This window comes from Pseudomonas sp. S9 (assembly GCF_000222125.1).
GTDB classification, from domain to species: Bacteria; Pseudomonadota; Gammaproteobacteria; order Pseudomonadales; family Pseudomonadaceae; genus Aquipseudomonas; species Aquipseudomonas segetis.
The window spans coordinates 287050-344720 of the sequence record NZ_AFFX01000003.1 but is presented as its reverse complement, the minus strand read 5'-3'; the positions used below and the strand labels follow the sequence as shown (position 1 = coordinate 344720).

Annotated in this window: 49 protein-coding genes and 2 pseudogenes (2 of these 51 only partly in view); 20 read left to right on the top strand and 31 right to left on the bottom strand. The window is 56.7% G+C overall.

Annotation, left to right across the window (positions count from 1 at the left end; genetic code table 11):
- Together PSES9_RS0108300 and PSES9_RS0108295 are read right to left on the bottom strand one after the other, a co-directional pair.
- Positions 1–43, bottom strand: the 5' end (the start) of a protein-coding gene (locus PSES9_RS0108300) for a sodium:solute symporter family protein (protein WP_010485919.1). The gene continues 1724 nt to the left of window position 1, outside the view; 43 of the gene's 1767 nt are visible here — the first part of the coding sequence; the start codon lies at positions 41–43; the stop codon falls past the left edge of the window.
- A 10-nt stretch (positions 44–53) separates the two neighbouring features.
- Positions 54–320 carry a DUF4212 domain-containing protein gene (locus tag PSES9_RS0108295; protein ID WP_010485917.1) on the bottom strand — a complete coding sequence of 89 codons (267 nt, stop codon included), beginning with the start codon at positions 318–320 and terminating at the stop codon, positions 54–56.
- A 245-nt stretch (positions 321–565) separates the two neighbouring features.
- Here PSES9_RS0108295 and PSES9_RS0108290 point away from each other — a divergent pair, with 245 nt between their 5' ends.
- Positions 566–1195: a glutathione S-transferase family protein gene (locus tag PSES9_RS0108290; RefSeq protein ID WP_010485916.1), complete on the top strand. Its 630-nt coding sequence runs from the start codon at positions 566–568 to the stop codon at positions 1193–1195.
- Positions 1196–1366: 171 nt separating this feature from the next.
- On the opposite strand, the gene PSES9_RS0108285 is transcribed toward PSES9_RS0108290, so the two are convergent.
- From PSES9_RS0108285 to rloA2, 7 genes are all read right to left on the bottom strand, one after another.
- A complete protein-coding gene (locus tag PSES9_RS0108285) occupies positions 1367–1669 on the bottom strand; it encodes a hypothetical protein (protein WP_010485915.1) in 303 nt (100 codons plus the stop codon).
- A 46-nt stretch (positions 1670–1715) separates the two neighbouring features.
- The gene (creD, locus tag PSES9_RS0108280; RefSeq protein WP_010485914.1) at positions 1716–3068 is read right to left on the bottom strand and encodes a cell envelope integrity protein CreD; all 1353 of its coding nucleotides are present in this window, start codon (positions 3066–3068) and stop codon (positions 1716–1718) included.
- 102 nt (positions 3069–3170) lie between these two features.
- On the bottom strand, positions 3171–4598 hold the full coding sequence (gene creC, locus PSES9_RS0108275) for a two-component system sensor histidine kinase CreC (protein WP_010485913.1): 1428 nt from the start codon (positions 4596–4598) through the stop codon (positions 3171–3173).
- Positions 4598–5293: a two-component system response regulator CreB gene (gene creB, locus PSES9_RS0108270; protein WP_010485912.1), complete on the bottom strand. Its 696-nt coding sequence runs from the start codon at positions 5291–5293 to the stop codon at positions 4598–4600. The genes creC and creB overlap by 1 nt, the downstream gene beginning before the upstream one ends.
- Positions 5294–5409: 116 nt before the next feature.
- A complete protein-coding gene (locus PSES9_RS0108265; protein ID WP_010485911.1) occupies positions 5410–7440 on the bottom strand; it encodes a methyl-accepting chemotaxis protein in 2031 nt (676 codons plus the stop codon).
- A gap of 416 nt (positions 7441–7856) precedes the next feature.
- Positions 7857–8249 (bottom strand): hypothetical protein, encoded by a 393-nt coding sequence (locus PSES9_RS24260; protein ID WP_010485903.1) that lies wholly within the window; start codon positions 8247–8249, stop codon positions 7857–7859.
- A 300-nt stretch (positions 8250–8549) separates the two neighbouring features.
- Positions 8550–9074 carry a retropepsin-like aspartic peptidase RloA2 gene (gene rloA2 / locus PSES9_RS0108255; protein ID WP_010485902.1) on the bottom strand — a complete coding sequence of 175 codons (525 nt, stop codon included), beginning with the start codon at positions 9072–9074 and terminating at the stop codon, positions 8550–8552.
- Positions 9075–9224: 150 nt separating this feature from the next.
- Between rloA2 and PSES9_RS0108250 the strand changes: the two genes are divergently transcribed.
- On the top strand, positions 9225–10121 hold the full coding sequence (locus tag PSES9_RS0108250) for an acyltransferase (protein WP_010485897.1): 897 nt from the start codon (positions 9225–9227) through the stop codon (positions 10119–10121).
- A gap of 71 nt (positions 10122–10192) precedes the next feature.
- On the opposite strand, the gene fdhA is transcribed toward PSES9_RS0108250, so the two are convergent.
- From fdhA to glyA, 7 genes are all read right to left on the bottom strand, one after another.
- Positions 10193–11392, bottom strand: a complete 1200-nt coding sequence (fdhA, locus tag PSES9_RS0108245; protein ID WP_010485895.1) for a formaldehyde dehydrogenase, glutathione-independent — start codon at positions 11390–11392, stop codon at positions 10193–10195.
- A gap of 172 nt (positions 11393–11564) precedes the next feature.
- A complete protein-coding gene (purU, locus tag PSES9_RS0108240) occupies positions 11565–12422 on the bottom strand; it encodes a formyltetrahydrofolate deformylase (RefSeq protein WP_010485893.1) in 858 nt (285 codons plus the stop codon).
- Between the two features lie 72 nt (positions 12423–12494).
- The gene (locus tag PSES9_RS0108235) at positions 12495–13124 is read right to left on the bottom strand and encodes a sarcosine oxidase subunit gamma (RefSeq protein WP_010485891.1); all 630 of its coding nucleotides are present in this window, start codon (positions 13122–13124) and stop codon (positions 12495–12497) included.
- Positions 13117–16134, bottom strand: coding sequence for a sarcosine oxidase subunit alpha (locus PSES9_RS0108230; RefSeq protein WP_010485890.1), 3018 nt, complete (start codon positions 16132–16134; stop codon positions 13117–13119). Before PSES9_RS0108230 ends, PSES9_RS0108235 begins: the two co-directional genes overlap by 8 nt.
- Positions 16131–16457: a sarcosine oxidase subunit delta gene (locus tag PSES9_RS0108225; protein WP_010485888.1), complete on the bottom strand. Its 327-nt coding sequence runs from the start codon at positions 16455–16457 to the stop codon at positions 16131–16133. The genes PSES9_RS0108230 and PSES9_RS0108225 overlap by 4 nt, the downstream gene beginning before the upstream one ends.
- Positions 16458–16472: 15 nt before the next feature.
- Positions 16473–17723 carry a sarcosine oxidase subunit beta gene (locus PSES9_RS0108220; RefSeq protein WP_010485886.1) on the bottom strand — a complete coding sequence of 417 codons (1251 nt, stop codon included), beginning with the start codon at positions 17721–17723 and terminating at the stop codon, positions 16473–16475.
- Between the two features lie 39 nt (positions 17724–17762).
- Complete coding sequence (gene glyA, locus PSES9_RS0108215) at positions 17763–19016, bottom strand: serine hydroxymethyltransferase (protein WP_010485885.1); 1254 nt, start codon at positions 19014–19016, stop codon at positions 17763–17765.
- Between the two features lie 526 nt (positions 19017–19542).
- On the opposite strand from glyA, the gene PSES9_RS0108205 reads away from it, so the two are divergent.
- Positions 19543–20400 (top strand): DMT family transporter, encoded by an 858-nt coding sequence (locus tag PSES9_RS0108205; protein WP_010485879.1) that lies wholly within the window; start codon positions 19543–19545, stop codon positions 20398–20400.
- Between the two features lie 123 nt (positions 20401–20523).
- Positions 20524–21570 carry a threonine aldolase family protein gene (locus PSES9_RS0108200; RefSeq protein WP_010485877.1) on the top strand — a complete coding sequence of 349 codons (1047 nt, stop codon included), beginning with the start codon at positions 20524–20526 and terminating at the stop codon, positions 21568–21570.
- Between the two features lie 303 nt (positions 21571–21873).
- Here the strand turns inward: PSES9_RS0108200 and PSES9_RS0108195 are convergent, their stop codons facing one another.
- The 5 genes from PSES9_RS0108195 to PSES9_RS0108175 form a co-directional block, all read right to left on the bottom strand.
- A complete protein-coding gene (locus tag PSES9_RS0108195; RefSeq protein ID WP_010485875.1) occupies positions 21874–22875 on the bottom strand; it encodes a tetratricopeptide repeat protein in 1002 nt (333 codons plus the stop codon).
- Complete coding sequence (locus tag PSES9_RS23190; RefSeq protein WP_010485873.1) at positions 22872–26081, bottom strand: hypothetical protein; 3210 nt, start codon at positions 26079–26081, stop codon at positions 22872–22874. Before PSES9_RS23190 ends, PSES9_RS0108195 begins: the two co-directional genes overlap by 4 nt.
- Positions 26082–26207: 126 nt before the next feature.
- Positions 26208–26969, bottom strand: a complete 762-nt coding sequence (locus tag PSES9_RS23185) for a DUF4123 domain-containing protein (RefSeq protein WP_010485872.1) — start codon at positions 26967–26969, stop codon at positions 26208–26210.
- Positions 26954–29002 (bottom strand): type VI secretion system Vgr family protein, encoded by a 2049-nt coding sequence (locus tag PSES9_RS0108180; RefSeq protein ID WP_010485870.1) that lies wholly within the window; start codon positions 29000–29002, stop codon positions 26954–26956. The genes PSES9_RS23185 and PSES9_RS0108180 overlap by 16 nt, the downstream gene beginning before the upstream one ends.
- Positions 29003–29154: 152 nt before the next feature.
- Complete coding sequence (locus tag PSES9_RS0108175; protein WP_010485868.1) at positions 29155–29670, bottom strand: Hcp family type VI secretion system effector; 516 nt, start codon at positions 29668–29670, stop codon at positions 29155–29157.
- A 424-nt stretch (positions 29671–30094) separates the two neighbouring features.
- On the opposite strand from PSES9_RS0108175, the gene PSES9_RS0108170 reads away from it, so the two are divergent.
- Together PSES9_RS0108170 and PSES9_RS0108165 are read left to right on the top strand one after the other, a co-directional pair.
- On the top strand, positions 30095–30496 hold the full coding sequence (locus tag PSES9_RS0108170; RefSeq protein ID WP_010485866.1) for a GFA family protein: 402 nt from the start codon (positions 30095–30097) through the stop codon (positions 30494–30496).
- Positions 30497–30524: 28 nt separating this feature from the next.
- Complete coding sequence (locus tag PSES9_RS0108165) at positions 30525–31307, top strand: 3-hydroxybutyrate dehydrogenase (protein ID WP_010485864.1); 783 nt, start codon at positions 30525–30527, stop codon at positions 31305–31307.
- A 14-nt stretch (positions 31308–31321) separates the two neighbouring features.
- Here the strand turns inward: PSES9_RS0108165 and gbcB are convergent.
- A pseudogene (gene gbcB / locus PSES9_RS23180) lies at positions 31322–32475 on the bottom strand (glycine-betaine demethylase subunit GbcB).
- A 365-nt stretch (positions 32476–32840) separates the two neighbouring features.
- Here gbcB and gbcA point away from each other — a divergent pair.
- Positions 32841–34133 carry a glycine-betaine demethylase subunit GbcA gene (gene gbcA / locus PSES9_RS0108155; RefSeq protein WP_010485860.1) on the top strand — a complete coding sequence of 431 codons (1293 nt, stop codon included), beginning with the start codon at positions 32841–32843 and terminating at the stop codon, positions 34131–34133.
- Between the two features lie 99 nt (positions 34134–34232).
- Here gbcA and PSES9_RS0108145 read toward each other — a convergent pair whose 3' ends face one another.
- The 6 genes from PSES9_RS0108145 to choX all read right to left on the bottom strand — a co-directional run bounded on the left by PSES9_RS0108145 (position 34233) and on the right by choX (position 38482).
- Positions 34233–34454 (bottom strand): DUF3079 domain-containing protein, encoded by a 222-nt coding sequence (locus tag PSES9_RS0108145; protein WP_029529440.1) that lies wholly within the window; start codon positions 34452–34454, stop codon positions 34233–34235.
- An 82-nt stretch (positions 34455–34536) separates the two neighbouring features.
- The gene (locus PSES9_RS0108140; RefSeq protein ID WP_010485857.1) at positions 34537–34983 is read right to left on the bottom strand and encodes a GNAT family acetyltransferase; all 447 of its coding nucleotides are present in this window, start codon (positions 34981–34983) and stop codon (positions 34537–34539) included.
- Positions 34984–35042: 59 nt separating this feature from the next.
- Positions 35043–35516, bottom strand: coding sequence for a thioesterase family protein (locus PSES9_RS0108135; protein ID WP_010485855.1), 474 nt, complete (start codon positions 35514–35516; stop codon positions 35043–35045).
- 48 nt (positions 35517–35564) lie between these two features.
- Positions 35565–36530, bottom strand: a complete 966-nt coding sequence (locus PSES9_RS0108130; protein ID WP_010485853.1) for an L-carnitine dehydrogenase — start codon at positions 36528–36530, stop codon at positions 35565–35567.
- Positions 36531–36587: 57 nt separating this feature from the next.
- On the bottom strand, positions 36588–37472 hold the full coding sequence (locus tag PSES9_RS0108125; RefSeq protein ID WP_010485851.1) for a 3-keto-5-aminohexanoate cleavage protein: 885 nt from the start codon (positions 37470–37472) through the stop codon (positions 36588–36590).
- A gap of 74 nt (positions 37473–37546) precedes the next feature.
- A complete protein-coding gene (gene choX, locus PSES9_RS0108120) occupies positions 37547–38482 on the bottom strand; it encodes a choline ABC transporter substrate-binding protein (protein WP_010485849.1) in 936 nt (311 codons plus the stop codon).
- Between the two features lie 267 nt (positions 38483–38749).
- On the opposite strand from choX, the pseudogene PSES9_RS23175 reads away from it, so the two are divergent.
- From PSES9_RS23175 to PSES9_RS0108080, 8 genes and pseudogenes are all read left to right on the top strand, one after another.
- Positions 38750–39719 (top strand): annotated as a pseudogene (locus PSES9_RS23175) (GlxA family transcriptional regulator).
- 373 nt (positions 39720–40092) lie between these two features.
- Complete coding sequence (locus PSES9_RS0108110) at positions 40093–41070, top strand: dipeptidase (protein WP_010485845.1); 978 nt, start codon at positions 40093–40095, stop codon at positions 41068–41070.
- Positions 41071–41164: 94 nt separating this feature from the next.
- A complete protein-coding gene (locus PSES9_RS0108105) occupies positions 41165–41695 on the top strand; it encodes a 4-vinyl reductase (protein WP_010485843.1) in 531 nt (176 codons plus the stop codon).
- A gap of 39 nt (positions 41696–41734) precedes the next feature.
- Positions 41735–43795: a dimethylglycine demethylation protein DgcA gene (gene dgcA, locus PSES9_RS0108100; RefSeq protein ID WP_010485841.1), complete on the top strand. Its 2061-nt coding sequence runs from the start codon at positions 41735–41737 to the stop codon at positions 43793–43795.
- A 211-nt stretch (positions 43796–44006) separates the two neighbouring features.
- The gene (gene dgcB / locus PSES9_RS0108095; protein WP_010485839.1) at positions 44007–45956 is read left to right on the top strand and encodes a dimethylglycine demethylation protein DgcB; all 1950 of its coding nucleotides are present in this window, start codon (positions 44007–44009) and stop codon (positions 45954–45956) included.
- Positions 45953–47194, top strand: coding sequence for an electron transfer flavoprotein subunit alpha (gene etfA, locus PSES9_RS0108090; protein WP_010485838.1), 1242 nt, complete (start codon positions 45953–45955; stop codon positions 47192–47194). The genes dgcB and etfA overlap by 4 nt, the downstream gene beginning before the upstream one ends.
- A 4-nt stretch (positions 47195–47198) precedes the next feature.
- On the top strand, positions 47199–47978 hold the full coding sequence (gene etfB, locus PSES9_RS0108085; RefSeq protein WP_010485835.1) for an electron transfer flavoprotein subunit beta: 780 nt from the start codon (positions 47199–47201) through the stop codon (positions 47976–47978).
- A 23-nt stretch (positions 47979–48001) separates the two neighbouring features.
- Positions 48002–48253, top strand: coding sequence for a hypothetical protein (locus PSES9_RS0108080; protein WP_010485833.1), 252 nt, complete (start codon positions 48002–48004; stop codon positions 48251–48253).
- A 169-nt stretch (positions 48254–48422) separates the two neighbouring features.
- Here the strand turns inward: PSES9_RS0108080 and PSES9_RS0108075 are convergent, their stop codons facing one another.
- Positions 48423–49526 carry a GlxA family transcriptional regulator gene (locus PSES9_RS0108075; RefSeq protein ID WP_010485831.1) on the bottom strand — a complete coding sequence of 368 codons (1104 nt, stop codon included), beginning with the start codon at positions 49524–49526 and terminating at the stop codon, positions 48423–48425.
- A gap of 676 nt (positions 49527–50202) precedes the next feature.
- A complete protein-coding gene (locus PSES9_RS0108065) occupies positions 50203–51582 on the bottom strand; it encodes an L-serine ammonia-lyase (protein WP_010485827.1) in 1380 nt (459 codons plus the stop codon).
- A 1042-nt stretch (positions 51583–52624) separates the two neighbouring features.
- Between PSES9_RS0108065 and PSES9_RS0108060 the strand changes: the two genes are divergently transcribed.
- The 4 genes from PSES9_RS0108060 (at position 52625) to PSES9_RS0108045 (ending at position 56770) form a co-directional block, all read left to right on the top strand.
- Entirely contained in the window at positions 52625–53821 is a 1197-nt protein-coding gene (locus PSES9_RS0108060; protein ID WP_010485825.1) for a quaternary amine ABC transporter ATP-binding protein, read from the top strand.
- Between the two features lie 2 nt (positions 53822–53823).
- On the top strand, positions 53824–54708 hold the full coding sequence (locus PSES9_RS0108055; RefSeq protein WP_010485823.1) for an ABC transporter permease: 885 nt from the start codon (positions 53824–53826) through the stop codon (positions 54706–54708).
- A 37-nt stretch (positions 54709–54745) separates the two neighbouring features.
- The gene (locus PSES9_RS0108050; protein ID WP_010485820.1) at positions 54746–55690 is read left to right on the top strand and encodes a choline ABC transporter substrate-binding protein; all 945 of its coding nucleotides are present in this window, start codon (positions 54746–54748) and stop codon (positions 55688–55690) included.
- Between the two features lie 222 nt (positions 55691–55912).
- Positions 55913–56770: a glycine betaine ABC transporter substrate-binding protein gene (locus tag PSES9_RS0108045; protein ID WP_010485818.1), complete on the top strand. Its 858-nt coding sequence runs from the start codon at positions 55913–55915 to the stop codon at positions 56768–56770.
- Between the two features lie 67 nt (positions 56771–56837).
- Here the strand turns inward: PSES9_RS0108045 and PSES9_RS23170 are convergent, their stop codons facing one another.
- Positions 56838–57209, bottom strand: a complete 372-nt coding sequence (locus PSES9_RS23170; protein ID WP_157998230.1) for a MarR family winged helix-turn-helix transcriptional regulator — start codon at positions 57207–57209, stop codon at positions 56838–56840.
- A gap of 207 nt (positions 57210–57416) precedes the next feature.
- Between PSES9_RS23170 and PSES9_RS0108035 the strand changes: the two genes are divergently transcribed.
- Positions 57417–57671, top strand: the beginning of a protein-coding gene (locus tag PSES9_RS0108035; RefSeq protein WP_010485814.1) for an efflux RND transporter periplasmic adaptor subunit. Its footprint extends 930 nt past the window's final position; 255 of the gene's 1185 nt are visible here — the first part of the coding sequence; its start codon is at positions 57417–57419; the stop codon falls past the right edge of the window.

Sequence of the window (57671 nt, the reverse complement as noted above, 5' to 3'; positions counted from 1 at the left end):
AGGTTGCACCGACAAACAGATAAATCAGAGTTTGGGTATCCATTGTCGGCGCCTCAGTCTTCGTGGACGTCGTGTTTTCGGTCGTACTGATTCATCTTCCAGACGTAGAAAAAAATCATCGCCACAAATACGTAGATGGACCCTTGCTGGGCAAACCAGAATCCCAGTGGGAAACCGAAGAACTGAATGGTATTGAGCTCATCAACGAACAGAATACCGCAGCCGAATGACACCACAAACCAGACCACCAGCAGCGTCAACATCAGCCGCAGGTTGTCTTTCCAATAGGCCTTGGCAGCCTCTTGCTTAGACGCAGACATGTGAGGTTCTCCTCAATTGTTTTTGTTGTTTTGACACCTGCAACTTAGCAGCACAGGGCGTAAGCGCCAGTGAGACTTTGGTCGAGTGCAGCCAGGACATGTGCTGGCCATCACTGTTTATAGGGCATCTAGCGCAGCGGCGCCCCAGTTGCCCTGTGCACCCACGACCAAGGTCGTATACTGCCCGGCGAACAGAAACAAACAGCTAATGTGATCTACCCCTGAAAAAGATTGGAAACCAGCCAATGTCCTGCAAGGAAATGACCCTGTTTTACTCGCCAGCCTCACCCTTCGCACGCAAGGTAATAGTGCTGCTGCATGAGACCCGGCAACTGGATAATGTCGAGCTTTTCGATGTCCAGCTCAGCCCGGTCAGTCCCAGCGGGGATGTAATCGCACGCAACCCATCGGGCAAGATCCCGGCGCTTGAACTGGCCAATGGCGATACCCTACACGACAGCCGGGTAATCCTTGACTACCTCGATCACCTGCACGGCGGCGAACCGCTCATTCCCCGTGACGGTGCAGCCCGCTGGCAGCGCCTGACCCTGGCCTCACTGGCTGACGCGATACTCGACGCAGCTATTTTGATCCGCTATGAAACCTTTCTGCGCCCCAAAGAGCTGCATTGGCCAACCTGGCTGGACGCCCAGCAGGAAAAAATCGAGCGGGGCCTGGCAGAGTTGGAAACCCAGGCTGCTAGCGACCGACTGCAATGCTTTGATATTGCATCGATCTGCATTGCCTGTGCATTGGGCTATCTGGACTTTCGCCAGCCGCAACTGGGATGGCGCGCACGTTTTGCCTGCCTGGCGAGCTGGTACGAAGATGTCAGCCAGCGCGAATCCATGCGCAGCACCCAACCACCGGCCTGAACTGGGCCAGCTAGGCCTTGGCTGGGCTGCTCCTCAGCCCATCGCTGTCACCCGTGCGCTGGGGTGTCCTGGCCAGCCCCAAGTGCTTGGCAGAAGGCGCGAACAATTGCGCAATCTGCCGAGCCAGCCGGGCCCCGCAGCGTGCATCCTCGCGCAAGCCGATATGCCCGCTCACCGGCGATACCAGTAGTAGTAAAAACCACCACCGAGCAACACCGCCAATTGCCCCAGCGCCGCGCAAAGCTGGGCAAAAGACTGAACAGAAGGGTTGCTGGAGGCATTGGCGCCCCCGGTCAGGCTACTCAGGAAATCCGCCGGCAAGCTGTTCAAGACCAGCCAGCTCAGTAGCATGCCAGTCAATGTCAGCCCACTGATCAGGTCAAAGCGCCTGAAGAACATCAGGCCAATCAGCAGAAACAGGCTGAGAACAGCCCCCAGAAAGCAACACAGCGAAACCCGCATAAAGATTCGCATCTTCGACACTCCATAAGCGGCGCGGCTTGCCCGCGCCGCAACTTGATTAGTTGAGGGACGTTTCGGCAGCGCCCTTACCGACGCCATACCAGTCGAGATTACGGGTTAGCACCATAAAGCCGCCGAGCACCACGAAGACCAATATCGACCCCATCAGCAATGCGTGGTCCCCCGCGCTAAGCAAGCCATAGAGCATGGTGTAGAGCATGCCGAGCAGCAGGCCAAAACCCAGCCCCCGCGCAGCACTGCGCAATACATAGCTGACATAAAAGCTGATCAACGACACGCAGGCACCGGCTGAAACCACATAGGCCAGTGCAAACCCCATGTGCTCGGAAAGCGAAATCAGCAGCAGGTAGAACAGCGCCAGCGACAATCCAACCAATGCATATTGCATCGGGTGCACGGCCATGCGCTTGAGGATTTCAAAGAGGAAGAACACTGCGAACGTCAAGGCAATAAACAACAGGGCATATTTGATTGAACGATCAGCCTTGAGATATTGATCGACCGGGTCGACAAAGCTCACCCCCAGGTTGCGTGACGACAAGCCCTGGCACTGGCCACCCGAACGACAGCCCGCCAGGACCTCCTCCATATTGGTGGCGAAGAAACTGGTGTGCCACTTGGCCTTGAACCCCTGGTCAGTCACCGAGCGCTCAGTCGGCAGGTACAGCCCGCTAAAACTTGGATGGGGCCAGTCCGACGAGAGCTGCACCACGCTGTCACGGCCAATGGGGGTCACATGCAGGCTGGCGGTGCCCTGCAGCTTGAGGTCAAAGGCAAAACTCAGGCTCTGCTCACTTGTCGTATCCATGGCCGGTAAAGGCACATGCACCCCGCTCCCCAGCATCGGCTCGCCGCTGCCTGGCTGAAAATTCAGGCGCTGGTTATTGAGCTCTAACTTGAGGTCGTTATTGATACCGCGAATATCACTGATACCCACGGCCAGAAATGCCGGATCGAAGCTGTAGTCTTCGAGTTTGCCACTGACGCCATAGTGGGCAGGCAAGCTGAACGAACCGCTGACACGATTATCGCTGTGATACAGGCGCGCCTGGTAGATGCCACGGTTGTGCAGTTCAGTGCGCATCGAGCCATTGAGCTTGAACTGCTCGGGCAAAAAGTACATGCGCCCGCGTACTTGCCATTCATCCCAGTAGCGCTCACCGGTTTTCTCATTGGTTTTCCAGCCACGCTTGGCTTGGGTATAGGGCACGACCAAAATCGGCCCGGTCAGTTGCTGGGCAAAGCTGGAACTGCGGGCAATGTCCTGGACCACCTCATCACGTTGGCTCTGCCGTTCACTGACCAGGTTGCCAATCATCAGCAGCGGAATAATCAACAGCACAATTAACAGGGCTATGGTGCCCAGCTTGAATAACAAAGGTCGGTTCATGGTGCAGCTCTCCATGCATGGGTTGATGGAGAGCACTGTGCGCCGTCGAAATGGTGGCTTTATGGAGCCTTTATGGAGACTCTGTGGAGCTTGTGTGTTGGCCTAGCCTGCAGTCGGGAGCAATTCCCTGACCTCGACGCCACCCTCGACATTGGCAATCTGCAATTGGCCGCCATGCAACTCGATGACTTCCTCGACGAAGTTCAAACCCAGCCCGGTACTTTTTCGCCCGGTTTGCGGCCTGGGCAGCGAATAAAAGCGCTCGGTCAGGCGCGCCAGCGCATAGTCGGGAATTGCCTCGCCCTGATTGAAAAAGCGAACCCACACGCCCTGCATGCAAGCTTCGGCCTGAATACGAATCAGCCCATGCTCAGGGACGAATGCCAATGCGTTATCCAGGATGTTGGCCAAGGCCTGGCGCAGCAAAAACCGCTCGCCCAAAAGCACAAGGCCCGGGGCGATATTGAGCTCGACCCTTACCTTGGACTGAGCGATGGCGGCCGCCTGGCCCTCCACCAATGCGCCTATCAGCTCAGCCAATGGCAGCTTGGCGCGTTCCTCCAGGGCTTGCATTTGTTCGACCTGCGCCAGGTGCAGCAGGCGTTCGATCAGTTGCTGAAGGCGCGTGCTTTCCTGACTGATATTGGCAATGAAACGCTTTCGCGAAGCATCCGGCAATTCTTCATCGAGCAGTTCAGCGGCACCACGAATCGCCGCCAGCGGGCTTTTCAATTCATGGGTCAGGGTATGCACATAACGCTCGACATAGGCCTTGCCTTCAAGCTCGGTGCGCATGCGCTCGACCGCCAGGGCCAGCTGGGTCATTTCTCCACCCGGCATGCGTGGCAAGGCTGCCCGCTGCCCTTCACTGACCGCTTGTGCGTATCGCGTCAGTTGGCGCAGCGATGAACTCAACCACCAACTAAGCAGGCCACCGACCAACAAGCCCAAGGCAATCAACCCATAACCCAGCCACGATAATCGCCGCTGCGAGCGCTCGATATAAGGCTGCAAGGTCTGGTTGGGCTTGGCCACGGTCACCACGCCAATAATGCGTTGCCCAACCTTGATGGGCGCTGCCACATACATCACCGAGCTTTCTGGATCATTCGGATCTTCGCGGGTAGAACGAGCGCCGTATTCACCTCGCAGCGTGCGATAGACATCATTCCAGCGCGAGTAATCCTGGCCAACCGCCTGCCCCGTGGAATCAAGCAAGACAATGCCCTTGGCATCAGTCACATAGATGCGGTGATTGACCTGCGTTTTTTGCACGCCCCAGATATCAGCGTTGGGCGAGCGCACACCGTAGGTTTTCAGCAACTGAGGCCAGTGGCTCTGACTGAGTTTTCCAGCCTGCACATCATCGCGCAGTACCTCGGCCAGCAGGTTGGCGGTATCGACCAGGGTTTCCTCGGTGGACTGGCGCACACCGGGTCGGATCTCGTCCATGACAGTGCTCAGCACGAACCAGCCAGACAAGCCAACAAACAGGAAATACACCAGGAAGATACGAATCGCGATGGGCATCAGCCGTTACCCGGGCATTTTAGGCTGTAGCCCAGGCCACGGTGGGTCTGGATCGGGTCTTGAGTCGCATTCACCAGTCGCAGCTTCGCCCGCAGGCTCTTGATATGGCTGTCGATATTGCGCTCATAGCCCGCATCTGCGGCGATGCCCAGGCCATCAAGCAGTTGCTCGCGAGAAAACACGCGCTCTGGTTGCTCAAGCAGCACGCTGAGCAACTTGAACTCATGTCGGGTCAGGCTCAATGACTGCCCAAAGTAATGCACCTGATCGCGCTGGCTGTCCAGCTCAAAGCTCTGATAGCGAAGCAAGGTCGCATTGGGGGTCACCTCACGCGGGGCTACACGTTTCAGAATCGCTTTGACCCGCGCGGCTACCTCGCGAGGACTAAAGGGCTTGACCACATAATCGTCGGCGCCAATTTCCAGGCCCACCACCCGATCAATTTCGCCATCGCGCGCGGTAAGAAAAATCACCGGCACTTCGCAGAAGCGGCGCAACTGCTTGCACACCTCAAAACCACTGATGTCCGGCAGGCCGACGTCCAGGATCAGCAGATCAGGCTCCGCTTGCCGCACGGAATCAAGACAGGCCTGCCCCAATGCCAGCCAGGTGGTGGTGAAACCCTCTGATTGCAGGGCATAGATCAGGGTGTCTGCAATGGCGGCTTCATCTTCGACAATCAGAATGTGTGGCATCAGCGTCCTGCATGGTGGCGGTCCCGTCGGGAAGACTGCGACAGGCGCCCGCCAGCGTCAAGCCGACACCAGCCCGGGCCGTGAATAAAGGCCTGGGCAGGCGCCTGGCTTGATGATCAACCCAGGCGGAAACGCCCGGTATTCTGCGCCAGCTCAAGACTGCCCATGCGCAGCTGCTCCGAGGCCTGACTCACCGCTTGTGCGCCATCGAGCAAGGTGCTGGCGTCCTGGTCGACCTGCTGGATATTACCGCTGACTTCATCCGCCGTGGCGGCTTGCTCCTCGGCTGCCGTAGCGATCTGTGCCAGACGGTCGCTCACACGCTGGACCGACTCGACTATACCGCTCAGATCATCACTCATCGCCAGCACACTGCTGACATCGCCCTCGGCCTGGGCCACGGCCTGCTCCATCATTTCAACGGACTCGCCGACCACCTTATGCAAGTCGGCAACGGTTTGCGCAATTTCCGCAGTGGAGTTTTGCGTGCGCTGCGACAGGCTGCGGACCTCGTCGGCAACCACGGCAAAGCCTCGGCCTTGCTCGCCCGCCCGCGCAGCTTCAATTGCCGCATTAAGCGCCAGCAGGTTGGTCTGCTCGGCAATTCCCTTGATCACATCAACCACACGGGTGATCTGCTCGGTTTGCTGCTGCAACTGCTTCAAGGTTGCCGAACTGTCCCCCAGGCGAGCACTGAGTTGGCGCATGCTGGAACTGGTGCGCTCACTGCGCTGGTTACTTTGATTGGCCACTTCCTGGGTTTGCACCGCCTCGACTGCAGCCTCCTCGCAGCTTTGGGCGACACTTTGCGCAGTCGCCGCCATTTGCGTGGCAGCAGCGGCAATCTGGCTCATCTGGCCTTGCTGGCGCTCGACGGCCTGCAACGAATTCTGCGCCTGGCGACTCAGCACCTGAACCGTACCGCCCAGGCCTTCGCTTTCATGGTTGACGCCCTGTAGCGAGCCGCGCAGTTGAGTCACGGCGGTATTGAGCGCCAAGGCAATTTGCGCCAGCTCATCCTTGCCGTACACCTGCATCTGCACACGCAAGTCGCCATCACGCAGGCCCTGGGCCGCCGCAATAACCTCATGGGCGCTGCGGCGAATCGACCAGTTAAGGCAAACAAGACCGTAGAGCGCGGCCAGGGTCAGCAGCGCAAATACCAGGACGATATCTAGCATGTGCATTGTTGCGACGTGCTGGTAGGCGTTTTGGCTCTGCTCGAATTGCTCAACTTGTGCCTGCTGCAACGCGAGCAAATGCTGACGCAAGGCTTCGATTCGCTGAATAAACTGTGCGGGCGTCAACTGCATGGGGTTGGCATCAAACATGTCCCGATCGATCTCTTTCAAGAACAGTTCGATGCCTTGCTCGGCGGCCAGAAACGGTGCCTGCAACTTTTTCATCGAGTCAGGAGCGGTGCGCTCGAGGGTGTTATGCGCCTTGAGCAACTGCGCGCTCGATTCATCGATGCTGCGTCGCAGGTCACGAATCCCGACCCGGCTCTGCAAGGTGAAATGCTCGGAAACCACAGCGCCGTAGCCTCGACTGGCAAAGCTGGCGAGGTTTTCGAGCAAGCGCGGCAAGGTAAAGGTCAACTGCTCCATCATCAGGTAGGTGTCGAGATGAGGGTCCAGAATCATTCCGCTGTCGGTGGCGATCTGCTCCCGAAGCGCGGTGAGATGCTGGAGATTCATTTGGTAACGCTCCAAGGCATCAGGTAACGCAATGTTACTCAGCTCAGCGGAACTCAAGCGGCTGCGATCCGCCTGCAGGGTTTGCAACAACTCCTTTGCCTGGCTCGACATTGCGCCGCCCGACAATTGCTCGGACGCCTGCTTCAGCGCTTCATCGAGCTTGGCTTCACGACTGGTCAATAAGCCTTGGGCGGCATCATCGGTGCCTTTCCAGCGCGCCAATAGAGTGCGTTGCTCAAGCACCTCGCGCTGCACCTGCGCCAATGCCTGAATATCGTGGAGACCTTTGATCTGATGATCAATCAACCGCTGGCCGGCCTGGTACTCAGACCATATGGCCCACAAGGCGTAGGTCAGCGGCAATATGAACAGGACAGCGAGGATAAGAAACTTACGGGCAAAACTAAAACGCTCGAGCAAACTGACGCCCGGCTTGAGTACTACAGTCATGACGACACCTCAAAACACTTAATGCACGCTCAGTGGCAAGCGTAACAAGCTAAAGTCCAAGCAAGAACTACGCCGATGCCAAGGTGCCACTATCCAGCAAGATGGCCATACCGCTTGGCTAAGACTTATATCGGCAGGAAAGCCATTCTCAATATGCTGTGCGTCGCATAATTTATGCTGCGCTGGGAGCGCTCCGAGGTGATGGTTGCCATCATGTCTTGATAAGCGATGATCTTGCCGAATAATCGCTCGAAACTTAGGTTATAGGGTGGTTTGTCAAAACCATTGGTAAAAAGCAGACGCTCGCCATTGGCGTCCAGGCGATGCTTTAGGCGCCAGACCAGGATTTCAACATTGCGCGCACTGTTGTAAAGCGCCTGCTGGTCCGGCGTATCAAACAGGTAGAAGTCATCAATTTAGCCATAGGAGCGGCTAAGCATGCCCCGCAGTCCGGCCATCACGGCATACACGCGATCGCCCTTGAAATGCACATCGAGGGCAACATCCATGGCTGACAATTCACTTTTGCCAAGATAAGCGGTTTGTTGGTCAAGCGGTGTCGCCCACAACTGCTGCTGGCGGGAAAGTATGGTCGCGTTCGGGGTTTTGTGAAGTTCGTCCGGGTTGCGCTCATAGAGCTTGCCCATCAGCACAATCAGGCTCTGGTCAATGGTGCGCCAGTGCATATCGACAACCATGTCGATATCGGTCTTGGCGACTTTATTCAGCTTGAGCGGCCCCCCGCTGCACGCGAGCAGGTTAAGGCAAAATAGGGCGATCACAGCAATATGCAAAAAGCCAGAGCCCATGGGCCTGATACCTGATGCTGCCGACACTAGAACAAAAGCCCGTCCGTGGAGCGTTTTTGTACGCGTTGCTGTTGCACCTGAGTCATCCTTGTAGCGGTCAACAGCTCATTTCGAATGAGCTGTAAGTATTTTTATACCGACAACATAGAACACTCGCCTGCAAGTCTCAAACCCCTGGTGATGCCAATCGGAGGCGGATGACGCTTTTTTCATCCGCCATTGCTGATGCCATGCGTCTGAGCTATTGACCCATCGGTGTACAGCAGATGGACAAGCTCTGCGTGGTCACAGCCTACAGACTCAACACTCAGGGCGTTCGACGGTGTAACGCTCGGCCGGGTTGATGGCCGCATCCAGCTTACGAATCGCGCTGGCACCGATCAGCAACGGATAATCAAAGTGAGTCCGGTCAGTCAGGTTCACTTCGACAGTACGCGATTGATGGCCTACGCAAACTTCAAGGTTGACCACCGGGCGCTCTGTGGTCGAAGGGCTGCTGGATGTCACATTAGCGCCCTCCTCCGCACGGTTCTTGATTTCGGTAATGCGCACCAAGGGCTGCTCATACAGGGTGTCGTCGGCGTCCTTGATGGCCAGACGAAAGCGCACCCACTCGCCGCCATCGCGTTTGAATCGCTCAATATCCTTGGCTGACAACGAGGCGGTCATTGCGCCTGTATCCATCTTGGCCTTCAAGGTTTGGCCAATTTGCGGCAGCGTTACCAGCTCGTAGCGACCGTATGTGTTGAGCTCGGAGGCGTTTTTTTCAGCGGCCATCACCGGCAGGGTCAAAAGAGCAGCTGTTAGCGCGATCACAATCTTCAAACGTCATTTCTCCATGAAAGTCTGGTGCATCTGACTCTGATGACTGAAAGAGGTTCTGCACAATTTGTGAGACTTGATGTCGCACTATTGCTTGGACTGCGCCGGCGCCAACCCTATGATATAGGCGATCCTGCATATCAAGGAGCTGCCATGCGCCGCTTGCTCACTGGCCTGAGCGTCACCCTTCTGCTGCTGTTAAACACGTTGATCCTGATCGGCCCACTGCTGTTGATTGCATTGGGCAAATTCATCCTGCCTGGCAAGCAGCTCAAGGCGAGCTGCTCGCGCGGGGTCATGTGGGTTGCCGAAACCTGGGCTGAAATCAACAAACTGATCTTCGCTTGCCTGCTGCCAACGGTCTGGGATATTCGCGGCAATGCGCAATTGCGCAAGACCACCTCATACCTGGTTATCAGCAACCATCAATCGTGGGTCGATATCCCGGCACTGGTGCAGGTTTTCAACCGGAAAACGCCCTACTTCAAGTTCTTCCTCAAACAGCAACTGATCTGGGTGCCCTTTCTCGGCCTGGCGTTCTGGGCACTGGACTATCCCTTTATGCGGCGCTATTCCAAGGCCTATTTAGCCAAACACCCGGAGCGTCGCGGTGAAGACCTGGAGATAACCAAGCGCGCCTGCGAAAAATTCAAGGACATACCGGTAACAGTGGTCAACTACCTTGAAGGCACACGCTGCACCCCGGCAAAACAGGTGCAACAACAATCGCCTTATCGCTACTTGCTAAAACCCAAGGCCGGCGGCGTGGCATTTGTATTAGCCGCCCTGGGCGAACAGCTCGATGCGGTGCTGGATGTCACTGTGGTTTACCCAAGCGCGCAAATCCCCGGCTTCTGGACCTTGATCAGCGGCCAGGTGCCAAAGGTCATCGTCGATATCCAAACCCTTGAGCTCGACCCCGCGTTGCATCAGGGCGACTACCAGAACGACGAACAATTTCGCCAGCAGGTACAGGCGTGGGTGACGGATATGTGGCAACGCAAAGACGCACGCATTGCGCAGATCCGCAGTGAATTGCAGCTGCCCTGAGTCCGCCTGACACACCAAAAAGCTCGCCGTTCGGAACAACGGCGAGCTTGATTTAGACCGCGACCCGTAAATCAGGCAGCGCTAAATGAACGGTGTGGATCGATGACGAATTTCTTCGGTACACCGGCATCAAACTCGCCATAGCCTTGTGGCGCCTGGTCGAGGCTGATCACCTGCACGCCCACCACTTCAGCAATATTGATCCGGTCCCACATGATCGCTTGCATCAACTGGCGGTTGTACTTCATTACTGGTGTTTGCCCGGTATGGAAGCTGTGCGATTTAGCCCAGCCCAGGCCAAAGCGAATGCTCAGGCTACCGATTTTCGCCGCTGCATCCACCGCGCCTGGATCTTCGGTCACATACAAGCCGGCAATACCAATCTTGCCGGCCACCCGCACCACGCCCATCAGCGAGTTCAACACCGTAGCTGGCGCTTCATGCTGCGCGCCGGAATGCCCGTGACCGCGCGCTTCAAAGCCTACGGCATCAACAGCGCAATCGACCTCAGGCTCGCCCAGCAACTCAGCGATTTGTTCGTGCAGCGGCGTGTCTTTCGACAGGTCGGCAATCTCGAACCCCTGGGCCTTGGCATGGGCCAGACGTACAGGATTGACGTCGCCGACAATCACCACCGCGGCGCCCAACAGCCGGGCGGATGCAGCCGCAGCCAAGCCCACGGGACCGGCGCCAGCGACATACACCGTGCTGCCCGGGCCAACGCCCGCAGTCACTGCGCCGTGATAACCGGTCGGCAGGATGTCTGAAAGACAGGTCAGGTCGCGAATTTTTTCCATCGCCTTGTCGCGATCAGGCAATTTCAGCAGGTTGAAGTCGGCATATGGCACCAGCACGTAATTTGCCTGGCCACCGGTCCAGTCGCCCATGTCGACATAGCCATAGGCGCCACCGGCACGCGCCGGGTTTACGGTCAGGCAAACGCCGGTGTGCTGCTCTTTACAGCTGCGGCAACGGCCGCAAGCCACGTTGAACGGCACCGAAACCAGATCACCTATCTTCAAGTGCTCAACATCGCGGCCTTTCTCGATCACCTCACCGGTAATCTCATGGCCCAGAACCAGGCCAACCTGCGCCGTGGTACGGCCACGCACCATGTGCTGGTCGGAACCACAGATGTTGGTTGAAATGACTTTGAGGATGACGCCGTGCTCGATCTTCTTGCCGCGCGGATCCTGCATTTTCGGATAGTCGATACTTTGCACCTCGACCTTGCCAGCACCGAGATACACCACACCACGATTATCAGACATCGTTTGCTCTCCTTCTTGTTGTCGTAACAAAAGCGCAGCCAATGGCCGCGCGGCCTTGCACTGGAGCATTTGCAGCGGCTGAAGCATTCACAAAGAGTTTGATCTGAGCGCTAAACCAGAAACTCTAAGGCAGTGTGAAACAGCTGTTTCAGCTTGGGAAAGGCAGGTCGTGCTACAGCACAACCGTGCGATTTGCGTTTAAAAAGACCCTGCGCTCGAGGTGATAACCGATGGCCTTGGCCAAGGTCAGGCATTCGATATCACGCCCCTTGGCGATCAAGTCTTCTGGGTAATGGCTGTGATCGACCGGCTCAACGCCCTGGGCAATGATCGGCCCTTCATCGAGATCGTTATTGATGTAGTGCGCGGTGGCACCGACCAGTTTCACGCCCTTTTGGTAAGCCTGGTGATAAGGTTTTGCGCCCTTGAAACCCGGCAGCAAGGAGTGGTGAATATTGATCGCCCATCCGTCCAGCTTGCGGCACAACTCTGGCGACAGCACTTGCATATAACGGGCAAGCACGACCAGTTCGGCGCCGGTTTCCTCAATGACTTGCAGTACCTTGCGCTCCTGGGACGGCTTGTCATTCGGGTCTAGGGCGAAGTGGTAATAGGGAATCGCATGCCAACGCGCCAGCGGCTCCAGGTCCGGATGATTGGAAATCACCGCGACCACGTCCATGGGCAAATGGCCAATGCGTTGGCGATAGAGCAAGTCATTCAAGCAGTGATCCGACTTGGAAACCATCAGCACCACCTTGGCACGGTAGCCCGGCGGGGTCAGCTCGGTTTGCATCTCGAACATGGCACTGCGCTGATCCAGCTCATCACGAAAAGCCTGCTCGTCAAAGTCGTCCGGCTGGCGAAACTCAATGCGAATAAAGAACCGCGACGACAACCGATCATCAAAGGAGTGATGTTCGGTGACATAGCAGCGCTGCTCGAACAGGAACCGTGTCAACGCATCCACCGTGCCCAGCACGCTTGGGCATTGCGCTGTCAAAATCCAGGTATCCGGGGTTCTGCTCATTACAATCTCCCTGCATTCACACGCGGCATCAGCGCAGCCTCAGGCAACTGCGCCAAGCTTCGATAAACATGGTTATTGGCTGATGTTGAGCCCAAATTCGGCGCTGGCATCCTGCAGCCACAACCAAAAGTAGTCGGAGAAGCTGCGCCGGATCACCAGCTCCCAGGTGTGTTCGCCCGTGTGGCGAATCACCAGTTGCGCCTTGGCAAAATGAGTTGCCACCGCCTTGCCGACCGGGAAGTTGCTCGGGTGTACGTCGTAGGAGGTCGACTTCATCAAGACCTCACGCACCTTGCTACCGCTCAGCTCCAGCAGTGTTTGGCCGCCACTGACATTGACGATCGAGATATGCTGACCGGCCAGCGCCTCGCGCAGCTTTTGCTCAACGGCGAACTCTTCGCCACTGGGCACGATCAGCAGCCACTCGTCTGGCGACATCCATTGCAACGAGGTATCGCCGCTGCTCGTCAGGGTCAGTGCGACCGGCAGTTCCATGCCCAATGCACTGTGCACGCCACTGGCAAACGTCGGGTCACTGGCATCGCCGCGCAGGGTCAGGTGCCCCAACAATTTCTTCTCGCGCAGGTTCACACCGGCGTTTCTGGACCCTTTGCCAACCAGTTCGTGCAGGCTGGCATGAAACAGTGGCGACTCCGCTTGAGCCGCATCCGGGCGCTGTTTGTAGACATTGACGTTAGACATTCTGGCGATCCCCTTTGGGGTCATAAAACACGGAGCTGACGATTTCGGCTTCAATTACGCTGCCATCGACCAGCGGCGCGAATACACGCTCACCGATGCGCTGCAGGCCGCCCTTGACCACCGCCATCGCAAAGGAATATCCCAAGGCGGCACTCATGTAGCTTGAAGTGACGTGGCCAACCATGGTCATCGGTATCGACTGGTTCGGGTCGAACACCAATTGCGCACCTTCAGGCAGTACCTGGTCAGGGTTGAGCGGTTTCAAGCCAACCAGTTGCTTGCGCTGCTCACGCACACAATCTTCACGATTCATGCCGCGCCAGCCAATCCAGGAGAACGGCTTTGGCCGCCCCACACACCAGCCCATGTTGAGATCGTCTGGCGTGACCGAACCATCGGTGTCCTGACCGACGATGATGAACCCCTTCTCGGCACGCAGCACATGCATGGTTTCAGTGCCGTAAGGCGTCAAGCCATGCTTCTTGCCAGCCTCGATGATCTTCTGCCACACGCCCATGGCGTAGTCGGCCTGGACGTTGACTTCGTAGCTCAGCTCGCCGGTAAAGGAGATCCGGAATACCCGCGCAGGTACACCACCGACTTCACCCTCTTTCCAGGTCATGAAGGGGAACGCCTCTTTGTCGAGGTCGATATCCGTCACTTCAGCCAGCAGCTTGCGACTGTTTGGTCCCGAGAGCGTCATGGTCGCCCAGTGGTCGGTGACCGAGGTGAAGTACACCTTCAGCTCCGGCCATTCGGTCTGGTGGTAAATCTCCAGCCAATCCAGCACGCGCGCGGCACCGCCGGTGGTGGTGGTCATCAGGAAGTGGTTGTCCGCCAGGCAGGCCGTAACACCGTCATCGAAGACCATGCCGTCTTCCTTGCACATCAGCCCGTAACGCGCCTTGCCTACATCCAGCTTGGTCCAGGCGTTGGTATAGACACGATTGAGGAACTCACGCGCATCCGGACCCTGGATATCAATCTTGCCCAGTGTCGAGGCGTCCAGGATACCGACCGCATTACGCACCGCCAGGCATTCGCGCGCCACCGCAGCATGGAGATCTTCGCCATTTTTCGGAAAGTACCAAGGGCGCTTCCACTGGCCGACATCTTCAAATTCGGCACCGTTGGCGACATGCCAGGCATGCATGGCGGTATAGCGATTAGGCTCGAACAGCGCACCGCAGTGACGCCCTGCCACCGCGCCGAAGGTCACCGGCGTGTAGTTGGGCCGGAACATGGTGGTGCCCATCTGCTCGATACTGATGCCCAGCGAGCGCGCGGCAATGGCCAGGCCGTTGATATTGCCGAGCTTGCCTTGGTCAGTACCAAAACCCAGCGCGGTGTAGCGCTTGACGTGCTCGACCGACTCAAAACCCTCGCGGGTCGCCAGCTCGATACCGGCTGCGGTCACGTCATTCTGGAAGTCCACAAACTGCTTCGGTGCACGGGCGGTTGGCTTGTCGTGCGGCACCTGGAACAGCGCAAGGTTGGCCTCTTCATGGCGCATTTCAGCGCTTGGCAGGGTACCAATAACAGCCTTGAAGCCAGATTCGGAAGCAGCCAGCACACCGGCTTCAAAGCCGTCAGCCAAGGTGTCGCCCAAAGCAAACACACCCTTCACGGCACCTGCGCAAACGCGCTTCTGCAAACCTTCGCCGGGCACGAATGCCAGCAGCTTTTCTTGCCAGACAGGACGCCCACCCAAGTGGGATGCAAGGTGCACGACAGGGCTGTAGCCGCCGGAGCTGACGATCAGGTCGCAATCGAGCACTTCACCAGGGCTGGTGACTTTGAATGAAGCCACATCGATTGCACAGATACGCGCTCCGGTCACCCGTTTGCTGCCCCGGGCCTCAACCACGGCGCTGCCGGTCAGAATCCGCACACCACGAGCACGCACCTCTTCCACCCAGGCGCCGCGCGGGTTGGCGCGAACATCCGCCACCGCCACCACCTGCTGGCCAGCATCCAGCCAGTCAAGCACCACGCGGTAGGCATAATCATTGTTGGTCGACAGCACCAGCTTGCGTCCTGGTAGTACGGCGTAGCGACGCACATAGGTCGACACAGCGCCTGCAAGCATATTGCCCGGCACATCATTATTGGCGTAGACCAATGGCCGCTCATGCGCACCGGTTGCCAGCACCACACGCTTGGCGCGCACCCGGTGCATACGCTGACGCACGCTGCCCATTGGCGCCAGCTCACCGAGGTGGTCGGTCATGCGCTGGTGAATGGTCAGGAAGTTGTGGTCGTGGTAACCGTTAACCGTTGAGCGAGGCAGCAAGGTGACTTCCGGCATGCCCTCCACCTCGGCCACAGCCTTGGCCACCCATTTCGCCGCGGGTTCACCTTCGAGTTTCTCGCGGGTGTCGAGCAGGCTGGCGCCAAACTCTTCCTGCTCATCGGCCAGGATCACCCGCGCACCGCTGCGCCCGGCAGCCAATGCAGCAGCCAGGCCAGCCGGGCCTGCGCCCACGACCAAGACATCGCAATGCTGGTTGAGGTAGTCGTAGCTGTCCGGATCGACCTCGGTCGGCGCACGCCCCAGACCTGCGGCCTTGCGAATGTATTTTTCGTAGGTCAGCCACAGGTTTTGCGGGTACATGAAGGTTTTGTAGTAGAAACCCGGCGGCATCATCTTGCCACCGACTTTACCGAGAATTCCCATCATGTCGGTATTGACGCTCGGCCAGCCGTTGGTGCTGTTGGCAACCAGCCCCGCATACAAGGCTTGCTGAGTGGCTCGCACGTTGGGGATTTGCGCCGCCTCGGTCGAGCCAATCTGCAGTACCGCGTTAGGCTCTTCGCTCCCCGCGGCAACGATGCCCCGTGGGCGCGAATATTTGAAGCTGCGCCCGACAATATCAACACCGTTGGCCAGCAATGCAGCCGCCAACGAGTCGCCGGCAAAGCCCTGGTAGGACTCACCGTTGAAACTGAAGCTCAGTGGCTGGCTACGGTCGACCCGGCCACCACTTGCAAGACGATTGATCTGACTCATGCCGTGACTCCTTCAGCGCTGGCTTTTGCCGCTGCAACACTGGCCTCGGTGACACTCGGTTTCTCACCGATCTTGTAGGTTTCAAGAATTTCGTAGGTCACGGTATGGCGCGTGGCATTGAAGAACTTGCGGCAACCGGCAGAGTGCACCCACAACTCATGGTGGATACCGCGCGGATTGTCGCGAAAAAAGATGTAGTCGCCCCACTCGGCATCGCTGCATGCGCCGGGGTCTTCCGGGCGAGCGATATGGGCCTGGCCGTGAGCATGAAACTCTTCTTCAGAGCGCATCTCTGAGCAATGAGGGCAATAAATATTGAGCATGGTCTTAGGCCCCTGTTAGTGAGCAACGGCAGCAGCGCCGTGCTCGTCGATCAATGCGCCGGTGTGGAAACGGTCCATCGCAAATGGCTTGGCCAGCGGGTGCATTTCACCCTTGGCCAGGCTTGCGGCAAACACATGGCCCGAGCCAGGCGTCGCTTTGAAGCCGCCGGTGCCCCAACCGCAGTTGAAGAACAGATTAGGCACAGGCGTTTTCGAGATAATCGGGCAGGCGTCCGGGCTGGTGTCGACGATGCCACCCCACTGGCGGTTCATGCGAACCCGCGAAAGCACGGGGAACATTTCGACAATGGCTTGCAAGGTATGCTCTATGGTCGGGTAAGAACCGCGCTGGCCGTAGCCATTCCAACCGTCGATACCGGCGCCGATCACCAGGTCGCCTTTGTCCGACTGGCTGATGTAGCCATGGACCGCGTTGGACATGATCACACTGTCGATCACCGGCTTGATCGGCTCGGAAACCAATGCCTGCAATGGGTGCGACTCCAGCGGCAGGCGAAAGCCTGCAAGCTTGGCCATGTGCCCTGAGTTACCCGCAGTCACCACGCCGACACGCTTGCCGCCAATGAAACCACGATTGGTTTCAACGCCAATCACCACGCCGTTTTCCTTGCGAAAGCCTGTCACTTCAGTCTGTTGCAACAGGTCGACGCCCAGGGCATCGGCGGCGCGCGCATAGCCCCAGGCCACGGCATCGTGACGCGCTACACCGCCGCGCCGCTGTACAGTCGAGCCCATGATTGGGTAGCGCGTGTTTTTGCTGCAATCAAGGTAGGGGATTTCTTCGGCGACCTGGCGCGCATCGAGCAATTCACCATCGACACCGTTAAGCCGGTTGGCGCTTACACGACGCTCCGAGTCACGCATGTCCTGCAAGGTGTGACACAGGTTATAGACGCCGCGCTGCGAGAACATGACGTTGTAGTTGAGGTCCTGGGACAGGCCCTCCCACAACTTCATCGCGTGTTCATAGAGATGAGCCGACTCATCCCACAGGTAGTTGGAACGCACAATGGTGGTGTTACGGGGGGTATTACCGCCGCCCAGCCAGCCCTTCTCGACCACGGCGACGTTTTTCACGCCGAACTCCTTGGCCAGGTAATACGCGGTTGCCAAGCCATGACCGCCACCGCCAACGATGATCACATCGTAGACGGGCTTGGGGGTCGGGTTGCGCCACATGCGCTGCCAGTTTTCATGATGACTGAAGGCATGTTTGAACAGGCCAAAGCCAGAATATCGTTGCATGTGATGCTCCTAAATTTGAACCTGACTTAACCCGGCCAATCAACGGTAAACGGGATAGTCCGCGCAGAGACCGCCAGCCAATGCCGCCACTTGTGCTTCAACATCGGCATCACCAAGGTGATCGAGGATGTCGCAAATCCAACCCGCCAAGGCCACGCACTGGGGCTCCTTGAAACCACGGGTAGTGACCGCTGGCGTACCGATACGCAAGCCCGAGGTCACAAAGGGTGATTGCGGATCATTGGGCACCGCATTTTTGTTAACCGTGATACCGGCACGCCCCAAGGCGGCGTCGGCGTCTTTGCCGGTGATGCCTTGCTTGATCAAGCTGACCAGGAAAAGGTGGTTATCGGTACCACCGGAAACCACATCAAAACCGCGCTCGATAAACACCCGGGCCATGGCCTGGGCATTGCTGATGACTTGCGCCTGGTAGGCCACGAAGCCTGGCTCCAGCGCCTCTTTGAAACACACGGCCTTCGCTGCAATCACATGCATCAAGGGGCCGCCTTGCGCGCCGGGGAATACGGCAGCGTTGAGCTTTTTCTCGATCTCTTCGTTGCTTTTAGCCAGGATCAAACCACCACGCGGGCCGCGCAGGGTTTTGTGGGTGGTGGTGGTCACCACGTCGGCAAATGGCAGCGGATTCGGATACAGGCCTGCGGCAACCAAGCCAGCCACGTGGGCCATGTCCACAAACAGGTAGGCACCCACTTTGTCGGCGATTTCGCGAAAACGTGGGAAGTCCAGGGTTTTCGAGTAGGCCGAGAATCCAGCCACGATCATCTTGGGCTTGTGCTCCATGGCCAACCGTTCGATTTCATCGTAATCAATCAAGCCGGTGCTGGTGTCGATTCCATATTGCACGGCGTTGTACAGCTTGCCGGATGAACTGACTTTGGCGCCGTGGGTCAGGTGTCCACCGTGGGCAAGGCTCATGCCCAGGATGGTATCGCCAGCTTGCAACAATGCCAGATACACCGCCGAGTTGGCGGACGACCCCGAGTGCGGCTGCACGTTGGCGTAATCAGCACCAAAGAGTTGCTTGGCGCGGTCGATCGCCAGCTGCTCGACCTTGTCGACGAACTCGCAACCACCGTAATAGCGCTTGCCCGGGTAGCCTTCAGCGTACTTGTTGGTCAATCCGCTGCCTTGCGCTTCCATCACGCGCTGGCTGGTGTAGTTCTCCGAGGCGATCAGCTCGATGTGATGCTCCTGACGCCGCTCTTCTTCATTAATTGCGCTGAGCAAGGCGTCGTCGTAACCCTGAATTTGGTCATGCTTGCTAAACATCGCTGATCTCCTGCGGCACAGTATTGTTGGGCTCGGTGTATTGCCGTTTGCAGCGATGGTATGACTCGGCTCAGGCACCCAGATGCCTATGTACGTCATGGGGAAATTCGTTTACGACATGCCCGTGTCGCAAATCAGTCACTGCGTGCTGCAGCTCCTGCCGCACGTCCGAAAAGATTGCTTGCTGGCGCTGGCCGGGCGAAAAACCCGTGTTATAGTCTCGGCACAGCGCATTGGTGCCTTGGGCATCAAACCCGCTGCCTTTCATTCAACATGGCTGAAGCACTGATGACGTTCGCGCATGCATTTACTCAAGTTGCCACGGTTATCCTGACCGCTGAGTTCGCGCGACCGCTACCTTTTGCCATCGCACCACCTCCTGTCGCAACAAGCCCAAGCGGCGTATGCCCGCCACCAGCGCCATAACGCTCGCCTGACACCGAAACTTTTTCTGGCTCCAACCTGACGCGCTTGCTGCTAATCAGCCCGTGCCCGGAGCCTATGGCTTGACGACAGGAACAACCCAATGAAAATCATCCAAGCAATTGGGGCATACGCCACCACAAGCCTTTTTGTATTGCTCTGGAGCAGCGGGGCAATTTTCGCCAAATGGGGGCTTGACCACTCCTCGGCATTCGCTTTTCTCTTGCTTCGTTTTGCAATCGCCTTTGGTGCCCTGTTACTTCTCGGCATCTATCGCAAACGCCTGCTGCCGGACAGCGGCACGCGCAAACGGGTTGCCGCCACCGGCCTGCTCATGATCGGCGGCTATTCGGTTTTCTATTTTATGGCACTCGACAAAGGCATCACACCCGGCGTGCTGGCAACCCTGCTGGGCGTGCAGCCCATTCTCACCTTGCTGGTACTGGAAAGACGCTTTGCTGCACGTCGTATTATCGGCCTGGGCCTGGCACTGGCCGGTTTGGTTATGGTGGTACTGCAGAGCTTGCTTGCAGCTGACTTCTCACTCGCCGGCATCGCTTTTGCGCTGGGCGCATTGGTCTGCGTCACCTGCGGTGCCATTGCACAGAAAAGCATCCAGCAGGAACCCTTCCAGGTGCTGCCGCTGCAATATGCCACCAGCCTGTTGCTATGCCTGGTAGTGGCCCCGAGCCAACCCTTGCACTTTGAACACAGCTTGAGCTTTTTGATTCCGTTGCTGTGGCTGGGACTGGTGATTTCGGTGGTCGCACAACTCTTGCTGTATCGCTTGATCAGCGCCGGAAACCTGGTCAATGTCACCAGCTTGTTTTATCTGGTTCCGGTGGTAACGGCCATCATGGACTACCTGTTTTTCGGCAACCTGCTTTCTGGCCTGAGCCTGCTCGGAATGCTGGCTATCCTGTTGGGGCTGGGGTTGGTGTTTCGCCAACCTAGAACCTGACCGATGCAAGCAATGGGGCAAGGCAATATGACGCTTGCCCCTCCTGGCTCAACCTCGCGTAAAATGCGGCCATACCGCCTGCCCTCACGAGGGGCATTCAGGCAACGGCCAGAAGGACCCAATATGACCGATCAAACGCAACAGTTCGCCAGTGACAACTATTCCGGTATCTGCCCTGAAGCCTGGGCAGCCATGGCCGAAGCCAACCAGGGCCACGACCGTGCCTACGGAGACGATCAATGGACCGCCCGCGCCGCCGATCACTTTCGTAAGCTGTTTGAGACTGACTGCGAAGTATTCTTTGCCTTTAACGGAACCGCCGCCAACTCACTGGCGCTGGCGGCTCTATGCCAGAGCTACCACAGCGTGATTTGCTCCGAGACAGCCCACGTCGAAACCGACGAATGCGGCGCGCCGGAGTTTTTCTCCAATGGCTCGAAACTGCTGGTCGCAAGCAGCGAAAGCGGCAAGATGACCCCACAGTCGATCCGCGAAGTCGCCCTCAAGCGTCAGGACATCCACTACCCCAAGCCCCGTGTGGTAACCCTGACCCAGGCCACGGAAGTGGGTACCGCCTCCCCCCCGGAAAAAATTCCCGCAAACAGCAAACCCTTCCACGAACTTGGCCTTAACCTGCACATGGACGGCGCCCGCTTCTCCAACGCCTGCGCATTCCTCGGCTGCTCACCCGCAGAACTGACCTGGAAAGCTGGCGTTGACGTATTGTGCTTTGGCGGCACCAAGAATGGCATGGCCGTTGGTGAAGCAATTCTGTTCTTTAACAAGGACCTGGCCGAAGACTTCGACTATCGCTGCAAACAGGCCGGCCAGTTGGCCTCGAAAATGCGCTACCTGTCAGCACCATGGGTCGGTATTTTGCAAAACGATGCCTGGCTACATTACGCCCAACACGCCAATAGCTGCGCTCGCCTGCTCGCTGAATTGGTCAGCGACGTGCCCGGCGTCAGCCTGATGTTCCCGGTACAGGCCAACGGGGTATTCCTGCAGATGTCAGAACCCGCTCTGGAAACCCTGCGCAACAAAGGTTGGCGCTTCTACACCTTCATCGGTGCCGGCGGCGCCCGCTTTATGTGCTCCTGGGATACCGATAAAGAACGCGTACGCAAACTGGCCGCCGACATTCGCTCGGCTATGGGTACAGCATTTTAGTCCACAAGAAAACTACAAGAACCGCCAACCAAATAACAAAACGGGAGCAACTGATCAGTTGCTCCCGTCCTTAGAGTTTTGTTTTTGACCATTACAGATGGCATATAGAGTTAACTGCTACAGGCCAAAACAATCCAACCCGTACTTTCAATAAAATCAATTGGCATACCCAACATGCTGCGCCAGCACATTGGAGCGACTTAGGGCATAGCTACGAAAACCCTGCACCCATTTAATCTCAATAGGTATCATCAAAGATACTTCCTTTGATGATATTTAAAGCCGTGACCAATAAGCTAAAAATCAAAACCCTAGCTTATCAGGATAAAACGACACTGGCAGGTGAGTCTTCTTCCACTGCTCAGCAAATACCTTGGCTTGCTCTAATTCTTCCGGGGTCATCTTGGCGGCGATTCTAGGCATAACACCATCTAAATAGACTTGAATATTACCACCACCGTCTAAAACCCTAAGCAGTGATAACAGGCCATATCCTTTAACCCGATCAAGCGGAAAACCTATAGCATCGGGTTCATGAGCCAAGTAAGCACCATAATTAATTACACCATCTACTATTCCAGTTTCTGCTGCTTTTTTTGTCCAGTAACGGGCGCCTTCCATATCACCATCTTTTTGAAGCACCCCAGCATATTCTAAAACACCTTTTGGAAATCCTCCTTCTGCACTGGCCTTGACCCATTTTTTGACAGCGGCGCTTCGGTTCCATGGCAAGAAAAAACCTTCACCTTCGAAGTATTTATTCGCCAACCACCACTGAGCGGGGGCATAACCCGCCTCGGCAGATTTTTTCAGCCACTCTATATCTGCAGTAGCGTTATACATAACTTTCATGGCCTCGCCATTACCTTTTTCTGCCGGTGGGCGGGCTGTATTTCTAAGCTGTAACAGCCAATCACCAGCTGACTTAGTTCCGGCAGGGCAGTTTTTCATAATAGAACACAAGTCACTGTCTGCACCCGACAGCCTGAACATTGCGTAATAGTCGCCTTGATTTGCTGCCGCAATATACCATTTAGCTGCGTCCTTGGTTATATAACGATTATTTTTACGAAGTGCTTCACCAAGTATATATTGAGATTCTCGATCACCCGCTTCAGCGGCCTCCGTTAGAAAAGGCACGGCTGAAATAGCCTTGTATTGATTGTAGAGTGTAATTCCGCGTTCTTTAGCCGCTTGCTGCTCAGGGCTAAGTTTCGCGTAGGACATATTCACAACAGTCAACATCAACGCAACAACCGAAATAGCTTTTCTTAAAAACATAACGCTCACTTTTATATAACTCATTGAGCCGGACCAGTATATTCCGCTCGACCTGCTGGTATAAATGTACGACCATAATAACTACTACGTTGACAGAAGCCATCCTTCAAGGCACCTAAAGTCATGGCATGCATCTTATAGCGGCTAAGCATTTCATTATTTTGTGTAGCTTGAGAACCAATACTACCCACTGCAACAGCCATAAAATTATCTAATGCCAAGCGATTTTCACAATAACTCTGGCCTGAAGCTTCTGGCTTGGTGCCAAAGCGATTCATACGGGTGCAGGCTTCTTCGAATTGGCGCTGGGCTTCAGCCAACTTGCCAGCGGCCTGGGCTTGCCTTGCAATCCACCCTAAAACTCTCTCGATTGCCTGCTGTTGAAGCAAGTGGCACTGTACCTCCGAGTAATCTTGAGTCCGGCTTTCGGGCTGCCCATCAATAATCACTGTATTTGTTACAGAGAACGCCTCAGGAGGGCTAATCAGCGTCATTAGCATCGGCCCCAGTGCTTCTGGGATAGCCTCGACAAACCACCGTCTCAGTTCTTCTTGGTTTTCATACTCAATGATGCTTTGAGCTATCGGCCCGCCTTTGCCTCCTTGCGTGAGGGCTTCGTACAGGGAAAAAGCCATGTCCATCATGTAGACCATTTTCATGTCGAGACCCACCGCGGCCAGCAGGTTGAGCATAGACATCATGCTAAATGCGTCACTGGTGACCCAGCCTAATGGGCGGTAATGATTTTCTCGCAGTTCACGGCGAAATATATTAATCAGCTCGGCAACCGCTTGGTAACCGACCTCAAAACTAAATCCCCCATCCACACCCGGCCCGGCGATAACGGCGGCTTTGATGGTAAGGATCAAACGGTTATTTTGCAGCGAGATGCTCAACTCGGCCTTGGCACCTATACCTGCCGCAATGCTCAGGTTCGCGCCCAGTCGCGCCAGGCTGAGCCACTGATTGTCTTGCGCCACAGTGCTTGCATCCACTCCTGCTAGTGGAGCGCTACGCAATGCGGCCAGAGCCGCAGGCGGTGCCCAATTGACTGCACCGGTTATCTTGATACCAGCTTGCACTCCGGCGAAGACATTGAACTGCGCCTTGACGCCATCGTCGACGCGCATGTCGCCCGATCCGCTTGTAACTGGCTGGCTGACATGGGTGCTATTGATGGTACCGGGCGTACGTGTGCCTGGCTGGGATGGATCCAGCAACAGATCATGGCTGGATTTATCTGGCCCAAATCGCAAGCTGCCAGCCAGCATCAGTGAAGCGCCAGCGTAGCCCCAGGCCAGGATGCTGCAATGGAACGAAAACCGCCCCAGATTCAGCTCTTGCTTAGTCCCTTTATAATCGACATATGTCAGCTTGAGATCGGTTGCAGTGCTTCGCTCAGGTATATCGACCTTGAGCAACTCCACTTCGCCCCGGGCCAAGTCGATATCCAAGGTTGCACTGGCAAAGGCCTGGAAGCCTTCCGCCATTGTAAAGTTTGGCGTGGCAACAGATGCGGCTGAATGGATGCTCGGCTGCGGTGGTGTCAGGCAACGTATAAGCTGCGCCTGCGGGCTTTGATCAAACAGGCGTAATGCAGTACGTGCATCTTGCCTGAACAGTACTTGTTGCAAACGTTCGCCCCACTCAGCGCGGGTGCCGGCATCATCCAAAATGGTTACCTGCCAATGCTGCGTCTGCAAATACTGATAAAACAATTCGATGTCGAACCAGCCTTCGTCGTCGAACCAATTACCGGCTTGGTCTTTTAACTGTTTTGCGCCCTGGTTGAGAAGCCATTCTTGAAACTCAGTTCGCGCCCCTTCAGCGACTGAATTGGCACCACTGACCGAACTGCGTAACTTCGAGGGAGAGTCTTTGAGTAACTTGGCGGCATCAGCTTTGAAGTTATCGCCCATGTCCTTGAGGCTAAAGTGGCTGAGTACACTTTTACCGTCGGCAAAGCTGACTTCGCGCAAGGGGAAATGGGTTTTTACCAAGCGCTCCACCGGCTTGGGCTTGAAATCGTCAGGCTGCCATATCAAATGACGGCGTGGGTGCATGCTAGCCACATTCTGTTCAGCAAGCGTTTTCAAGCTCAATTTTTCTGTGAGCAGGGCACTACGCTCCAAACTCTCTGCTTCGACCAAACCTGCTGGGGCTGGCGTGTTCTCACCACTGGCCTCGATCCAGGCTTTGTATTTGTCACTTATGCGCTGAGTGACTTGCAACAAGCGCTGCTCAAGCGATAAGTAGTGTTTGAATGCAGCCACGCCACTATCAAGCCCTGCCCCTGCGGCGCTATCGACCAGGGCAAATTCAGGCAATGCAAGCCCGTAGTCGGCAACCGCAATAATCGCGTCTAGATACTCACTGTACTGAATACCCTGTTCGTTGCTATCGATCCAACTCATATAGGTAGCGAGCTTTGCACGGCAGTTAACAGTGCAGTCAAGTGCATCGTCGTACCGCGACTTTCTTTCCGCTAGCAATTTGGCAATTTCATCCAGGCTGTAAACCGGAAGATCGCCCTGGCTAAGCAGTGCATCCCGAGCTTTGAGATAGGTCTCTACACGCTTACGCGCCTCCATGGCTTCAGGGGTAAAAAGGTGTTCGTTTTCGTATGTGTAGCCTTGGCTTTGAGCAATCTGGAGCGCGCGATCACGCAATGAGTCCCACTCGCGGTATAGGGGATCAAGTCGCTGATACTCATCCCAAGTTGGAGTTGCTCGCATACGCGGGTCCATCAGCGCATAGGCACGCTTTTGCAAATAGCGCGCTTCCAGATGAGGCTCTTCGGCCTCAATCTGCAGCATTCTGTCTCTCTGAGCGCCCTCAAGGAAGTTTGCCAGTACTGGCTCCATGAAGTACTCAAGCAGGCCGCTCTCATCCAAGCCTTTTTTGCGCTCATCAGGGCTTTTAGTCGGTGCGATTTGTTGCCCGAGCTTATGCTCAGCTTCTTTAAGCAGCGAGGCGACACGCTCGGGAATTAGCCAGAAAGCCTTCTCGTCCGTGGCATAGATAATGCTGCCATAGCGCGTCGTACAAGGGTGCGCAGCTTCTTCATCAAAGCTTTGCTCACAGGTCGGCAGTTCTTGGGGCAGTGGGTCAAGTTGCAGTACATCGCGAGTGTCTGGCGCCTGATCTGACGATGCCTGAGCGGACGTATCACCCGGGGTTTGCTGCTGGGTTGACGGCCCTGTCTGCGCTGGGCTTGAAGTGTTGTCCATGAGTGATTCCATTCAGCTGGATTAGGAAGCGGCGCTCAATGCCTTGAGGTGTTCGACCTTAACAAAGGCTTCATTTCGGCTTTGTAGTATCGCCATGATATTGGCTTTCCCCCTCACTGCCTTACCTTAAACCAGTTCTGGGAGCTGCACTAGATGACGACCCTGGTAGATCCCTTGTTGCACCAGCAGTTCAAGGTTGTCGATTATTTGTGGAAGCTGTTGTTCCGTTGGGGCCCCAAATGCCGGATACATTTCATCGATCCAATACACCCAGCGCAAGGTTCGAAAGTTGGGCATAACTTTCTGCGGCAGATTAAACAGTTGGTTTTCTATTGGCAGTTGAGCGCTTTCAGGCGTCTCACGATGCCAGCTCAGCCAATGATCACTTTGGGAGTCGAGATAACCAGGCACTGAGCTGTAAACACTGCGCCAAGGCCCCATTAGTTCCGCGCTTTGTGTGTCACTAACAGCTCCAGCCAAGGCAGCCCAGAAACTCGGTAAGTAATAGCTCGCCAGGCTTTGGCCACCAGAGCCATCATTGACCTTTATTAACCACTGGGCATGTGCAAAAGCACGCTGGCCATCATCTGCGCTGATAATAATTCCAGCATGCTTTTCTTTGCATAAATGCATACCCAGCGCGGTCAGCTCAGTCCCTTTTTCGGCACTAAACCAGAGAGGGCCGGACGCAGCCAAGTGGCTGTACTCCGTATTGCCCAGCAGATACTCCGGGCTCCAGGACTGGCCAACGCCGTATAAGCGTTCTAATGCATCAGGCTGACGCCCTTGATCGATAATAAAATAAAGAACATTAGCGTCGCTGCCTACGGGTGACTTTTGCGATGGATCCTTCGCGCTGTCTATAAATTGTGTCAGGCCTTCATGCATGGGCAATCCCCCCGACTACAGGCTGTTGCACTTAGCCTGCCACACAAAGGGGTCAAGCCCTCTCGCAAAGCTAACGGCATAGTTGGTTTACCCGCCACATCCGCATCCGCTGGCTTAACCTTGCCCGGCCGCAACGGCGCTGCGCCTGTGCCTCGCCCTGCGCTGCCGCCGCTGTTGGATTTGACGCTTGGGCCGACCAGGGTGACGCCGCTGGCGTCGAATTTGATAAAGCTGCCGGAGGCTTTGAAGGTCAGTTCGCTGCCGGCTTCGAGCACCACCTTGAGGCCGCTGGACAGGTGGATTTCGTTACCAGCGTTGATGAACTGGCTGGTGCCGATCTTGATGTGCTGGTTTTGGCCCACGGTGATGTGGTCGCTGGCCTGGACATCGGTCTTGCGGTCCGCGCGGGTGGTGCGGTGTTCTTCGGCCTTGAATTCGCTGTAGCTGTTGGCCACGACTGTGTCACTGCGCTCGTTGCCGATGCGGATTTTCTGGTCGTGCTCGACGTTTTCGTCCCAGTCTTTTTGCGCATGGACAAAGATTTGCTCTTCGCCCTTTTTGTCCTCGATGCGCAATTCATTGAAGCCACCGCCGCCCGGTGAGCTGAGGCTCTTGAATACACTGCGGGTTTTGTTGGCGGGCAGCTCATAAGGCACCGGGTTTTCTTTGTGGTGCAAACAGCCGGTCACCAGCGGTTGATCCGGGTCGCCTTCCAGGAAGCTGACCACCACTTCCATGCCGATGCGCGGAATGGCGATGGCGCCGTAGCCATCACCGGCCCAGCTTGAGGAGACGCGCAACCAGCAGCTGCTTTTGTCGCTGGCAAGGTCGGCTCGGTCCCAGAAGAATTCAACCTTCACCCGGCCGTATTGATCGCAATAGATTTCTTCACCCGCCGGGCCGGTCACGATTGCGCTCTGGCTGCCGAGAATACGTGGCTTGGGGTGCTGCAGGCTGGGCCGGAAAGGCACCGTCCAAGGCGTTGCCTTAAAGCGGTTGCGATAGCCTTGCTGGAAGCCATCTGCGGCTTGGGTATCGCTGGTGACCGACTCTTCCAGCACTTGCGGTTGCTTGCCTTGATGTTTGACTTCAGTCAGCAGCCAAAGATCATTCCATGCCGCACGCGGGTGATCGCTCAACGCCAGGAAGTGGCCACTGACCAGCAGGTGTTGATCCCCTTCGCCTTCGGCCAGTTGGTAGTCGTGACGATGGCGCTCCAGCGCCCGCTGGCTAAGGTGTTTGCCGCGCTCGCGGTCGATAAATCGGCCTGGGTAATCGTAGTCTTCAAGGTCGGGCTTGAACTCGCTTTTGACGGCGGCCTCAAGGGTCATGCGCGGTTTTTCGAAGTCGTAATCGCGGCGCGTGACCCGGCTGGTGCGGGTCTCCACCCGCACGCCAAAGCGCTTGATCACCGGGTTGTCGGCAACCAGGCCACTGTCTTGCTGGTAGGCGGTGGGTTCCAGCTTGGGGAAAGGTGCCTGGTCATCGCCAAACACCAGCATGTGGCCTTGCGCGCTGTGCTGAAAGTGGTAGTGAATACCTTCTTCCTCGCACAGGCGCTGGACAAAGTGCAGGTCAGATTCGTCGTACTGCACGCAATACTCGCGCTCGGGGTAAATCGAGCCGAGTTGGAATTGATAGGCATCGGCCTGGATGCCGTGCTCTTCAAGCACCTGGCTGATGATCTGAGCCACGCTCAAGTTCTGAAAAATGCGCTGGTTGACCCGCTGCGACAGGTAATAAAGCTGGGGTCGCAAGCTGATGTGATAACGGGTCAGGCGCTTGCCGGATTCGCCCTGGGCGATACGGTAGATGTGGCCGTGGATACCATTGCCGGCCTGGGACAGCGCGAGAAATGCGCGCTGATGCAAAAAACTTTCAAGGTCGAGGTCCGGGCGCTCGCTGACCAGTTCTAACTCAAATTCGTAAGGCTGGCTGATCGCCTCGCGACCGGTGAATTCGAGAACCTGTAAATCGTGGCCAAGGCCTTCAATATTCAGGCTGAAGTGGGTCTGGTTGGCGGGGGCGAACATCCTTTGTTCCTCTTTTGGAATCTCTGAAAAACTACTGCGCTCGATATTACGGGGCCAGCCCTTGCTGCGTTAAAAAACTGCTCACAGCCTTTCAGAATGAGGTTCGGCCAGTAAATCTGGCCGAACCTTTTACACAATCGTTTAATCCGTGATTAAGCGATTGGAGTGCGCCAGTCATCCGAACCGGAAGTACCGGATACTTCGTGGGTCCAGACGATTTTGCGGTAGGTGAAGTACACGTCTTCCAGGTGGGTGAAGTGCGACATGTTCGGATCTTGGCAGTTCGGCATGTGCGACTGCACGTCCACGACTACAGCATCTTCCAGTTCGATGGTGAAGTAATGCTCTTGGGTACCAGTCGAAGAGGTGCGGTACCACTCCAGACGGCACTTGTTCAGGCGCTCACCCGAAGTCAAGGCATTGAAAATCAGTGGCGAAGCCTTGTCGAACACCTTGGTGATCATCAGCGGCTTGTGTACGCGCTGACCAGTCGGCTGGCCCGACTGTGGGTCACGTGGGATGATGACCTGGTGGTTAAAACCTTGAACCAGAATCTGGTCTTCGTGACCTTCCTGGAAGATGTTGCCGACCGAGTCTTCGGTGAAAGTGCCGGCAGTGATTAAACCTTGTTTTGTGCCTTCGAGGGACAGGTACGCAGGTGTTGGCATGAAAGCTCTCCTTGCCTTGGGTCATGGATCGAAAAAATGATCCGGTGCCCAAGAACAAACAACAAGCATGCCATCCAAAAAAATATTCTTTTATTACAGTAACTTACAAAAAAATTACCAGCAAAACCCCATGGCAAGGCTTAAGAAACCGCATAACCTGCGCAGTTTCCTGCGCACCACTGCGCAATTTGTTGCGCAGCCATCTCCAGCCCTAGTGCTATCTTGACTCTGGCGATAACCGCAACGGATTGCGGGAAATATATGCGCAGAAAATTGCGCAGCGAGATTTAGGCGACCTGGCCAGGATTGAGCAGCAAAATTACTCAAGGCCCCTACTTCTACACTTGCGCACCTTGCGCGGCAACCCCGATGCTAAAGGCTGCGAGCAAGTAGATTCAGACCAGACATCAGTACGAGGTGAAACATGCGTGGAAGTTGCTTGTGGGGGGCGATTGAATATCAGGTCGAGCAACTTGACATGCCCATCGGCCATTGCCACTCCAATACATGCCGCAAGGCGCATTCTGCAGCCTTTGCCACCACGGCGGGCGTTTTGCGCGAACATTTTCGCTGGCTAAAAGGTCAAGACAAACTCAGTAGTTATGAGTCATCACCCGGCAAGCTAAGGCACTTTTGTTCGGTTTGCGGCTCTCAGTTGATAGCCCAGAGGCCCGCGCAAGGCCATGTCATTGTGCGGGTGGCAACGCTGGACGAAGACCCAGGCAGCAGGCCGGCACATCATATCTGGTGTGCGCATGACAAACCCTGGCTGGCACCTGACGACACTGAAATACCGCGCTATCCGGAGTGGCAACCGGGTCGCTAGCCCAGCATACAACCTAAGGATCCAGACCATGCAACTGCAAGGTAAAGTCGCTTTTATCACGGGAGCAGCGAGTGGAATCGGCAAGCAAATCGCTGCAGTTTTTGCTGCGGAAGGCGCCAATGTGGTCATAGCCGATCTCGACTTCAAGGCAGCCCAGCAAACAGCCCAGGTACTGTCTGCCAGCCGTGGCCAGACCCTTGCGGTAGAAGTTGATGTGACCGATGAAGCCCAGGTCAACGCTGGGGTCGAGCTGGCGGCCAAGACTTTCGGCGGCATCGACATCCTGGTCAGCAATGCGGGCATTCAAATCATTCAACCGGTGCAGGAGCTCAGCTATGCCGATTGGAAGAAGATGCTGGCAATCCATCTCGACGGCGCTTTTTTAACCACCAAGGCATGCCTCAAGCACATGTATGCCCAGGGCCGTGGCGGCAGCATCATCTATATGGGTTCGGTTCACTCCAAAGAAGCCTCCAAACTCAAGGCCCCTTATGTCACGGCCAAACATGGCTTGCTGGGGCTGGCTAAAACCGTGGCCAAAGAAGCAGGCCCGGCCGGTATACACGCCAATGTGATTTGCCCCGGTTTTGTGCGCACGCCACTGGTGGACAGGCAAATTCCCGAGCAGGCCAAGGAGCTGGGCATTAGCGAGGAGCAGGTCATCAGCGATGTAATGCTCAAGGACACCGTCGATGGTGAGTTCACCAGCCTGGAAGATGTAGCCCGGGTGGCCCTGCTCTTTGCCGCCTTCCCCAGCAATGCGCTCACCGGTCAATCATTGACCGTAAGTCATGGTTGGAGCATGGAATAAGCTGGCGATTGCCCCTAGAACTCAATCGCCACATCGCCTTGCGGCACGCTGCAGCACGACAGGATATAACCCTCGGCAACGTCTTCATCGGTGATCCCGCCGTTGTGCTCCATGTTCACCTCGCCTGAGGTTTTAAGCACCTTGCAGGTGCCGCAAATCCCCATGCCGCAAGCCTTGGGGATATGCAGCCCCAACTGTGCCGCCGCAGAGTGCACCGTTTCTCCCGGCCCCACGCGAATGCTCTTGCCGGTCAGGACAAACTCAACCTGACGCAAGTCGGTTGCCGGCACTTCGGCTGCGTCAGCCGCTTCTGCAGCCAGCTCCTTAACCTCGGCCCGCACTTCTGGCGGGGTTGGGCCGAAGGCTTCTTCATGGTAGCGCTGCATGTCATAGCCTTTGGCTTGCAACAGGCGCTTGACCGCCGCCATATAAGGCGTCGGCCCGCAGCAGAAGATTTCCCGGTCGAGATAATCCGGGGCAATCAACTCCAGCATCGGCTGGTTCAGATAACCGCGATAACCGGCCCAGGCTTCGCCCAAGCCATGCTTCTCGCAGATGACGTGCAAGCTGAAGTTATTGATCCGCGCGGCCATGTGCTCAAGCTCGCGGTGGTAAATGATGTCCTTGGGCGAACGTGCACTGTGCACGAAGACCATGTCGACATTGGCGTTGGTGTCGTAGAACCAGCGCGCCATAGACATCACCGGGGTAATACCCACGCCACCACTGAGGAACAGCACCTTGTCAGTGGGGAAATCAATGGCGTTGAAATTGCCCACAGGCCCGTGCACGGCCAGATCCTGGCCCTCTTGCAGGTTGTCATGCAGCCAATTGGACACCTTGCCGCCCGGCACACGCTTGATCGTGATCGAGAAACTGTACGGCACCGATGGCGCGCTGGAGATGGTGTAGGAGCGCATGATCGGCACGCCGTCGATCTCAAGCTCGAGGGTGACGAACTGCCCCGGCTTGAAGAAGAACAACACTGGCTGGGCTGCCATAAAGCAAAAAGCCCCGGCTTGAAGAAGAACAACACTGGCTGGTCTGCCATAAAGCAGAAGGTGCGCACATCCCAGGTTTCCTGGATAACCTTGACGCAACGCACCAGGTGGCGGCCGTTGCTCCAGGTTTGCGTGGTAACCGGGTTTAAAAAATCATTAGTGGTCATGCACGTGTCTCCGCGCGCGGCCGGATATCGGCCTAGATGGGGCGGATTGTGCTTAACGTGGATTAGCGCCATTTACCTGTCAGCGACACTCACATACTTATCGCGACCTGCCCTGTGCCACGGGCGATAGCGCGTCGGAAACTGATTCGGCCGTGTCGCCCATGGATATGGATCACAATGCACCCCCAGCCACACTCGCCCTCAGCCGAAACACAAATACCCGCACCGACGGCCTGCGTATAAACGCGCATTTTGGGTTCAGCCAATCCGCTATTCGGCTGGCGAGAACAGACCAGTTGGTTCGCCTTGCGATTTGCAGTTAAAAACACTTTTACGGCGGCCAAAACGCCATTGAGGAGCTAATGATGGACGTCACTTCGACCCTGAGCCTGGGCGATCCTCTTGAGCCGGCACGCAAGGCCACAGCCGAGATGCTGCACAGCCGCGAGCGAACCTTCTCTTTGCCGCAACCCTTTTACAACGACGAGCGGCTGTTCCAGATCGACATGCAGGAGATCTTCCACAAGGAGTGGTTGATTGCCGGCATGACCTGCGAAATCCCCACCAAGGGCAACTACCTGACCCTGCAGATTGGCGATAACCCGATCATCGTGATTCGGGGTGCCGAAGGTGTGGTTCACGCCTTCCACAACGTCTGTCGCCATCGTGGTTCGCGCTTATGCACCAGCGACAAAGGCAAGGTCGCCAAGCTGGTCTGCCACTATCACCAATGGACTTACGAACTCGACGGACGATTGATTTTCGCCGGTACCGAAATGGGCGCTGACTTCGACATGAAGCAGTACGGCCTCAAGCCGGTCAATTGCAAGACCGCAGGCGGATACATCTTTATCTCGTTGGCCGAGAACCCGCCAGCGGTCGACGACTTTCTCGAAACCCTGGCTCACTACATGGAGCCCTACGACATGGAAAACACCAAGGTGGCAGCGCAAACCACCCTGGTCGAGAAAGCCAACTGGAAACTGGTATTAGAGAACAACCGCGAGTGCTATCACTGCAATGGCGCGCACCCGGAACTACTCAAGAGCCTGCTGGAGTGGGATGACGTTACCGATCCTCGTGCCGATCAGGCGTTCAAGGACCATGTGGCCGAGTCGGCCGCCAAATGGGAAGCGGAGAAGATCCCCTTTGCCCACGCCAGCTTTGGCTTGCGCAACCGGATAGTGCGCATGCCGCTGCTCAAGGGCACCGAGTCGATGACCATGGATGGCAAGCGTGGCTGCCAGAAGCTCATGGGCCGCATTCAAAACCCGGAACTTGGTTCCATGCGTATCCTGCACCTGCCCCATTCGTGGAACCACTGCATGGGCGATCACCTGATCGTGTTCACGGTATGGCCCATTAGCGCCCAGGAAACCGTGGTCACCACCAAATGGCTGGTACACAAGGATGCGGTCGAGGGTGTCGATTACGATCCAGAGCGCCTTACCCAGGTATGGGATGCAACCAACAATCAGGACCGGCGCCTGGCGGAAGAAAACCAGCGCGGCATCAACTCCAGCGCCTACCAACCTGGACCGTATTCAAAAACCTACGAGTTCGGGGTGGTCAACTTTATCGACTGGTACAGTGAGCGCATGCTCAACAACCTGGGCGCACAGCCAGTAGCCCAACTGCGCCAAGTGTCGGCGGAGTAAGCCGGGTATGTCCTTGAGCTTGCTCGTGGTGATTGCGCTGATGATATATGCAGTGGCGACAATGGTGCCTCACCGCGACAAGCCCAAGACCTGAGCCCCTCAGTGCTGGCGAATGATCAACTGCTCATTCGCCGCATTGATCTCGGCGGCGTCTAGGCCCCAGTCGCCATGGGCATACCAGTCATCGCCGAGCATCTCGGCAGGGTGCATGGTGCGGTCGGCACCATTACCGCAGGCCAAAGACCGGGAGGGGCAGTACAGGTCGCAGCCCCAGCAGATTCGCTCTGGGTGTTTGGGGTGCAACGGAAATTTCTTGGCCATGTTGCTGCGCTCAATAGACTGAGTCAGCAACAGGTTACGCCTGCTCGTTTACGCAGAAACTGACCTGCATCAACAACAAGGCTCAAGCCAGCTGTGGCGTCGGGATATTGGCCGTGACCCGCTTACCCATGCTGATGCGCGGCTCGATACTGTAGCCAAGAGCCTCATAAAACGCGCTGACCCGAGCGTTTGCCTCGACTACCTGGAGATTGATTTTCATACAGCCACGCTCCGCCAAGGCATGCTCTGCATGCTTGACCAGTTGCGCACCAATGCCTTGCCGCTGGCGCTGCGGGTCCACCGCGACGCTATAGAGCCAGCCACGATGACCATCGTATCCGGCGAGTACCGTGCCAACGACCGCATCGCCCGCCAAGGCAACAAAGAACAGGCCATCGGCCATCTGCAACTTGGTATTTATCGCAAGACCCGGTTCGTTGTGCCCAGTCATGTCGCCAAAGGTGGCCTGCCAAAGCGTGATAACAGCCTGGCGATGCAGATGATCGGAGTATTGGCGGATTGAATTCATTGCCGTGCCTCAGCCAAAGCGTCGAGCATAACGCCCCGGCCAAGGCTATTCGACCCTGTTCAGCGTTTAGGCAAACCTATGACCCGACCGACATACACCGGCGCCGGCAAGTGCTGATGGGCAGCGGCCAAGGTATCGACCCGGGTTTGCACGGCATCGGCAAATACCGCTGAGCGCCCGGTGTTGACGTCGATATTCATTAACATCTGCTCGCTCTCGGCCAAGGCGGCTTCAACCCCCACCAGGTGCAGGCTGTGATGTATATTCAAGCGCTTTTGGTCATGGGCGAGGATTTGCGTTCGCACCTCGACCTGCGCGCCCAAACGCACCTCGTTGAGGTAATTGAGGTGGCACTCAAGGGTATACAAGGTATGACCGGTACTCCCCCGCCCCGCCTCATCAAGCCCTAAATGATCCATCAGCGAATCGGTCGCATAGCTGAAGATCAGCAGGTAAAAGGCATCGCGCAGATGCTGATTGTAATCAACCCACTCAGGCAACACTTCGGTTTGATAAGTGGTTAGCCGGGTCATTGGACGACTCCTAAAGTTGCTATGCCAGGCCCGGCATAGGTATCCAGATCAATCAGCGAAGTCAAGGCCGTGCTTGGCCTTGGTTTGCCGGATCGCCTCTTGAACGGCAATCAGGCAATCATCACGGTAGCGCTCCAGCTCGGCAATACTACGCTCGCCTTGTTGGGCCGCCGTACCTTCGACCACACTGTCGATCAGGCCTTCAGTCAACTCTGGCGCCTCCAGATAGGTCCAGGGCAGTTTCAATGCCGGGCCAAACTGATTCATAAAGTGCCGCATGCCAGCATTACCACCGGCCAGGGTATAGGTCAGGAACGTACCCATGAATGACCAACGCAGGCCAGCGCCAAAGCGAATTGCATCATCGATTTCGCCCGTGGTCGCAACGCCATCATTGACCAGGTGCAGCGCTTCACGCCACAAGGCTTCGAGCAGGCGGTCGGCGATAAAGCCCGGCACTTCCTTGCGCACATGCAACGCACGCATGCCGATGGCCGTATACACCTGCATCGCGGCCTGTACCGCTTCGGGCCCGGTTTCCTCGCCACCGACCACCTCGACCAATGGCAGCAGGTAAACCGGGTTGAACGGATGCCCCACCACGCAGCGTTGCGGGTTTCGTGAGTCGGCATAGAACTCGCTGGGCAAGAGCCCTGAAGTGCTTGAACCGATCAGAACATCTGGCCGTGCAGCAGCGCTGATCCTGGCGTGCAGATCGAGTTTCAACGCCAGCACTTCGGGCGCGCTTTCCTGAATAAAGTCCGCATCACGCACACAGTCTTCAATGCTCTGGGCAAAACGCAAGCGCTCCTGCGCGGCACCTGGCGCCAGGCCTTGCTGCTCAAGCGCAGGCCAGGCGTTGGCTACACGCTGGCGCAATGCAGCTTCAGCACCCGGTGCGGGGTCCCACGCCACCACATCGAGGCCATGGGCTAGCGCCCGCGCCACCCAGCCACTGCCGATCACACCGGTACAAATGGCCGCAAAGGTCTTTACTTCAGTCACAAATTTCATATCGGCTCCTTCAAATCGCAAGCAGAGCTGGTCGGGCGTGTCGCCCAACCAAGATGGTTAGATAGCTTTGAGCTTCATCTTTTCGCGACCTTCAGCGGGGGTCAGTGCGCGGCCACCCAGGCGCTGGATGATTTCAATCACGCGCTCGACCAACTGGCCGTTGGTGGCATGAACACCGCGATCCAGCCAGATATTGTCTTCAAGACCGACACGAACATGGCCGCCCAGCAACATGGCTTTCGCCGCCATTGGCATTTGCGTGCGACCAATGCCAAAGCCGGCCCAGGTTGCGCCCGCAGGCAGGTTATCGACCATGGCCTTCATGCTCACGGTATCGGCCGGAGCGCCCCACGGAATGCCCAGGCAAAGCTGGAACAACGGATCTTCGAGCAAACCTTCCTTGAGCATTTGCTTGGCAAACCAGAGGTGGCCGGTGTCAAAGATTTCCAGCTCGGCCTTGACGCCCAGCTCGGTAATGCGTTTAGCGCCAGCGCGCAGCTGGGCAGGAGTGGAGACATAGATGTAGTCGCCATCACCAAAATTCAGGGTGCCGCAATCCAGGGTGCAGATTTCCGGGCGCAGCTCTTCAATATGCTTGAGTCGCTCCAGCGGGCCGACCAGATCGGTACCAGCGCCAAACTCCAGCGGCTGCTCGCCAAGACCGATCTCAAGATCACCGCCCATACCGGCTGTGAGGTTGATAATGACATCGGTGTCGCTTTCACGAATGCGTTCGACCACTTCGCGGTACAACGCGACATCACGGCTTGGCTTTCCGGGTTCAGGATCACGCACGTGGCAATGTGCAACCGTAGCGCCGGCCTTAGCCGCTTCGATTGCCGCCTCGGCAATCTTTTTAGGAGTCACGGGAATTGCCGGGTGTCGGCCGACTGTATCGCCAGCCCCGGTGACTGCGCAGGTGACAATGACTTCATAATTCATGGCTGTGACTCCTAATTCCAGGCAACAGAAACCCATACGTGGACAAAGCCGCGCATGGGGTTTTCAGGGTTGGTTTACTTCAGCGCGGCAATTGCGCTGTCTGCAGGCTTACCGTCAAAGGTGGTGACACCCTTGAGCCAGCCGCTGACGACTTGTGGATTAGCCTTGATCCAGTCGCGGGCGACATCTTCTGGCTTTTTACGATCCATGATCGGCTGCATCAGCTGGCTTTCCTGCTCACTGGTGAAGCGCATGTTGCTCAGCAGTTGATTCACGTTCGGGCAACGCTCGGCGTAATCTGGCGCGGTAACGGTCGAAACCGTGGCAGCGCCATCATTCGGGCCGAATACATCTTCAGTGCCGGTCAGGTAAGTAATTGGGTGTTGCAGGTTCATTGGGTGCGGCTTCCAGCCGAAGAACACGATTGGCTTTTTGCTGCGCGTGGCCCGGTTTACCGCAGCCAGCATGCCCGCCTCGCTGGACTCGATCAGCTTGAACTCGCCCAAGCCAAACTGGTTGGTATCGATCATCTTCTGAATTGCGGTATTGGCGCCTGAACCGGCATCAATGCCGTAGATCTTGCCATCGAGCTGATCCTTGAACTTTGCAATATCAGCCATGGTTTTCAGGCCTTTGTCTGCTGCATAGGTCGGCACGGCAGGCGCAGCGACGGCGTCACTGAGCGATGGCGTGTCCATTACCTTGACCGCTTTTTTCTCAAGGAACGGCTGGATGTTGTAATCCATGATCGGCTTCCAATAGCCAAGGAACACATCGATCTGGTCTTTCTGGATACCGGCGAAAATAATCTGCTGCGATGCTTGGGTCTGCTTGGTTTCATAACCAAGCCCTTCAAGCAAAGTGGAGGCCACAGCGGTGGTTGCAACAACATCCGTCCAACCGACTGCACCGACACGCACGTTCTTACAGCTTGCTTGATCCGCAGCCAACAACGACGAGCTGCACAGGGCGAGTACACAGCCACCGGCGATTGCATTTAGACGTTTCATGGTTTTGCTCCCTCACTTTACGGTTTATATCCAAGGCCTCGGTGTGCCGCAAAACAGCCTGCGACAGGGCCTGGATTTTGTTCTGTAGAGGCCGTCAAGCCCCCCCGTTTTCGGACTGGATAGCGCCCGATGCAGCCACAATACCCAAGACAGCGCTGGATAAAGCGCACTTTAGCGACTACTTGTGGAACTATAGCGACTGCGGCGCAATCAGCTTTACGGCGCCGAGCCGTACCTAACCAAGCCCTTCAGAGGTGAACCAACGCAATGCCAACAACCTTCTGGTTCCTGCTGCTTCCGGGGTTTTCGATGATGGGCTTGATGTCCTCGATCGAGCCGCTGCGCGTTGCCAATCGTTTTAAAGACGAGCTGTATGACTGGCGCCTGCTCAGCGTGGATGGCGGCCCGGTACAAGCCAGCAATGGCATGTCGCTGAACGTTGAAAGCGCGCTGGATCACGACGACTGGCCGCATACGGTGTTCGTAATCAGCGGCTTCGAACCACTCGGCGGCTACAGCCAGCCATTGTCGGCATGGCTGCATCGGCTTGATCGCGAAGGCGTGGTGATAGGTGCAATAGACACCGGCAGGTTTTTTAGGTGCAATAGACACCGGCAGTTTTATCTTGGCCGAGGCCAAATTGCTGGACAAACAACGCATTACCCTGCACTGGGAAGCAATCAACGCATTCCAGGAACGCTACCCGAGCCTGAAGGTTACCCAGGAATTATTCGAAATCGATGGCAAACGCATCACCACGGCTGGCGGGAAATCGACCATAGACATGATGCTGACGCTGATTGCCCGCGATCACGGTGAGCCCATGGCGGTGAAGGTGTCCGAACAGTTTGTCCTCGGCCGCATTCGCTCACGCCAGGATCATCAGCGCATGCAGGTCACCAGCCGCTACGGGGTGCATAACAAAAAGCTCAGCCAGGTGATCGCCGAGATCGAGCGGCGCAGTGAAAACCCACTCACCCCACAACAGCTGGCTGACCTGGTGCAGATCACCCCGCGCCAGCTTGAACGCTTGTTTCGCCAGCACTTGAATGACACGCCGGCCAACTTCTACCTCAACCTGCGCCTGGATAAGGCCCGGCAATTACTCCGTCAAAGCGACATGAGCGTGCTCGAAGTCGCCCTCGCCTGCGGGTTTGAGTCCTCCTCCTATTTCTCGCGGCGCTACCGCAAGCGCTTCCAGACCAGCCCCAGCCAGGATCGCCACGAGCACCAATAGCCTGCTGGCGGATACGCTCCGCGCGTGTCGCGCCCCAACAGAGCACCGGGCGTAGGGCGCCTCCCACCATTGTCAGCGCATCCAGATGCTCAGGGGACGGTAATTATTTACCCGCCAGCCGGAATAAAAAGCGGCGCCCATTTTTCGAGAGCCGGTGGACACGCTTCGCCCTGTCACACCCCTGGTGGTGACGATGGCTAGGGAGGAACACCCTTTATCCTTCCATCAGGTGACCTATCCGTTTGCGACCTGGGCTTGACGCTTTCGGCAATCCCTCAGTCGTTTTTGCATCGGGTTACTTCACCCCCCGGGGATATGCTCACCTCAAAGCGTCATCAATAGATATGACGTCACAACTTGAGGGGACAGCCTGATGAGCCCAGCCGAACTACACGCCGACAGCATCGTTATTGACGGGCTGATCATCGCCAAATGGAACCGCGAACTCTTTGAAGACATGCGTAAAGGCGGCCTCACCGCAGCCAACTGCACCGTGTCGGTCTGGGAAGGTTTCCAGGCCACGGTGAACAACATCGGCGCCAGCCAGAAGCTGATCCGCGAGAACAGCGACTTGGTGATGCCGGTACGCACCACGGCCGATATCCGCGCGGCGAAAGAGCAAGGCAAGACCGGAATCATCTTTGGCTTCCAGAACGCCCATGCCTTTGAAGACCAGATTGCCTATGTTGATGTCTTCAAGCAGCTTGGCGTTGGCATAGTGCAAATGTGCTACAACACCCAGAACCTGGTGGGTACCGGTTGCTATGAGCGCGACGGCGGTCTTTCCGGATTTGGCCGCGAAATCGTAGCCGAGATGAACCGCGTCGGCATCATGTGCGACCTGTCTCACGTGGGCTCCAAGACCAGCGAAGAAGTCATTCTCGAATCGAAAAAACCTGTGTGCTATTCGCACTGCCTGCCAAGTGGACTCAAGGATCACCCGCGCAACAAGTCCGATGAAGAACTGAAGTTCATCGCCGACCACGGCGGCTTTGTCGGCGTCACCATGTTTGCGCCCTTCCTCGCCAAAGGCATCGATTCCACCATCGATGATTACGCCGAAGCCATTGAGTACGTGATGAATATCGTCGGTGAGGATTCCATCGGCATTGGCACCGATTTCACCCAGGGTCACGGCCAGGAGTTCTTCGAGTGGCTGACCCACGACAAAGGCTACGCACGCCGCCTGACCAGCTTCGGCAAGATCGTCAACCCGCTGGGCATCCGTACCGTGGGCGAATTCCCCAACCTCACCGAGACCCTGCTCAAGCGCGGCATGCCCGAGCGCGTGGTGCGCAAGGTCATGGGCGACAACTGGGTCCGTGTGCTGGCTGATGTCTGGGGCGAATAACCCTGGCGCAAAACAGCTAATGAACGGGTATGAACCCCGTATTTTTCAAGGCAAGGCCCTGGCTTTGCAAACCTGGGATTTTTGGAGTTTGAACATGTCCACACACGCACCCGAGATGCCAATCCAAGTTGATGATGAAACCGGGGTTTGGACCACCGACGCCTTGCCGATGCTCTATGTTCCGCGGCATTTCTTCGTCAACAACCACATGGGCATCGAAGAGGTTTTGGGCGCAGATGCCTATGCCGAGATTCTCTACAAGGCCGGCTATAAATCCGCCTGGCACTGGTGCGAAAAAGAGGCTGAATGTCACGACCTGAAAGGCGTGGCCGTATTCGAGCACTACATGAAACGTCTTTCGCAGCGTGGCTGGGGCCTGTTCAAGATCGAGCAAATCAATCGGGAAAAGGGCACCGCCGAGGTGCGCCTCGAACATTCGGCATTTGTCTATGTATACGGCAAGTGCGGACGCAAGGTCGACTACATGTTCACCGGCTGGTTCGCCGGCGCCATGGACCAGATTCTCGAAGCCAGCGGCAGCCCAATCCGGACCGTTGCCGAACAAGAGTTCGGCGCCTCCGAAGAAGGGCATGAGCACGGGCTTTTTGTTGTTAAACCTATTTGACCCAGCCGTTTTAAAGCACCATCAGCTGAGGAGTAAGAAATGGCTTTCGAGGCAATGTTCCAGCCGATCCAGATCGGCAAACTGACTGTCCGCAACCGTGTAATCAGCACGGCGCACGCCGAGGTGTACGCCACTGATGGCGGTATGACGACCGAGCGTTACGTCAAGTATTACGAAGAAAAGGCCAAGGGCGGCATCGGCCTAGCGATTTGCGGTGGATCATCGGTCGTTGCCATCGACAGCCCGCAGCAGTGGTGGAGTTCGGTCAACCTTTCGACCGATCGCATCATCCCGCACTTCCAGAACCTGGCCGACGCCATGCACAAGCATGGCGCCAAGATCATGATCCAGATTACCCACATGGGCCGCCGTTCTCGCTGGGACGGTTACCACTGGCCAACGCTGATGTCGCCATCGGGTATCCGCGAACCGGTTCACCGCGCCACCTGTAAAACCATCGAGCCCGAGGAAATCTGGCGGGTCATCGGCAATTACGCCCAGGCCGCACGCCGTGCCAAGGAAGGCGGGCTCGATGGCGTCGAATTGTCGGCTGTGCATCAGCACATGATCGACCAGTTCTGGTCGCCACGGGTCAATAAGCGTGAAGACGAATGGGGCGGCACCTTTGAGAAGCGCATGCGCTTTGGCCTGGAAGTGCTTAAGGCGGTACGTGCGGAAGTCGGCGATGACTTTTGTGTGGGCATCCGTTTGTGCGGTGATGATTTTCACCCGGACGGCCTCACCCACGAAGACATGAAGCAAATCGCCAAGTATTACGACGATACCGGCATGCTCGACTTTATCGGCGTGGTCGGCTCGGGGTCCGACACGCACAATACCCTGGCCAACGTGATCCCCAACATGAGCTATCCGCCTGAGCCCTTCCTGCATCTGGCGGCGGGCATCAAGGAAGTGGTCAAGGTGCCGGTGCTGCACGCACAGAACATCAAGGACCCGAACCAGGCCACGCGCATCCTTGAAGGCGGCTATGTCGACATGGTCGGCATGACTCGCGCGCACATCGCCGACCCGCACCTGATCGCCAAGATCAAGATGGGCCAGGTGGACCAGATCAAGCAGTGTGTCGGTGCCAACTACTGCATCGACCGCCAATACCAAGGCCTGGATGTACTGTGCATTCAAAACGCTGCCACCTCCCGTGAATACATGGGTGTGCCACACATCATCGAGAAAACCACCGGGGTCAAACGCAAGGTGGTCGTGGTCGGCGGTGGCCCGGCCGGGATGGAAGCTGCGCGTGTGGCGGCAGAGCGTGGCCATGATGTGACCCTGTTCGAGAAGAAAGACCAGCTCGGTGGGCAGATCACCACGGCATCCAAAGCCCCGCAGCGTGACCAGATTGCCGGTATCACCCGTTGGTTCCAGCTTGAGCTGGCACGCCTGAACGTAGACCTGCGCCTTGGTACTGGCGCCGATGAAGCGACGATTCTCGACCTGCGCCCGGACATTGTGGTGCTGGCCAACGGCGGCCATCCCTTTGTCGAGCAAAATCCGCAATGGGGCGCGCAAGAAGGTTTGATCGTCAGCAGTTGGGACATCCTCGATGGCAAGGTCGCCCCAGGCAAGAACGTGCTGGTCTACGACACCATTTGCGAATTCACCGGAATGTCAGTGGCCGACTTCCTCGCGGACAAGGGCGCACAGGTCGAGATCGTCACCGACGACATCAAGCCCGGCGTCGCCATCGGCGGTACATCGTTCCCCACTTACTACCGCAGCATGTACCCCAAGGAAGTGATCATGACCGGCGATTTGATGCTGGAAAAGGTCTACCGCGAAGGCGACAAGCTGGTCGCAGTACTGGAAAACGAATACACCGGCGAGCATGAGGAACGGGTGATCGACCAAGTGGTTGTGGAGAACGGCGTAAGTCCCGACGAACGCCTGTACTACGCACTCAAAGATGGCTCGCGCAACAAGGGACAGATCGACGTCGAAGCACTATTCGCCATTCAACCCCAGCCTTGCCTGAGCGAGAGCGGCGATGGCTACTTGCTGTTTCGTATCGGTGACTGCGTTGCCCAGCGCAATACGCACGCAGCCATCTACGATGCCTTGAGGCTCTGTAAAGACTTCTGATCGCCCGCTGAGCGCGCTGAGCAGCGTTGTCCGCCTTGCCAATAGAACCATATTGGCTGCGGCGAACGCCTTGCTCAGCATACTCAGTGATTCGATCGGGTGACTGATGGATTGAATAAGAGCAAAGGCTTGGGCTCAGAGCTATTCGTTGGTGAGTTAGCACTAGACCAACTTGCCCTGGATTATGCGGTCCCGCCAAGGAGACCCAATGATGTTGAATACCGTTTTGCCAATTCTGCTCTTTGCCGCGCTGGCGCTGGCCGTGATCGGTGCCATGAAACGCTTTGCCATGTGGCGCCGCGGCAGGGCTGCCCAGGTTGACTGGATCGGCGGGCTGCTGGCCATGCCACGCCGCTATATGGTCGACCTGCACCATGTGGTCGCCCGCGATAAATATATCGCCAACACCCACGTCGCCACCGCCGGAGGTTTCGTCCTGGCGGCGGTGTTGGCCATTTTGGTCCATGGCCTTGGCCTGCATAACAGGGTTTTGGGCTTCACCCTCTTGGTTGCCGCTGGGCTGATGTTTGTGGGTGCGCTGTTTGTCGCCAAACGCCGCCTCAACCCACCGACACGGCTGTCGAAAGGGCCGTGGATGCGCCTGCCGAAAAGCCTGCTGGCGTTTTCCGCCAGCTTGTTTATTGCCACATTGCCGGTTGCCGGGATTCTGCCAGCAGGCTTTGGTGGCTGGCTGCTGGCGGCAATTCTGCTGCTGGGGATCGCCTGGGGCGTTAGCGAACTGTTCTTCGGCATGACCTGGGGCGGACCGATGAAACACGCCTTTGCCGGGGCACTCCACCTGGCCTGGCACCGGCGCGCCGAACGTTTTGGCGGTGGCCGCTCCACTGGGTTGAAAGCCCTCGACCTGGATGACCCGCAGGCGCCACTTGGGGTTGAGAAACCCAAGGATTTCACCTGGAACCAGTTGCTTGGCTTTGATGCCTGCGTGCAATGCGGTAAATGCGAAGCCGCTTGCCCGGCCTTTGCCGCAGGCCAACCGCTGAACCCGAAAAAGCTCATTCAAGACATGGTTGTTGGCCTGGCTGGTGGCACTGACGCCAAATTTGCCGGCTCGCCCTATCCGGGCAAGAAGATCGGCGAACACAGCGGCGCCCCGCACCTGCCTATTTTGTCACTGGACGGCAAGGCCCTGGGCGACGCTGAAACACTGTGGTCGTGCACCACCTGCCGTGCCTGCGTTGAAGAGTGTCCGATGATGATCGAGCACGTCGATGCCATCGTCGATATGCGCCGTCACCTGACGCTGGAAAAAGGTGCCACACCCAACAAGGGCGCTGAAGTACTGGAAAACCTGATTGCCACTGACAACCCCGGCGGTTTTGCACCCGGCGGACGCTTGAACTGGGCTGCGGATCTCGACCTCCCCCTGATGCGCGACAAGCAAGAGGCCGATGTACTGTTCTGGGTCGGTGACGGTGCCTTCGACATGCGTAATCAACGCACCTTGCGCGCACTGGTCAAAGTGCTTAAAGCCGCCAATGTCGATTTCGCCGTGCTTGGACTGGAAGAGCGCGACAGCGGCGATGTGGCGCGCCGGCTTGGTGATGAAGCCACTTTCCAGCAGTTGGCCAAGCGCAATATCAGCACACTGGCGCAATACCGCTTCAATACCATCGTCAGCGCCGACCCGCACAGTTTTCATGTACTGAAAAACGAATACGGTGCTTTCGGGGGGGACTACAGCGTTCTGCACCACAGCACCTATATCGACCAACTGATCAGCAGCGGAAAACTCAACCTGAGCCAGCACCAGGGGGCCTCGGTTACCTATCACGATCCTTGCTACCTCGGACGCTACAACGGTGAATATGAAGCCCCGCGCAGCGTGCTCAAGGCAATTGGTATCGAGGTCAAGGAAATGCAGCGCTCTGGTTTTCGCTCTCGTTGCTGCGGCGGCGGCGGTGGCGCACCTATCACCGATATTCCGGGCAAACAGCGGATTCCAGACATGCGCATGGTCGATATCAAGGAAACCGGCGCTGAAATTGTCGCGGTAGGCTGTCCACAATGTACCGCCATGCTTGAAGGCGTGGTCGAGCCTCGCCCGCAAATCAAAGACATCGCCGAGTTGGTTGCCGAAGCCTTGGTTGAAACAACCGCGACTCGCCCTGCCCAACGCGAAGCAGTGGAGGCCGTATGAGTGACATTATTCGCCGCGACCCGCGTGCCGAGTGGATAGCACGCAATCGCCTGCATCCGCTGCATTCGAGCATGCAAAGCAGCGTGACTCGATGGCTCAGCGCAGCAGGAGTAACCCGCAAAAACCCGCATGCCGTAGGTTTTATTGGCCCCAACGGCATCAAGCGTATCGACCGCTCAGGGGCACAGCAAAGCAGCGGCAGCAAGCGCAGCAGCCCAACGGCTGAGAAGCAATTGCCACTGCATATTGTCGAGCAGCCGGCATTCCATATCTGCGTGGTGCCGGACATGGTCGGCGGTCGCCTGAGCAGCCACGACAAGGACCTGCTGGGCCTTGCCCATAAACTGGCCGGCACAGAAGGCGCCGTGGTTGCGGTTGTCTTTGCCGAGCATAAGGAGAACGGATTCGACACCGCAGGCGTCGACCGGATCCTGCACTTTACTGACGCCGTGTTTGATGGCTACTCGCCAGAACAGCGCGTGCAGGCGCTGGTGCGAGTTGAAAACCAGCTTGAGCCGCGCCACTGGTTACTGCCAGACAGCCGTACCCCCCAACCCAGCCGTAATGGCGGCGGTGAACTGGGGCGCAGGCTGGCCGCGAGCTTGTCAGAGCGTCCGGCAACCCGTGTTTGGCAAGTCGCCGATGAGCAAAGTATCGGGCGCGCCGGTGCTGGCCAGCAGGACCTGCACCGTCCGGCGCCACGCCTGATCCTAGCCTCTGCCGAATGCGCAGAGCCGATCAGTGAAACCCGTCATCAGGCGCAACCCATGCAGCTGCAAGACGCAATCAACCCGAGCCGCTCGCGCATCAAGGATCTGGGAGCGGTGGCTGTCGACCCGGCGTTGATTCCAATGGCAGAGGCTGAATTTATCTTGTCCGGCGGCAATGGCGTGAGCGATTGGTCATTGTTTCACCAGGCAGCCGAGACATTGGGCGCAACCGAAGGCGCATCGAGGGTGGCCGTCGATGACGGGTTCATGCCACGCAATCGCCAAGTGGGTGCGACCGGAACCTGGGTCACGGCGCGGGTCTATCTGGCCGTGGGTATTTCAGGCGCCATCCAGCACTTGCAAGGTATAGGCGCGTGCGACAAGGTGATCGCAGTGAACATGGACGCCAATTGCGACATGGTTAAACGCGCTGATCTGTCGGTCATTGGCGACTCGGCGGCCATCCTTCAAGCATTGATCGCACGTATCGATGCTCATCGTCAGGGAGGCATTCGCGATGCAGCCTAGCCCCATGGACACAACAGCGCTCAATGTCGTGGCGCTGGTTTCAATCGGTGCCCATCCGACCTCCGGCAGGCCCCGGCGCGCCGAACAAGATGCCCGCGCAGTCGAACTCGGCTTGCGTCTTGCTGGCGAAGCCATGCAAGTGGTGCATGCTGGCGACGCGCGACAGGAAGCCTTGCGCGGTTACCTGGGCATGGGCATCAAGCAACTTCATGTACTCGAGCAACCGGCGCAAGCCGATGTGCTGCATGCGCTGAGCGATTATTTACTCGACAGCGACGCCCAGCTGATCCTGACCGGCAGCCAGGCTGAAACCGGCGAAGGCTCGGGCATGCTGCCCTATTTGCTGGCCGAGCAACTCGGCTGGCCAATTGTGGTGGGGTTGGCCGAGGTTGAGCGCATCGACCAGGGCATTGCCCATGTATTGCAAGCCCTGCCCCGTGGCCAACGCCGACGCCTCCAGGTACAGATGCCCTTTATCGCCAGCGTCGACAACGCCGCCCCGCTCGCCAGGCAGAGTGCTTTCGGTCCTGCACGGCGTGGCGAACTGACCGTAACAGCCGCCAATGTCTGCCCGGACCAGCTGTTCAAGGAAGGTCAATTGCAGCCGGCGCGACCACGCCCTAAAAGGCTTAAGGTCATCAAGGCCAAGACCGGCGCAGAACGGATGAAAGCGGCTACGGCCAAGGCATCAGGCGGTGGCGGCCAGGTCCTTAAAGACTGCTCGCCAACCGAGGGCGCCGAGGCTATCTTCAAATTATTAATGGATGAAGGCGTGCTGCGTTAAGCCGCCAGCACAGGAGATTAATCATGATGCACGCTGACCTGATCGACCAGGAAGACCTGCGCGAACGCCTCAATGCCATCGGCCTGGCGATTCCATCAGGAGCGAGTGCTGAACAAGCCTGCGCTCAGGCCGTCAGCGGCCTGAGCCCGGACCGGGCAGTGGCGTTACGCCGCGTAGTCGAAGAATTGCTGGGCGGCAGCGCGACCCTGCTGCCTGCCGTGCGCGAAGCCGTTTCCCGCACCTTGTTACCGGCACTGGTGCCTAAACCGAAATAAACCGGCATTTATGCCTTAGGCGCATGGCATTTTCAGGAGCCAAGGCTGCTGGCGTCCGGATAATCTGTCTGAACGGTTTCAGCCATGGCGGACTGCTTGGCGTTGTCGCGCCCCGTTAATCACCACCAATGGCGGGCAAACTGCGCGTTGCCCGCCCGACTCCAAGCCTTTAAATACGCACGCTGGCAAAGGTAGACTCGCCTTGCGCACGCGTCAGCGCAGCCATGGCGCTGGAGGACGAAGGCCGCATCAGGTCTTCGGTCACAGGCACCAGCGAGACGATCTTCGACAGGCTGTTGCCTGCACGTTCATCACGCGGTGGGATACCAAAGTACTCGCGGTAGCATTTGGAAAAGTGTGGCGTCGAAACAAAGCCACACACCGAAGCCACTTCGATAATCGACATCGAGGTCTGCTTGAGCAACTGGCGCGCACGAATCAGGCGCAGCTTCAGGTAATAGCGCGACGGCGAACAGTGCAGGTACTTCTGGAATAACCGCTCCAGCTGGCGGCGCGAAACATCGACATAACAAGCCAGCTCGTCGAGATCGATGGGCTCTTCCAGGTTTGCCTCCATCAAGGCCACGATTTCCTGCAGCTTTGGCTGGTTGGTCCCCAGCATGTGCTTGAGTGGAACCCGCTGATGATCCTGCTCGTTACGAATTCGCTCGTAGATAAACATTTCGGAGATGGCCGCGGCTAATTCGCGCCCATGTTCGCGACCGATCTTGTGCAGCATCATGTCCATCGGCGCGGTGCCACCAGAGGAGGTGTTACGGTTGCGATCAATCGAAAACAGGCGCGTGGTAATTGCAGCACGAGGGAAGGCTTCCTGCATGGAAGCCAGGCATTCCCAATGCACGCTGCAATCATAGCCATCGAGCAGACCAGCCTTTGCCAAGGCCCAGCTACCCGTGCAGACAGCGCCGATGTGACGTCCCTGGCGCGCCTGTTGCTGCAGCCATTGCAAGTGTTCGCGGGTGACGCTGCGCTGAATATCAACACCACCGCAGACAATCACCGAGTCCAGTTTAGGCACGCTGGAAAGCGAAGCATCCGGGCTGATGTTCAGTCCGTCGCTGGCCGAAACCGTTTCACCCGTCAGTGTAATGGTGTACCAGCGATACAGCTCTTTGCCAGAAAGCTGGTTTGCCATGCGCAGCGGCTCAATTGCCGAAGCCAGTGAAATTAAGGTGAAGTTGTCCAGAAGCAAAAAGCCGATGGTTTGAGGCAACTGGTTCGGAGGCTGCGCCCCGCTGGTTGACTGCGACATTAAGCAAACCCTCACACAAGCACGTAATTAAGCTTTGAGAAGCCTCCGAAAAAATTCTGCGCTAGATATCATGGCGTTAAAAAACTGCTAAAAATGCTCGTTCAGACCACTAAAGCCGAGCGCGACCCCGGTCGCTTTTTCGCATTCTTTTGCCTTGTACTATCGTCGCTCGTTACCTTTTTCAGAGATTCTTTGACAGCTTTTTTTTGGAGTAATTTTACGATGTGCCAGTGCCGACTCAGGTTCAGGATCAACAGTTTCAATCTCTGATTGATAAACCCCAGCCAGTACCGCATATCGTAATCAAGCACGCATAGGTCTGGCTTACGGCAACCCCAGACAGGCCCTAATCGCAACGCAAAGGCCATGCCTAAATTGATTAGCCGTTCAATAAAAATGATGAGTTGTCGCAAGCCGTGCAAAACCGGCATTCCCAGTTGCGACAAAGGGTTTCGGAAAACGACCTGAAACCTAGCTACCATGGGGCTTTGAGCATTTCGGTAGCACCATTCAAACGACCGTTTGTAACCAGGCCCCAATTTATATGCAGCGCAGTAACAGACAGGCGGTCAGCCAGCGAATCGGGGGTTGTCGAACGCGCTGGCAATACTGCGACAACATGCCCGCACCAAAAGCAGGCATGCCCCGATTTAGTGACCTGCAAATGCTCGAAACTTCAACATTCGATCGCACTCACGGCCAAGCCTCCGCGTGAGGTTTCCTTGTATTTGTCCTGCATGTCCGCGCCGGTATCACGCATGGTGCGGATCACTCGATCCAGAGAGATGAAATGCTTGCCATCACCGCGCAGTGCCATTTGCGCAGCATTGATGGCCTTGACCGCTGCAATTGCATTGCGCTCGATACAGGGCACTTGCACCAGCCCGCCGACCGGATCACAGGTCAGGCCAAGGTTATGTTCCAAACCAATTTCCGCTGCGTTTTCCAATTGCTCCGGAGTGGCGCCTAGCACCTCAGCCAGCCCCGCCGCAGCCATGGCGCAGGCTGAACCCACCTCCCCCTGGCAGCCCACTTCAGCGCCGGAGATGGATGCGTTCTTTTTGCACAGGATACCGATGGCAGCAGCACTGAGCAGGTAATCGACCACGTCGTCTTCGCAGGCGTCGGGGTTGAATTTCATGTAGTAATGCAGCACAGCTGGAATAATGCCCGCAGCGCCATTGGTGGGCGCGGTCACCATGCCCCCACCGGCAGCGTTCTCTTCGTTGACTGCCAGCGCAAAAAGGTTGACCCACTCCATTGCCGACAGCGTCGAACCAATCACATTCGGCTTGCCCAACTCTTGCAGGCTACGATGCAACCTGGCCGCGCGGCGCTGAACCTGCAGGCCTCCAGGCAATACGCCTTCATGACGCAAGCCCTGTTCCACGCAATCACGCATGGCCCGCCACAGTTCCAGCAAGCCGCTGCGAATCTGGGCCTTGGTGCGCCAGGCTTGCTCATTGGCCATCATCAATTCGCTGACCCGCAAGTTGTGCTGCTGGCACAACTGCAGCAACTGGGCAGCACTGGAGAAATCATAGGGCAGCTCGGTATCATCCTGGTCCAGCTTGCCGTTCGCCGCTTGCTCCTGGTCAACCACGAAGCCGCCCCCGACGGAATAGTAGGTATTGCGATGCAGCTCCTGCTGTTCGGCACCAAAGGCAATCAGGGTCAACGCGTTGGGGTGGTACGGCAGGTTCTCGTCGAGCAGCAACATGTCGCGCTGCCAGTCGAAGCGGATCAAGGGTCCGCCGCCCAGTTGCAATTGCTGTGCAGTCTTCAGAACCTCGATTCGCGGCAGCACCTGACGTGGATCAACACTGTCTGGCAATTCGCCCATCAACCCAATGAGCACCGCATTGTCACTGCCATGGCCGACGCCGGTCGCGGCAAGCGAACCATAAAGACGCACTTCTATACGCTCGATTCGCGCCAGCAGATGGCGTTCCTGCAATGCGCCTAGAAACAGGGCAGCCGCACGCATGGGGCCAACCGTGTGCGAGCTGGAGGGGCCGATACCAATCTTGAAAAGGCCAAATACGCTGATAGCCACGACAGTTTCCTCAAGGGAATTGTTGTTTGGCGGCCATGATCAAGTTTTCAGCGCACAACAGACGCCTGACACCGACTTACTCATATCCAAATCCGTCAATGCCAGTCGCCAGCACTGTTTTGCTGGCTAGAAGCCAAACGGCAATCAATAGCCATGCGCGGTGTTTTTCAACAACATGGGCAGTTTGACTTGCAGGGCATTTCCGGGGGCCTGAAATGCTGTTTATCAAGTTGCCCAAATCAATGAAATATCTAACAAAATCCATCCGGAAAAACCGCGGATAAGAGCGAAAAAAACAACAACGGATCGACGAAATCCACCTCGCGACAGCGGTAAAAATGTGCAATAAAAACTACACTCGAGTGCGAAAAATCGCAAAAAAACAGATTTTTTTCAGATTTTTTTATTTGCGCCACAGCCCCCGAACTACGGCGCCTGCGACCTATCGAAACGCTGCAAACCACGGCCGGCGCGGGTTCTAGCCTTGGCCTTGGGACTAAAAAGTCTGTTATGGTTTTAATAGGTATGCGCAATGTCGCCGCCCAACACGTCAGGGTCGCTAATCGACAATTGTCGCCACTAGAAGCCTATATCGTTGAGTCAGCCGATTTCGTCGCTGTTGCTTGAAACCGAGCAAACAGACCGAGGCAAAGTGCCTTGGACCGAAGTAATAAAAACGTGCTGGCCAACCATCGAACGGGCGCCAGCCCAACAAGAAAATTCGGATGTACGCGCATCTCAGGTTGAGATGTGTTCACCCAAAGGATTGGGCTTCAAAACACTGCCAGAGGGTTTGGAAAGCAGTTTGCAGCACGGCACAACGAGGGTTTATCACAATCACTACACTGAATCGTCCACCGCCTTAACGGCACATGGAGCGAATCTGTGGTGGCGTTTGATAAAACCTCAAGTGCAATGCAGCAATTGGCCAACCATGTCCTGGAACCACGTAAACCCACACAGACACGAACAGTCGGCATCACCCTGCTTTGCAGGGCTCCGCGTAACTGATCTGGATGTCTTCTGAAGGGGAACAAATCCCATGCAGTCTGGAAAAATCGTCGTAAAGAACCTGTACAAGGTTTTTGGCCAAAATGAACAAGAAGCAATCGACCTGCTTAAAGAAGGTTGGAGCAAAGATAAAATCCTTGCGGAAAAGGGCTCTGTAATCGGGGTCAGCGACGTATCCTTTAGCGTTGAAGAAGGTGAGATTTTTGTACTGATGGGCCTGTCCGGCTCGGGAAAATCCACCCTGATTCGACTGATAAACCGCCTGGTCGAACCCAGCGCTGGTGATGTTTTCATCGATGGGCAAAACGTTGCAAAACTGCCCAAGTCCCAATTGATTGACCTGCGCCGCCGCGACATGAGCATGGTCTTCCAGTCCTTCGCGCTGATGCCATCGCGCACCGTGCTGGACAACGCGGCGTTCGGCCTTGAAGTGGCCGGTGTCGGCCGCAAGGAACGTGAAGAGCGGGCAATGAAAGTGCTCACCCAAGTGGGCCTCGACACCTTTGCCAACAAGCATCCCCATGAATTATCCGGCGGTATGCAGCAACGTGTTGGCCTCGCCCGCGCACTGGCAGTCGATCCTTCGATGATCATCATGGACGAGGCCTTCTCGGCACTCGATCCACTCAAGCGTCGTGAAATGCAGGACGTGCTGCTGGAGCTGCAAAAGACCCATCGCCGCACCATCATCTTCGTATCCCACGATATTGAGGAAGCCATGCGCATCGGCAATCGCATCGGCATCATGGAAGGTGGCAAGCTGATCCAGGTCGGGACGCCGCAAGAACTGGTCGATAACCCAGCCAACGATTATGTACGTAACTTCTTCGACACCGTAGACACCAATCGCTACCTCACTGCTGGCCAGCTCAAGGCCGACAGCGTGCCACTTTTCGTCCACAACGGCAGCGCACCCGACGCCCAAATGGTGTGCCAGAAGCTGCAGGACATGGACAAGCATTACGCATTTATCGTCGACCAGGACAACGTTTTCCAGGGTTCTATCAGCCTTGAAAAAATTGCCCTGCTGGTCGAGGACGGCCAGCCACATGCACTGGATGCCGATGTACTCAAGAAGATTGAATGCGCCCCCGAAGACTTGCCATTGAACGAAGTGATCGAGCGTTTGGTTGATAACGAAGGCCCGATTCCGGTCAAGGATGAAAATGGTCGCTACAGCGGTGCAATCAGCAAGGGTCGTCTGCTGACCCGCATGCAGGGAGACTAATCATGAGCGATAAAAAACTCGACCTCGGCAGCTGGGTAAATGATGTTGTCCAGCACTTGCTGGATAACTACAGCGGCGCATTCGACAGCATTGGCCAGGTTGTCAGCGGCTTCTCCGAAGCCATCGAATCCATCCTTATGTTCCCGCCAGCCTGGGTTTTGATCGCTATTTTTGTAGCCCTGGGCATTTGGCGAATCGGCCTGCGCTTTGCCATTTTCACCGCCGTTTCATTTGTGCTGATCGTCATGACCGGCTTCTGGGAACAAACGGTTGTAACCCTTGGGCTGACCTTCTCGGCAACGCTTATCAGCCTGATCCTGGGAATTCCGCTGGGCATATGGGCGGCTAAAAGCGAGCGCGTGGCGATGATTATCCGTCCCGTCCTCGACTTCATGCAGACCATGCCAGCCTTCGTCTACCTGATCCCTGCTGCCATGCTCTTCGGCCTCGGTCGCGTACCCGGCATCATCGCAACGGTGATTTTCGCGATGCCTCCAGCCGTACGCTTGACCAGCCTGGGCATCCGCCAGGTCAACAAGGAAATCGTCGAAGCCGGTCAGTCGTTCGGCTGTAACGGGCGGCAATTACTGTTCAAGGTACAGCTGCCAAATGCGATGCCATCGATCATGGCGGGCGTTAACCAGACCATCATGATGGCCCTGTCGATGGTGATTATTGCCTCGATGGTCGGCGCAGGCGGCTTGGGTAACGATGTACTGGCAAGCATCCAACGTCTGGATATCGGTCTAGGCTTTGAAAGCGGCATGGCCGTGGTGTTGCTGGCTATCATCCTCGACCGTATTACTGAAAGCTTCGGCACACCTAAGCAAGAGAATAGTCGTAGCAGCGTTGTCTCTTGGTTGAGCGCAAAACTACAACGCCAATAAATAAGCCTTACATTCTAAAAAGACTAGGGAGTTGCCGATGAACAAGATCAAGACACTTGCGGGAGTAGGCCTTCTGGCCTGCGCAATGATGCAAGGCGCATGGGCTGCAGAGCCTGCGAGCTGTAAACAGGTCAAGTTTGCCGAGATTGGCTGGGCCGATATCTCCGCCACCACCGGCGTGGCCATGACCCTGACTGAAGGCTTGGGCTATCAGCCGCGCAAGATCCTCGCTTCAGTGCCTATCGCGTTCACTGGCGTACAAAAGAAACAAATTGATGTGTTCCTCGGCTACTGGGCGCCTTCGATGGATGCGGTCATCGAGCCCTTCCTCAAGGATGACGGAGTCAAGGTTCTGCCCAAGGCCAACCTCGAAGGTGCCAAGTACACATTGGCGGTACCCACCTACGCAGCAGAAGCTGGCCTCAAGAGCTTCCAGGACATCGCCAAGTTCAAGGACCAGCTCGGCGGCAAGATCTACGGCATCGAACCCGGCAATGACGGCAACCTGCTGATCGAGAAAATGATCAAAGGCAACCAGTTCGGCCTTGGCGACTTCCGCATGGTTGAATCCAGTGAAGCCGGCATGCTGGTCCAGGTTCAGCGGGCGGTGAAAAAGAAAGAGCCAGTGGTTTTCCTGGGTTGGGCGCCACACCCGATGAACACCCAGTTTGACCTGACCTACCTGTCCGGCGGTGACGACGTATTCGGCCCGGATTACGGCGCAGCCAAGGTCTACACCGTGGTTTCTCCCGGTTATGAAGAGCAGTGCCCTAACGTTGGCAAGCTGCTGAACAACCTGCAGTTCACTGTCGAAATCGAAAGCCAGCTGATGGAAAAGGTGCTCGATAAGCAGAACCCGACCACCGTGGCCAAGGAATGGATCAAGGCGCATCCCGAAGCCCTCGACAAGTGGCTTGCAGGTGTGACCACCGTAGACGGTGAAGACGGTGTTGCCGCCGTCAAGAAATTCGTCGGCCTGTAACACAGCCGATTGTTTCAATGCCTTCCCGAGGTATTTTTGGGGAGCTTTGATAGAGCCGGCAAACCCAGTTTGCCGGCTAAACCGGGCGACTCATTTTGCAGTGAGCGTCCCTGTGGACCCCAAGGGTGCAGCCTGCATCTTTGCAGCTGCAACAAGGCCCGCAATCAGAACGAGCCAGTAAACCTACAACAACTGCCACTCACACTGACGGAGCAAAACCCTATGCGTAGAATCAAATCACTGTGCCTGCAAGGTCTCGGCGTTGCAGCCCTGGCACTTGGCATGTCATCGGCAATGGCAGCTGACAAGCCTGAGCTGAAAATCGGTTTCGTAAACGGCTGGGACGACAGCGTCGCGGTCAGCAACGTTGCGGCTGAAGTACTCGAAAGCAAGCTCGGCTACAGCGTCAAGCTGCAAGCCGTGGAACCTGCAATCATGTGGCAAGGCGTGGCCCGTGGTGATCTTGACGTCACCCTTTCAGCCTGGCTGCCGACCACCCATGGTGAATACTTCAAGCGCTTCAAAGACAAAGTTGAAGTCCTGGGCACCAACTATCAAGGCGCCAAGATCGGCCTGATCGTGCCTGACTACTTCGCGGCAAAAAGCATCGAAGACCTGAACAAGTACAGCAAGGACATCGACAGCAAGATCACCGGTATTGATGCCGGTGCAGGCGTTATGCGCCGCACCGAAGACGCTATCAAAGAGTACAACCTCGACATCAAGCTGATGCCAAGCTCCGGTCCAGGCATGGCAACCGCCCTGGCGCGCGCCGAGAAAGACAAGAAGGCAATCGTTGTAACCGGCTGGATTCCACACTGGATGTTTGCCAAATGGAAACTGCGCTTTCTTGAAGACCCGAAAAAGGTCTTCGGTGATGACGAGCACGTAGACACAGTGGCCAACCCGGCACTGGCTACCAAAGCGCCAGACGCTGCTGCCTTCCTGAAGAAAATCTCCTGGAGTGGTGAAGAAGTCGGTTCGGTCATGCTGGCTATCCGTGAAGGCGCTGACCCTAAAGACGCCGCCAAAAAGTGGATTGCCGATAACCCTGAGCGCGTCGCTGAATGGCTTAAATAAGCCCTATTGACCTCGGTATTAGAAAGCGGACTTCGGTCCGCTTTTTTTATGGGCAAACAATCCATGCTTAATCGGCAGGCAGACACTTGCTCAGCAGCGCTAGCAAGGTTTCGCGCTCTGCATCGCTAAGAGGGGCGAATGCAGCCGTTTCAGCCTCATAAAAGATTACCAGTGCCTGATCCTTTACCTGGGCGCCTTGCCTGGTGAGGCTCAACTGCACGCTGCGTTGATCTTGCGGGTCTGGCTCGCGCTTTATCCAGCCGCGCGCCTCGAGGCTGCGTACCCTGCGTGTAATCAAGGCCTTGTCACAGCCATTGAGTTTTGTCAGCGCGAGCGGGTTGAGGCCAGGCTGCTCCGCCAACTGTTCCAGCAGCAAGACATCTGGCGGATTAAGCGCAAGATTGGCATCGCGCAGGTCGCGCAGAACATGGTGTTTCATACCCATGATCAGACGACGCAGGGTGCGGGATAACGCTTGGTTGGTCACGGCGGAAACACTCAGAAGTAAGGATTCTGTAAACAATGTTGACTCGATCAACCTTATCGCGAGAATGTTGACCCCATCAACTATATCGCCATATAAGCTGGACCAGCCTGCTGCACACAGCAACGCGGATTACCAGCAGGTCGTAATGGAGAGCAGGGCATGCAAGGCTTCTTTAAACCCTTACTGATTAGCTCGATAGCTGCATTGAGCCTTGTATTGACTGGCTGCAACGACACCAGCGCTCCCACAGAAAAAAAACCACAACAGGTTGGCGTAGTCACCCTTAAAGCCAAACGCTTCGAGCAAACAGTCGAGTTGCCTGGCCGCACCACGGCATTAAGGATTGCCGAGGTTCGTCCGCAGGTTGATGGCATCATACTCAAGCGCCTGTTCGAGGAAGGCCATGATGTAAAG

Bases quoted from the DNA above. Each gene is read 5' to 3' on its own strand.
- PSES9_RS0108295 (WP_010485917.1), bottom strand. From the start codon at position 320: ATGTCTGCGTCTAAGCAAGAGGCTGCCAAGGCCTATTGGAAAGACAAC.
- PSES9_RS0108290 (WP_010485916.1), top strand. From the start codon at position 566: ATGTCCTGCAAGGAAATGACCCTGTTTTACTCGCCAGCCTCACCCTTC.
- PSES9_RS0108285 (WP_010485915.1), bottom strand. From the start codon at position 1,669: ATGCGAATCTTTATGCGGGTTTCGCTGTGTTGCTTTCTGGGGGCTGTT.
- creD (WP_010485914.1), bottom strand. From the start codon at position 3,068: ATGAACCGACCTTTGTTATTCAAGCTGGGCACCATAGCCCTGTTAATT.
- creC (WP_010485913.1), bottom strand. From the start codon at position 4,598: ATGCCCATCGCGATTCGTATCTTCCTGGTGTATTTCCTGTTTGTTGGC.
- creB (WP_010485912.1), bottom strand. From the start codon at position 5,293: ATGCCACACATTCTGATTGTCGAAGATGAAGCCGCCATTGCAGACACC.
- PSES9_RS0108265 (WP_010485911.1), bottom strand. From the start codon at position 7,440: ATGACTGTAGTACTCAAGCCGGGCGTCAGTTTGCTCGAGCGTTTTAGT.
- PSES9_RS24260 (WP_010485903.1), bottom strand. From the start codon at position 8,249: ATGGGCTCTGGCTTTTTGCATATTGCTGTGATCGCCCTATTTTGCCTT.
- PSES9_RS0108250 (WP_010485897.1), top strand. From the start codon at position 9,225: ATGCGCCGCTTGCTCACTGGCCTGAGCGTCACCCTTCTGCTGCTGTTA.
- fdhA (WP_010485895.1), bottom strand. From the start codon at position 11,392: ATGTCTGATAATCGTGGTGTGGTGTATCTCGGTGCTGGCAAGGTCGAG.
- purU (WP_010485893.1), bottom strand. From the start codon at position 12,422: ATGAGCAGAACCCCGGATACCTGGATTTTGACAGCGCAATGCCCAAGC.
- PSES9_RS0108235 (WP_010485891.1), bottom strand. From the start codon at position 13,124: ATGTCTAACGTCAATGTCTACAAACAGCGCCCGGATGCGGCTCAAGCG.
- PSES9_RS0108230 (WP_010485890.1), bottom strand. From the start codon at position 16,134: ATGAGTCAGATCAATCGTCTTGCAAGTGGTGGCCGGGTCGACCGTAGC.
- PSES9_RS0108225 (WP_010485888.1), bottom strand. From the start codon at position 16,457: ATGCTCAATATTTATTGCCCTCATTGCTCAGAGATGCGCTCTGAAGAA.
- PSES9_RS0108220 (WP_010485886.1), bottom strand. From the start codon at position 17,723: ATGCAACGATATTCTGGCTTTGGCCTGTTCAAACATGCCTTCAGTCAT.
- glyA (WP_010485885.1), bottom strand. From the start codon at position 19,016: ATGTTTAGCAAGCATGACCAAATTCAGGGTTACGACGACGCCTTGCTC.
- PSES9_RS0108205 (WP_010485879.1), top strand. From the start codon at position 19,543: ATGAAAATCATCCAAGCAATTGGGGCATACGCCACCACAAGCCTTTTT.
- PSES9_RS0108200 (WP_010485877.1), top strand. From the start codon at position 20,524: ATGACCGATCAAACGCAACAGTTCGCCAGTGACAACTATTCCGGTATC.
- PSES9_RS0108195 (WP_010485875.1), bottom strand. From the start codon at position 22,875: ATGAGTTATATAAAAGTGAGCGTTATGTTTTTAAGAAAAGCTATTTCG.
- PSES9_RS23190 (WP_010485873.1), bottom strand. From the start codon at position 26,081: ATGGACAACACTTCAAGCCCAGCGCAGACAGGGCCGTCAACCCAGCAG.
- PSES9_RS23185 (WP_010485872.1), bottom strand. From the start codon at position 26,969: ATGCATGAAGGCCTGACACAATTTATAGACAGCGCGAAGGATCCATCG.
- PSES9_RS0108180 (WP_010485870.1), bottom strand. From the start codon at position 29,002: ATGTTCGCCCCCGCCAACCAGACCCACTTCAGCCTGAATATTGAAGGC.
- PSES9_RS0108175 (WP_010485868.1), bottom strand. From the start codon at position 29,670: ATGCCAACACCTGCGTACCTGTCCCTCGAAGGCACAAAACAAGGTTTA.
- PSES9_RS0108170 (WP_010485866.1), top strand. From the start codon at position 30,095: ATGCGTGGAAGTTGCTTGTGGGGGGCGATTGAATATCAGGTCGAGCAA.
- PSES9_RS0108165 (WP_010485864.1), top strand. From the start codon at position 30,525: ATGCAACTGCAAGGTAAAGTCGCTTTTATCACGGGAGCAGCGAGTGGA.
- gbcA (WP_010485860.1), top strand. From the start codon at position 32,841: ATGGACGTCACTTCGACCCTGAGCCTGGGCGATCCTCTTGAGCCGGCA.
- PSES9_RS0108145 (WP_029529440.1), bottom strand. From the start codon at position 34,454: ATGGCCAAGAAATTTCCGTTGCACCCCAAACACCCAGAGCGAATCTGC.
- PSES9_RS0108140 (WP_010485857.1), bottom strand. From the start codon at position 34,983: ATGAATTCAATCCGCCAATACTCCGATCATCTGCATCGCCAGGCTGTT.
- PSES9_RS0108135 (WP_010485855.1), bottom strand. From the start codon at position 35,516: ATGACCCGGCTAACCACTTATCAAACCGAAGTGTTGCCTGAGTGGGTT.
- PSES9_RS0108130 (WP_010485853.1), bottom strand. From the start codon at position 36,530: ATGAAATTTGTGACTGAAGTAAAGACCTTTGCGGCCATTTGTACCGGT.
- PSES9_RS0108125 (WP_010485851.1), bottom strand. From the start codon at position 37,472: ATGAATTATGAAGTCATTGTCACCTGCGCAGTCACCGGGGCTGGCGAT.
- choX (WP_010485849.1), bottom strand. From the start codon at position 38,482: ATGAAACGTCTAAATGCAATCGCCGGTGGCTGTGTACTCGCCCTGTGC.
- PSES9_RS0108110 (WP_010485845.1), top strand. From the start codon at position 40,093: ATGAGCCCAGCCGAACTACACGCCGACAGCATCGTTATTGACGGGCTG.
- PSES9_RS0108105 (WP_010485843.1), top strand. From the start codon at position 41,165: ATGTCCACACACGCACCCGAGATGCCAATCCAAGTTGATGATGAAACC.
- dgcA (WP_010485841.1), top strand. From the start codon at position 41,735: ATGGCTTTCGAGGCAATGTTCCAGCCGATCCAGATCGGCAAACTGACT.
- dgcB (WP_010485839.1), top strand. From the start codon at position 44,007: ATGTTGAATACCGTTTTGCCAATTCTGCTCTTTGCCGCGCTGGCGCTG.
- etfA (WP_010485838.1), top strand. From the start codon at position 45,953: ATGAGTGACATTATTCGCCGCGACCCGCGTGCCGAGTGGATAGCACGC.
- etfB (WP_010485835.1), top strand. From the start codon at position 47,199: ATGGACACAACAGCGCTCAATGTCGTGGCGCTGGTTTCAATCGGTGCC.
- PSES9_RS0108080 (WP_010485833.1), top strand. From the start codon at position 48,002: ATGATGCACGCTGACCTGATCGACCAGGAAGACCTGCGCGAACGCCTC.
- PSES9_RS0108075 (WP_010485831.1), bottom strand. From the start codon at position 49,526: ATGTCGCAGTCAACCAGCGGGGCGCAGCCTCCGAACCAGTTGCCTCAA.
- PSES9_RS0108060 (WP_010485825.1), top strand. From the start codon at position 52,625: ATGCAGTCTGGAAAAATCGTCGTAAAGAACCTGTACAAGGTTTTTGGC.
- PSES9_RS0108055 (WP_010485823.1), top strand. From the start codon at position 53,824: ATGAGCGATAAAAAACTCGACCTCGGCAGCTGGGTAAATGATGTTGTC.
- PSES9_RS0108050 (WP_010485820.1), top strand. From the start codon at position 54,746: ATGAACAAGATCAAGACACTTGCGGGAGTAGGCCTTCTGGCCTGCGCA.
- PSES9_RS0108045 (WP_010485818.1), top strand. From the start codon at position 55,913: ATGCGTAGAATCAAATCACTGTGCCTGCAAGGTCTCGGCGTTGCAGCC.
- PSES9_RS23170 (WP_157998230.1), bottom strand. From the start codon at position 57,209: ATGAAACACCATGTTCTGCGCGACCTGCGCGATGCCAATCTTGCGCTT.